Annotated in this window: 49 protein-coding genes (1 of these 49 cut by a window edge); 26 read left to right on the plus strand and 23 right to left on the minus strand. The window is 51.9% G+C overall.

What is annotated here, in order from left to right; genetic code table 11:
- Window positions 1-213, minus strand: a 213-nt coding sequence (locus IE054_RS16195; RefSeq protein ID WP_189408159.1) for an isoamylase early set domain-containing protein, incomplete at its 3' end; no start/stop codon positions are given.
- Window positions 214-461: 248 nt separating this feature from the next.
- Here IE054_RS16195 and IE054_RS16200 point away from each other — a divergent pair.
- From IE054_RS16200 to IE054_RS16210, 3 genes are all read left to right on the plus strand, one after another.
- Window positions 462-1,679: an efflux RND transporter periplasmic adaptor subunit gene (locus IE054_RS16200; protein WP_189408161.1), complete on the plus strand. Its 1,218-nt coding sequence runs from the start codon at window positions 462-464 to the stop codon at window positions 1,677-1,679.
- The gene (locus IE054_RS16205) at window positions 1,676-4,831 is read left to right on the plus strand and encodes an efflux RND transporter permease subunit (protein ID WP_189408163.1); all 3,156 of its coding nucleotides are present in this window, start codon (window positions 1,676-1,678) and stop codon (window positions 4,829-4,831) included. Before IE054_RS16200 ends, IE054_RS16205 begins: the two co-directional genes overlap by 4 nt.
- Before the next feature lie 140 nt (window positions 4,832-4,971).
- Complete coding sequence (locus tag IE054_RS16210; protein WP_189408164.1) at window positions 4,972-5,334, plus strand: hypothetical protein; 363 nt, start codon at window positions 4,972-4,974, stop codon at window positions 5,332-5,334.
- A 94-nt stretch (window positions 5,335-5,428) separates the two neighbouring features.
- On the opposite strand, the gene IE054_RS16215 is transcribed toward IE054_RS16210, so the two are convergent.
- Together IE054_RS16215 and IE054_RS16220 are read right to left on the minus strand one after the other, a co-directional pair.
- The gene (locus IE054_RS16215) at window positions 5,429-7,720 is read right to left on the minus strand and encodes a TonB-dependent receptor (RefSeq protein ID WP_189408165.1); all 2,292 of its coding nucleotides are present in this window, start codon (window positions 7,718-7,720) and stop codon (window positions 5,429-5,431) included.
- A gap of 96 nt (window positions 7,721-7,816) precedes the next feature.
- On the minus strand, window positions 7,817-8,824 hold the full coding sequence (locus IE054_RS16220; RefSeq protein ID WP_189408167.1) for a GlxA family transcriptional regulator: 1,008 nt from the start codon (window positions 8,822-8,824) through the stop codon (window positions 7,817-7,819).
- A gap of 200 nt (window positions 8,825-9,024) precedes the next feature.
- On the opposite strand from IE054_RS16220, the gene IE054_RS16225 reads away from it, so the two are divergent.
- The 4 genes from IE054_RS16225 to IE054_RS16240 are packed head-to-tail and all read left to right on the plus strand — an operon-like array spanning window position 9,025 to window position 13,380.
- A complete protein-coding gene (locus IE054_RS16225) occupies window positions 9,025-10,827 on the plus strand; it encodes an acyl-CoA dehydrogenase (protein ID WP_189408168.1) in 1,803 nt (600 codons plus the stop codon).
- Between the two features lie 12 nt (window positions 10,828-10,839).
- Window positions 10,840-11,847, plus strand: a complete 1,008-nt coding sequence (locus IE054_RS16230; protein WP_189408170.1) for an NADP-dependent oxidoreductase — start codon at window positions 10,840-10,842, stop codon at window positions 11,845-11,847.
- A 5-nt stretch (window positions 11,848-11,852) separates the two neighbouring features.
- A complete protein-coding gene (locus IE054_RS16235; RefSeq protein WP_189408172.1) occupies window positions 11,853-12,608 on the plus strand; it encodes an SDR family NAD(P)-dependent oxidoreductase in 756 nt (251 codons plus the stop codon).
- Window positions 12,609-12,618: 10 nt separating this feature from the next.
- Entirely contained in the window at window positions 12,619-13,380 is a 762-nt protein-coding gene (locus IE054_RS16240; protein WP_189408173.1) for an SDR family oxidoreductase, read from the plus strand.
- A gap of 162 nt (window positions 13,381-13,542) precedes the next feature.
- Here IE054_RS16240 and IE054_RS16245 read toward each other — a convergent pair whose 3' ends face one another.
- A complete protein-coding gene (locus IE054_RS16245) occupies window positions 13,543-14,733 on the minus strand; it encodes an amino acid aminotransferase (protein ID WP_189408175.1) in 1,191 nt (396 codons plus the stop codon).
- Window positions 14,734-14,825: 92 nt separating this feature from the next.
- The gene (locus IE054_RS16250; protein WP_189408176.1) at window positions 14,826-15,596 is read right to left on the minus strand and encodes an NRDE family protein; all 771 of its coding nucleotides are present in this window, start codon (window positions 15,594-15,596) and stop codon (window positions 14,826-14,828) included.
- A gap of 187 nt (window positions 15,597-15,783) precedes the next feature.
- Between IE054_RS16250 and IE054_RS16255 the strand changes: the two genes are divergently transcribed.
- Complete coding sequence (locus IE054_RS16255; RefSeq protein ID WP_189408178.1) at window positions 15,784-16,389, plus strand: 1-acyl-sn-glycerol-3-phosphate acyltransferase; 606 nt, start codon at window positions 15,784-15,786, stop codon at window positions 16,387-16,389.
- A gap of 15 nt (window positions 16,390-16,404) precedes the next feature.
- Window positions 16,405-17,646, plus strand: coding sequence for a cystathionine gamma-synthase family protein (locus tag IE054_RS16260; RefSeq protein WP_189408179.1), 1,242 nt, complete (start codon window positions 16,405-16,407; stop codon window positions 17,644-17,646).
- Between the two features lie 59 nt (window positions 17,647-17,705).
- On the opposite strand, the gene IE054_RS16265 is transcribed toward IE054_RS16260, so the two are convergent.
- Window positions 17,706-20,195, minus strand: a complete 2,490-nt coding sequence (locus IE054_RS16265; protein ID WP_189408180.1) for a CHRD domain-containing protein — start codon at window positions 20,193-20,195, stop codon at window positions 17,706-17,708.
- Window positions 20,196-20,398: 203 nt separating this feature from the next.
- Here IE054_RS16265 and IE054_RS16270 point away from each other — a divergent pair, with 203 nt between their 5' ends.
- Window positions 20,399-20,998: an FMN-dependent NADH-azoreductase gene (locus tag IE054_RS16270; RefSeq protein WP_189408182.1), complete on the plus strand. Its 600-nt coding sequence runs from the start codon at window positions 20,399-20,401 to the stop codon at window positions 20,996-20,998.
- A 138-nt stretch (window positions 20,999-21,136) separates the two neighbouring features.
- Here the strand turns inward: IE054_RS16270 and IE054_RS16275 are convergent, their stop codons facing one another.
- The gene (locus IE054_RS16275; RefSeq protein WP_189408184.1) at window positions 21,137-21,685 is read right to left on the minus strand and encodes a glutathione peroxidase; all 549 of its coding nucleotides are present in this window, start codon (window positions 21,683-21,685) and stop codon (window positions 21,137-21,139) included.
- 304 nt (window positions 21,686-21,989) lie between these two features.
- Here IE054_RS16275 and IE054_RS16280 point away from each other — a divergent pair, with 304 nt between their 5' ends.
- Window positions 21,990-24,488, plus strand: coding sequence for a S9 family peptidase (locus IE054_RS16280; protein ID WP_189408185.1), 2,499 nt, complete (start codon window positions 21,990-21,992; stop codon window positions 24,486-24,488).
- Window positions 24,489-24,519: 31 nt separating this feature from the next.
- On the opposite strand, the gene rrtA is transcribed toward IE054_RS16280, so the two are convergent.
- Window positions 24,520-25,107: a rhombosortase gene (rrtA, locus tag IE054_RS16285; protein WP_189408259.1), complete on the minus strand. Its 588-nt coding sequence runs from the start codon at window positions 25,105-25,107 to the stop codon at window positions 24,520-24,522.
- A gap of 121 nt (window positions 25,108-25,228) precedes the next feature.
- Here rrtA and IE054_RS16290 point away from each other — a divergent pair, with 121 nt between their 5' ends.
- Both IE054_RS16290 and ggt read left to right on the plus strand, forming a co-directional pair.
- On the plus strand, window positions 25,229-25,993 hold the full coding sequence (locus IE054_RS16290) for an enoyl-CoA hydratase (RefSeq protein ID WP_189408187.1): 765 nt from the start codon (window positions 25,229-25,231) through the stop codon (window positions 25,991-25,993).
- Window positions 25,994-26,001: 8 nt separating this feature from the next.
- Window positions 26,002-27,771 carry a gamma-glutamyltransferase gene (ggt, locus tag IE054_RS16295; RefSeq protein WP_189408188.1) on the plus strand — a complete coding sequence of 590 codons (1,770 nt, stop codon included), beginning with the start codon at window positions 26,002-26,004 and terminating at the stop codon, window positions 27,769-27,771.
- A gap of 24 nt (window positions 27,772-27,795) precedes the next feature.
- Here the strand turns inward: ggt and IE054_RS16300 are convergent, their stop codons facing one another.
- Together IE054_RS16300 and cysK are read right to left on the minus strand one after the other, a co-directional pair.
- Window positions 27,796-28,260: a hypothetical protein gene (locus IE054_RS16300; RefSeq protein ID WP_189408190.1), complete on the minus strand. Its 465-nt coding sequence runs from the start codon at window positions 28,258-28,260 to the stop codon at window positions 27,796-27,798.
- Window positions 28,261-28,386: 126 nt separating this feature from the next.
- Complete coding sequence (gene cysK / locus IE054_RS16305; protein ID WP_189408192.1) at window positions 28,387-29,352, minus strand: cysteine synthase A; 966 nt, start codon at window positions 29,350-29,352, stop codon at window positions 28,387-28,389.
- 210 nt (window positions 29,353-29,562) lie between these two features.
- Between cysK and IE054_RS16310 the strand changes: the two genes are divergently transcribed.
- From IE054_RS16310 to IE054_RS16340, 7 genes are all read left to right on the plus strand, one after another.
- Window positions 29,563-30,399, plus strand: a complete 837-nt coding sequence (locus IE054_RS16310; RefSeq protein ID WP_189408194.1) for an AAA family ATPase — start codon at window positions 29,563-29,565, stop codon at window positions 30,397-30,399.
- Window positions 30,399-31,580, plus strand: a complete 1,182-nt coding sequence (locus IE054_RS16315) for a vWA domain-containing protein (protein ID WP_189408196.1) — start codon at window positions 30,399-30,401, stop codon at window positions 31,578-31,580. The genes IE054_RS16310 and IE054_RS16315 overlap by 1 nt, the downstream gene beginning before the upstream one ends.
- Entirely contained in the window at window positions 31,577-32,185 is a 609-nt protein-coding gene (locus IE054_RS16320; protein ID WP_189408197.1) for a nucleotidyltransferase family protein, read from the plus strand. Before IE054_RS16315 ends, IE054_RS16320 begins: the two co-directional genes overlap by 4 nt.
- Window positions 32,186-32,336: 151 nt before the next feature.
- A complete protein-coding gene (locus IE054_RS16325; RefSeq protein ID WP_189408199.1) occupies window positions 32,337-32,999 on the plus strand; it encodes a rhomboid family intramembrane serine protease in 663 nt (220 codons plus the stop codon).
- Between the two features lie 31 nt (window positions 33,000-33,030).
- The gene (locus IE054_RS16330; protein WP_189408201.1) at window positions 33,031-33,969 is read left to right on the plus strand and encodes a S41 family peptidase; all 939 of its coding nucleotides are present in this window, start codon (window positions 33,031-33,033) and stop codon (window positions 33,967-33,969) included.
- A gap of 208 nt (window positions 33,970-34,177) precedes the next feature.
- Window positions 34,178-34,714 carry a helix-turn-helix domain-containing protein gene (locus IE054_RS16335; protein ID WP_189408202.1) on the plus strand — a complete coding sequence of 179 codons (537 nt, stop codon included), beginning with the start codon at window positions 34,178-34,180 and terminating at the stop codon, window positions 34,712-34,714.
- A 52-nt stretch (window positions 34,715-34,766) separates the two neighbouring features.
- Window positions 34,767-35,231: a hypothetical protein gene (locus IE054_RS16340; RefSeq protein WP_189408204.1), complete on the plus strand. Its 465-nt coding sequence runs from the start codon at window positions 34,767-34,769 to the stop codon at window positions 35,229-35,231.
- Here IE054_RS16340 and IE054_RS16345 read toward each other — a convergent pair.
- The 8 genes from IE054_RS16345 to cmoA form a co-directional block, all read right to left on the minus strand.
- Complete coding sequence (locus IE054_RS16345; RefSeq protein WP_189408260.1) at window positions 35,190-36,545, minus strand: MATE family efflux transporter; 1,356 nt, start codon at window positions 36,543-36,545, stop codon at window positions 35,190-35,192. The two genes, IE054_RS16340 and IE054_RS16345, sit on opposite strands and share 42 nt — an antisense overlap.
- Complete coding sequence (gene moeA / locus IE054_RS16350; RefSeq protein WP_189408206.1) at window positions 36,545-37,771, minus strand: molybdopterin molybdotransferase MoeA; 1,227 nt, start codon at window positions 37,769-37,771, stop codon at window positions 36,545-36,547. Before moeA ends, IE054_RS16345 begins: the two co-directional genes overlap by 1 nt.
- Before the next feature lie 69 nt (window positions 37,772-37,840).
- Window positions 37,841-39,595 (minus strand): sugar phosphorylase, encoded by a 1,755-nt coding sequence (locus IE054_RS16355; RefSeq protein WP_189408208.1) that lies wholly within the window; start codon window positions 39,593-39,595, stop codon window positions 37,841-37,843.
- Between the two features lie 3 nt (window positions 39,596-39,598).
- Window positions 39,599-40,822, minus strand: a complete 1,224-nt coding sequence (locus IE054_RS16360) for a glycosyltransferase family protein (RefSeq protein ID WP_189408209.1) — start codon at window positions 40,820-40,822, stop codon at window positions 39,599-39,601.
- A gap of 8 nt (window positions 40,823-40,830) precedes the next feature.
- A complete protein-coding gene (locus IE054_RS16365) occupies window positions 40,831-41,646 on the minus strand; it encodes an HAD-IIB family hydrolase (protein WP_189408211.1) in 816 nt (271 codons plus the stop codon).
- Between the two features lie 3 nt (window positions 41,647-41,649).
- Window positions 41,650-42,528 (minus strand): kinase, encoded by an 879-nt coding sequence (locus IE054_RS16370; protein WP_189408213.1) that lies wholly within the window; start codon window positions 42,526-42,528, stop codon window positions 41,650-41,652.
- A 96-nt stretch (window positions 42,529-42,624) separates the two neighbouring features.
- Window positions 42,625-43,608 carry a tRNA 5-methoxyuridine(34)/uridine 5-oxyacetic acid(34) synthase CmoB gene (cmoB, locus tag IE054_RS16375; protein ID WP_189408215.1) on the minus strand — a complete coding sequence of 328 codons (984 nt, stop codon included), beginning with the start codon at window positions 43,606-43,608 and terminating at the stop codon, window positions 42,625-42,627.
- Window position 43,609: 1 nt separating this feature from the next.
- On the minus strand, window positions 43,610-44,356 hold the full coding sequence (cmoA, locus tag IE054_RS16380) for a carboxy-S-adenosyl-L-methionine synthase CmoA (protein WP_189408216.1): 747 nt from the start codon (window positions 44,354-44,356) through the stop codon (window positions 43,610-43,612).
- Window positions 44,357-44,544: 188 nt separating this feature from the next.
- On the opposite strand from cmoA, the gene IE054_RS16385 reads away from it, so the two are divergent.
- From IE054_RS16385 to IE054_RS16400, 4 genes are all read left to right on the plus strand, one after another.
- Complete coding sequence (locus IE054_RS16385; protein WP_189408217.1) at window positions 44,545-45,180, plus strand: response regulator; 636 nt, start codon at window positions 44,545-44,547, stop codon at window positions 45,178-45,180.
- An 87-nt stretch (window positions 45,181-45,267) separates the two neighbouring features.
- The gene (gene add, locus IE054_RS16390) at window positions 45,268-46,272 is read left to right on the plus strand and encodes an adenosine deaminase (RefSeq protein WP_189408219.1); all 1,005 of its coding nucleotides are present in this window, start codon (window positions 45,268-45,270) and stop codon (window positions 46,270-46,272) included.
- Between the two features lie 148 nt (window positions 46,273-46,420).
- Window positions 46,421-47,869: a glutamate-cysteine ligase family protein gene (locus IE054_RS16395; protein ID WP_189408221.1), complete on the plus strand. Its 1,449-nt coding sequence runs from the start codon at window positions 46,421-46,423 to the stop codon at window positions 47,867-47,869.
- Between the two features lie 2 nt (window positions 47,870-47,871).
- Complete coding sequence (locus tag IE054_RS16400; protein ID WP_189408224.1) at window positions 47,872-48,882, plus strand: M14 family metallopeptidase; 1,011 nt, start codon at window positions 47,872-47,874, stop codon at window positions 48,880-48,882.
- Window positions 48,883-48,986: 104 nt separating this feature from the next.
- On the opposite strand, the gene fadE is transcribed toward IE054_RS16400, so the two are convergent.
- The 4 genes from fadE to purM all read right to left on the minus strand — a co-directional run bounded on the left by fadE (window position 48,987) and on the right by purM (window position 54,097).
- A complete protein-coding gene (fadE, locus tag IE054_RS16405; protein WP_189408226.1) occupies window positions 48,987-51,446 on the minus strand; it encodes an acyl-CoA dehydrogenase FadE in 2,460 nt (819 codons plus the stop codon).
- 272 nt (window positions 51,447-51,718) lie between these two features.
- A complete protein-coding gene (locus tag IE054_RS16410; protein WP_189408228.1) occupies window positions 51,719-52,447 on the minus strand; it encodes a DUF3108 domain-containing protein in 729 nt (242 codons plus the stop codon).
- Window positions 52,410-53,060, minus strand: a complete 651-nt coding sequence (purN, locus tag IE054_RS16415) for a phosphoribosylglycinamide formyltransferase (protein ID WP_189408229.1) — start codon at window positions 53,058-53,060, stop codon at window positions 52,410-52,412. The genes IE054_RS16410 and purN overlap by 38 nt, the downstream gene beginning before the upstream one ends.
- Window positions 53,057-54,097, minus strand: coding sequence for a phosphoribosylformylglycinamidine cyclo-ligase (gene purM, locus IE054_RS16420; RefSeq protein WP_189408231.1), 1,041 nt, complete (start codon window positions 54,095-54,097; stop codon window positions 53,057-53,059). The genes purN and purM overlap by 4 nt, the downstream gene beginning before the upstream one ends.
- Before the next feature lie 323 nt (window positions 54,098-54,420).
- Between purM and IE054_RS16425 the strand changes: the two genes are divergently transcribed.
- Together IE054_RS16425 and hda are read left to right on the plus strand one after the other, a co-directional pair.
- Window positions 54,421-55,680: a DUF2066 domain-containing protein gene (locus IE054_RS16425; RefSeq protein WP_189408233.1), complete on the plus strand. Its 1,260-nt coding sequence runs from the start codon at window positions 54,421-54,423 to the stop codon at window positions 55,678-55,680.
- A gap of 2 nt (window positions 55,681-55,682) precedes the next feature.
- On the plus strand, window positions 55,683-56,420 hold the full coding sequence (gene hda / locus IE054_RS16430; protein WP_189408235.1) for a DnaA regulatory inactivator Hda: 738 nt from the start codon (window positions 55,683-55,685) through the stop codon (window positions 56,418-56,420).
- 57 nt (window positions 56,421-56,477) lie between these two features.
- Here hda and IE054_RS16435 read toward each other — a convergent pair whose 3' ends face one another.
- On the minus strand, window positions 56,478-57,671 hold the 3' portion of the coding sequence (locus IE054_RS16435) for a hypothetical protein (RefSeq protein WP_189408236.1). It continues 762 nt past the right edge of the window; the window shows 1,194 of its 1,956 coding nt (coding positions 763-1,956); its start codon lies off the right edge, out of view; it ends in the stop codon at window positions 56,478-56,480.

The raw sequence follows: 57,671 nt of genomic DNA on the forward strand, positions 1-57,671 counted from the left end.
ATAGCGAAACTGATATTCTTTTCCCACCGGCAGTGAAACAGTCTGTGTAAAATCGCCGTTTTTCAGACGCTTCATCGGCAGTGCGTTGATATCCCAGGCGTTGAAGTCGCCGACCAGACGTGCAGTAGCGGCCTGTTTCGACTCATCGGCGCGCAGGCGAAAGGTGACTTTGCACACAGGTTTTGATTTCAGATACTGTTTTTTAAGGCTCATGGTTTCTCTCGGGGTTGAACGAAGAATGCGAAAAGGCTCCTATATCATTATCGCAAACTGACTAAATTTCAATCGGCTTTCTTAACATCTGCTTATTCATATTTTCTAACAAAGTAGTGAAGACACTTTACGGGAAATAAAGGTACACTTAGCCTTAATAAATTCGCGTTGTAAGTTTTTGGCAAACAACAATAAAAATACAATGCCGGTGTCTCGCAAGGCAGCGTTTGCCGGTCAAGGGATGGTCAATGAAACAATCGTTGTGGATGAAAGGGGGGATACCCCTCGTCGTCATTGTTGTCGCAGTTATCGTAGCGGGTGTAATGATTTCCTCGCGCAAACCGCCTGAGCAAAATCCAGTAGAAGAACCCGCGTTTCTGGTTGATGCTCAGCCCGTATCCAGTGAGCAGGTCCAGTTCAGTGTGACCTCTCAGGGCAATGTGCTGCCAAAGCACGAAACCATGCTCAGTACCCAGGTCAGTGGCAAAGTGGTGTCAGTATCGGACGCGTATGTGGTCGGCGGAATGTTCAGCAAGGGCGACACACTCGTTACGCTTGAACAATCTGATTATGAAACGGAGCTGCGACTGGCTGAAGCTGAGTTAGCGCAGGCCACGGCGGCCCTTGAAGAGGAAATCGCGCGGGGCAAAGTAGCCGAACAGGAATGGCGCTCTGTGAATGATATGGCGGCGCCTGAGCTTGGTTTGCGAAAGCCCCAGCTGGCCAAGGAGCAGGCCAACGTAAAAGCCGCTAAGGCGAAGCTTGATCGCGCCAGGCGCAATCTTGCGCGAACTGAAATTACTGCGCCATACAACGGGATTGTGGTTGAGCGCAATATTGATTTAGGGCAGTTTGTCACCGCAGGCGCAGCCGTCGCCACGTTGTATGCAACCGATGTGGCTGAAGTTCGTCTGCCGATCACCGACAGTGATCTGGCCTTTCTCAACGTATCCGACAAGCCGGGAAATGTTGATAATGTGCGCCTGCACGCCACCGTCGCTGGTAAATCCCGGACCTGGCAGGGCACGCTGGCGCGCACAGAAGGGGTACTGGACAGCAACAGCCGCGTTGTCTATGCGGTGGTTAATGTGAACGACCCTTACCGGCGGGATACAGCCACTGAGTCAGTGCCGCTGCGATTTGGACAGTTTGTAGAAGCCAGTATTCAAAGTGAAAAACGCCAGCAGTTGTTCGTGCTGCCACGCAATGTGGTGAGACTGGATAATACGGTGCTTACTGTCGATGATGAGCGGACACTGAAAATTAAACCCGTCGATATTCAGCGCAGCAGTGCTGAGAACGTCTATATTTCAAGTGGGCTTGAAGAAGGTGACCTGGTTGTCATGAGTGCGGTCCCTAATCCTTACGATGGCATGAAAGTGCGGTTGCCAGACGATATTCCTGAAGCAGCAAAAAATGATAAGGAAGAGGACAGCGCAGGCATCGCCTCTGAGGAGGATGAATGAGTCGTATTGATACCCACCGTGGCGTGATTGCCTGGTTTGCCCGCAATAATGTTGCTGCTAATTTGCTGATGTGGCTGTTGCTGGTAGGCGGGCTGTTCGGCGCCTTCACCATCCATAAGCAAATTTTTCCGACCTTTGATATTAATGTAATCAATGTTCGCGTGCCCTATCTGGGTGCCGCGCCGCAGGAGGTGGAAGAGGGCGTTATTCTCAAGGTTGAGGAAGCGGTGAAAAACCTTGAAGGGATTAAGAAAATCACGTCAACCGCTGTTGAGGGCATGGGCACCGTGTCAATCGAAGCCGAAGAAGACTACGATGTGCAGGCATTGCTCGATGAGGTCAAGGTTCAGGTTGATGCGATTGTTAGTTTTCCTGCAGATACAGAAAAACCGGTCGTCTACCGACAAAAGATACAGCAGGACGTGTTGTGGATGTCGGTCTATGGCGATGCCTCAGAGCGTGAACTTAAAGAGTTTGCCAAAGACTTACGTGATGATATCGCTAATCTGCCTGGTATTTCTCAGGTGCAGGTTGTCGGCGCCAGAGATTATGAAATCTCGGTCGAGTTATCTGAAGTCGATCTGCAAAAATATAACCTGACCTTCTCGGACGTTGTTAATCGCCTCAGTCAGTCGAGTATTGATTTGCCCGGTGGTTCTATCCGTACCGAAAACGGTGATATTTTGCTTCGCACCAAAGGTCAGGCGTATACCGGCTGGGATTTTTCTCAGATTGTATTGCTCACCGACAGTAACGGCACCCGGGTAACACTGGGCGATGTGGCGTATATCAATGACGGTTTTATCGAAAATAACCAGTACGCCATGTTCGACGGTAAACCTGCTGTCAGCTTACGCGTACAGGCGGTGGGTGATCAGAATGCGCTGGAAATTTCTGACACAGTGAATGGCTACATCGCCGAGCGTAAAGCAGACTTTCCTGCTCACATCAGCGCCGATACCTGGGGGGACAGTTCCTTTTACCTTGCTGATCGCCTGAATATGATGCTGGAGAACATGTTTTTCGGTGCCTTACTGGTGTTTATTGTTCTGTCGTTATTCCTGAAAATTAAACTGGCATTCTGGGTCATCGTCGGTTTGCCGGTCTGTTTTTTGGGGACGTTATTGGTACTGCCCATCGACATGCTTGGCGTATCGATCAATCTGCTTAGCCTGTTTGCATTTATTCTGGTACTGGGGATTGTGGTGGATGATGCCATTATCATGGGGGAGTCCGCCTACACAGAGATAGACCGCAAAGGTCACAGTACCGATAATGTGATAAGCGGCGTGAAAAAAGTCGCGATGCCGGCGACCTTCGGCGTGCTGACCACCATCGCTGCGTTTTCACCCATGCTGATGGTCTCCGGGCCGTTTGGAGTTATATGGAAAACTATCGGTCTGGTGGTCATCATCTGCCTGGTATTTTCGCTGATAGAGTCCAAGCTGATACTGCCCGCGCATCTTGTGCATATGAAACTGAAGCCTTACGACCCGGAGAAAGCCAATCGTTTTCAGCGTTTCCGGGACATTTTCAGCGAAGGCATAAAAGGCTTTATTCAGAATCGCTATGCGCCATTTTTAAAGCGTGCGGTACAGAATCGTTACCTGACGCTTTCTGTGTTTTTCGCCATGCTTATTTTGACCGTCGGTCTGTTTGGAGGCGGACTGGTGAGGTTTGTATTCTTCCCAACTATTCCCAGCGACTTTATGATGGCGAATGTTGAGCTCGAGCCTGGTTCATCTTTACAGCAGCGTGATAATGCCATCAAAACGCTGCAGGACGCGCTGAACCGAATGGATGACGAACTTGAGAAGGAGTCCGGCAGTGGGGTGGTAAAACATGCCATCGCGTTTGACGAGGGCAACCTTGCTGGTCAGGTTTTTGTTGAGCTGACCAAAGGTGAAACCCGTGAGCTGACCGATTTTGAAATTCACCAGCAGTGGCGTGAGCAGGTGCCGGAAATTCCGGGCGTGAAACGCTTTGATATTGGCTCACCCGGGGGCCCGGGTGGCGGCGCTGATTTGAGCTTCGAATTTGACTCCTCAGACATTGATGCACTACGCAGTATCAGCCAGGAGCTGAAAACCAGACTGGAAACCTATGACGGGGTCACTGATATCAATGACACTTTTGCCGGAGGCAGTGAGGAAATTCAGCTGTCACTGAAACCGCAGGCGGATGCCCTGGGCATATCTTTGTCGCAGCTCGGTCGTCAGGTTCGGTATGGGTTTTATGGCGCAGAGGTGCAACGGATCCAGCGTGATGAGGAAGAAATCCGTGTGATGGTACGCTACCCCAAAGCAGAGCGGACATCGGTGGAACACCTCAAAAATATGCGCGTGCGCGCCCCTGACGGACGCTCCGTGCCCTTCGAGCAGGTGGCAAGTATTGAAGTCGGGCAGGGCTTTGACACCATTATCCGGGTTGACGGTGAGCGATCGGTCACCGTGACAGCTAAGGTCGATAAGGCACGTCTGGATCCGGGGGAAGTGACCCGGGATGTGATTAATACGGTGATGCCAGATTTGCTGGAACGTTATCCGAAGGTGAGTTTTGAGTTGCAGGGGAACTCCCGTGAACAGCAGGAGGCCATGATGGGCCTGGCAAAAGGCTTATTGTTTGCGCTGTTTGCTATTTTTGCCTTACTGGCGATCCCACTGCGCTCATATTCACAGCCGTTAATTATTATGTCGGTGATCCCGTTCGGTGTAGTAGGGGCTATTGTTGGCCATCTGATACTGGGCAAGGCCGTTAGTGTGTTGTCGATTTGCGGAATCATTGCGCTGTCAGGCGTGGTGGTGAATGATAGTCTGATCATGGTGGATTTCGTAAACCGTGCGCGCAAGGAAGGTATGTCTTTGCTTGATGCGGCTATCAATGCTGGCACACAGCGATTCAGGGCTATCATACTGACTTCTCTGACGACGTTTATGGGACTGATGCCGATTGTGTTTGAGCGCAGTCTGCAGGCACAAATTGTGATTCCCATGGCGATATCACTGGCGTTTGGGATATTGTTCGCGACCATCATTACGCTGTTGCTGGTACCGGCGCTTTATCTCATCCTCAATGACATAAAAAATATATTTCGTCGCCAGCCGGTTCCGCTGGAACATAGCCGTGATCAGACGTTGCGCGACAGCGGATAGCAGCTAACCCTCATCGTTAGTTATAACCTGAAACACCGTGCCTGATGGCACGGTGTTTTTGTTTATGACCGCTGGTACAGGTTGATTTTTCATCAGCTCTGCATATACTGTATATATAAACAGTATTAAGGGGTGATGTGATGACGACCGGAATAAAATCTATCGACAAGCTAATAGCATCCTATGGATTAACGACGCATGCAGGCAAAGACGCATTTCAATCAGTGATCCGGTTGCGTGGCGGCGACGCAAAAGCCAGAACGCTCAAATTGCCCTGGTGTATGTATCAGAAAGTCATGCAAAAACCGGTGTCCAGTGCACTGACTTACTATCAGTACTTTCTTCCCCACCGCCAGCATCGCCTGGCCAGTTTTCTGGTTGATGAAAAAGGAAACATCGTTGAGCAGGTATATTATTTACGAGACGGGCGGGGCGTGAAAGCCTGTAAAAAACTGCAGGTGATGCTACAGACAATGTGCAAAGCACAATTACTGGCAGCGTAGAATAAAAAAGCCTGACACCAGGTCATTCGGTGTCAGGCTCTGGCAGCCGCTTCGTTACGTTAAAGCGGCCTTGTCCGGTAAGTCAGACAGAGGCTTAGTAGAAGGAGAAGCGTGCTTCAATGCCCCAGATCCGCGGCTCATTGATGATGCCGGTCAGGTTATTGAAGTCAATTGCACCTTTCACATTATCTTCGTCGGTGATGTTCCGGCCAAAAAATGCAATGGTGTAATTGTCTACGAAGTTGTCGTAACCAATGCGCAGACCGCCTTCAAAGTTGTCGTCGGTTTTGAACTCCACGGCATCATACAGGAACAGATTGGTTTCTCCCTGGAATGCCCAGTCGGTGAACACGAAAAATTCGCCATCGTTGCCGACCGGAATGGTATAACGTGCAGTAAAGTTGAAAATGGTTTCCGGTGCCTGCGGGAAGGGGTTACCGTCGATAAACGCCTGATTACTATCAGTACGGGGATCCATTACGGTACAGTTACCCGCGAAGTCAGCGCTCGATCCGCACGGCTGTACTGTCAGGTTGTCATCTTTTATCTCGGTATGATTGTAGCTATAACCCGCTGTCAGGCTTAGCTGATCGGTTGCCAGCCATTCGGCATCCACTTCAAAGCCATACGCGTCGCCCTTATCGGCATTTACAAGCGCCGTAAAGTTATTGCCACCCCCGATGGCGGAGAACTGCATGTCATCAACAGTGTAATAGAAAGCAGCAACATTTAAACGCAGCGTATCTTCCAGTAAGTCTGATTTAAAGCCCGCTTCAACGGAGTTTATCGTTTCTGCGTCAGCCACCGACGGCGAACCTTCAAAGGCCACATCACGGCCCTGAATCGTTTGTGCACGGAAGCCATTGGCATAGCGCGCGAACAATGAGATATCGTCGGTAAGGTTATAATTAGCGCTTAGTTCATAACTGACCTGACCATCATCGACATCAATGGGATCATAATCCTGTTGTATGCATTCAGGTATGCCATCCTGGTTAAAGTCAAGAAAATTACAATCGCCATCCACATTCTGCTGACCTACGCGCAATGATTTATCATCGTGGGTATAGCGGATGCCACCGGTGATGTTTAACTTGTCATTGACCTGATAAGACGACTGACCAAATACCGCCCAGGTCGTGTTTTCATGAAAGACCGTGGTAGCCCCATAAAGTCCGTCAATACTGGTCACGTTAAAGGAAGAGTCAAAGAAGAAGGCGCCTAGCTGCCAGTTCAGTGCGGCACGGGTGTTACTGGCCAGGCGAATTTCCTGTGTAAATTGCTCCAGATCATCCATGTTGTCCTGCGTTACTGCTGTAAATGGGATGGGCGCAGGTTTTGCGGTATCGCCTGAGCCAGTACCACCGTCAACGTCACCCAGGCTGAAGCCATCGGCGGTTTCCAGGGCAGTGATGGAGGTCAGCTCCATGCCATCAAACAGGTATGACAGTTTCAGCGATGAGCCAAAACCGCTGTATTCCTGCGGATTATTGTCTGCATTGCCGTCACCATCGAGGTCGCCATCGTACCAGACGGTAGTGCGATCGTAGTTTTCGTTCAGATCGTTGCTGCCTTTGTCGAACACGTTAGCGCGAAAAATGGATGCAGTACCTTTCAGCTCACGACCATGGACATTCAATAACGCTGAAAAATCCGTTGTTGGTTCCCACAGCAGTTGCGCACGCCAGGCTTTCTCGTCAAAGCCGCCGATTACGTCATCCTGACCTGTGAAGCCGTTATCAATGTAATCATCGCGATCCTGACTCAGTACAGAAATTCGGCCTGACAGATTTTCTGCAAGTGCGCCACCAACGGCACCTTCGAAATTAACGGTGTTGTAGCTGCCGTAACCCAGCTCTGCATACCCTTCGAAATCCTGCGTAGGTTTGACGGTATCAAACTTTACAATACCCGCCGTTGTGTTGCGGCCAAACAGCGTGCCCTGTGGGCCACGCAGTACTTCAACCTGCTGCACATCAAACAGCGGGAAACTTTTCAGTACCACGTTTTCCATGACCACTTCGTCCATCACAATAGACACGGGCTGAGAGGCGGCCAAATCAAAATCGGTATTGCCAAGGCCACGAATATAGAAACGTGGTGCTACCCGGCCGTTGGATGATTCGGCATAAAGGCCGGGAACACGTACTGCCAGCTCCAGAATATCTCCACCACCTGAAAACAGGCTTTCAAACTCTTCACCGTTTAACGTCGCTATCGAAATAGGGACTTCCTGTATGGACTGAGTACGTTTTTGCGCCGTTACTGTGATTTTCTCAAGTCCCGCTTCTTTTTTGTTTGTGTTCTGAGCATCCTGAGCAATGGCTGAAGTGCTGAACGCGGCACTAACGGCGAGCGCCAGCGTGGCTAATTTATGTGTTCTCATGTGTGTTCACCAAGTGTGATTTACAAGTTTTGTAAAAAGAGTTGAGTGTGTGCGTTGCGGCTCTGTATTCTACACAATTTTTGGACAAAATGGCGGTTATTTTTGAACATCTCCGGCTGTGAATTTGGCGCGGTATTGCGCGGGTGACATGCCGGTCTGGCGCTTAAACAAACGAGAGAATGAGCTGACGTCCTCGTAGCCCACTTCATGTAGCAGGCTCTCAAGTGGTAGCTTGCGTGTTTCCAGTTGAGCCATGACATACTCAACCCGCAAAGCCTGCAGGTACTTTAGCGGGGTCTGTCCGCAGGCCTTCTGGAATCGCCGTAATAATGTACGCACTGTCATATTGTGGCGGGATGCCAGAGCCGGCAGCGACAGCGGTGCAGCGATAGCTTCTTCCAGTGACGTCTGAACTGCCAGAATATCAGGATCCTGGTGAAACTTACGCTGCCGGGTGCTGGCATAGACGGTTTGATTGGGCCGGGTCAGGTCGAGTACCAATGATTTTGCTGTGTCGGTCGCAACCTGATGACCGCAGTACCGGCGGATCAACAGCAGTGACAGATCAAACCATGCCATGCCGCCGCCTGCACAAAACAGGTTGTCCTGTTGGGTCAGCATCTTCTCCGGTTGCAGCAATACGCCCGGGAACATCCGGCGAAAGGTATCGGCATAGCCCCAGTGTGTTGTGGCGATACGGTTTTCAAGCAATCCGGCTGCGGCCAGCAAAAAGGTCCCGGTACAGTTTCCGGCAATATCCGTCTGCTGACTGGCGTGGCGCTGCAGGTAGGTCAGTAAACGCTGATTTTGTTTAAGTACCTGCGCAATGTCACCGCCAATGGTGGGCACAATCAGCAAATCGGTGTGCTGAACGTCTTCAAGAGCGCAGTGTGGGCTGATTGACAACTGATTGGTGCAGGAGAAGGGACTGCCGTGCAGGCCCGCTATACTTACATCAAATAGTGGCTCGACAGGCTGACCGTGAATGCGTTGCCAGCTTACCCCGGCCAGTGCAAACAGATCCAGTGCACCGGTAATGGCGGAGGACAATGCCTGATCAAACCCAACAATCGTTACCTTAACCTTGCGTTCCGTCAATGGCATAACAACAGTCCTGCTATAACTATTTATTCGATGAATAGATGGCGTTATTCACCACTATTGTGTCATTAATGACAATCATGGCAGCATTTTGATTGTGTCACAATGGTTAAAATCCGGGTGCGGGCCAACTCATCGTCGCGCTGAAAGCAGACAATGGCTACCGCACGTACTGTCGTTCCTAAGCAAAAAGAGAAACCTGTATGGCAGATCAACTCATTCCACGTCGCGAACTGCGCTTTCAGTTGTATGAAATGCTGGATGCCAGCGCACTGTGCGATTTTCCACGTTTTAGTGAACACTCGGTTGAGACATTTGAGGCGGTCCTGGATACGGCTGAAAAAATCGCTGAAGAGACATTTCTCAATCATAATGCGAAAGCCGACCAGAATGAGCCGACCTTCGACGGAAAGAAAGTGAGCATGCTTGATGAGGTAAAGACAGCGTTTAATGCTTACCGTGATGCTGGCTTTATTGCCGGGCATTTCGATTTTGAAGACGGCGGTATGCAACTTCCCAGTTTAATTACTAATGCCTGTGCCGGCTATTTCTTAACGGCGAATCCGTCGACGACAGCGTATCCGTTTTTAACCGCGGCGGCAGCCAATGTAATACGCCACTTTGGCTCTGCCGAGCTTCAGGCTCAGTTTCTCCCCGATATGCTGACAGGACGCTTTACCGGGACAATGGCACTGACAGAGCCCCATGCGGGCTCGTCGCTGGCTGATATCACATCAAGCGCGACGCCTGCGGAGGATGGTAGTTACCGGCTTAAAGGCAGCAAATTATATATCTCTGGCGGTGAGCATGAATTATCCAACAATATTGTGCATCTTGTTCTGGCAAAAATTCCCGGCGGCCCTACTGGCGTTAAAGGTATCTCATTGTTTGTCGTACCCAAATACCGCCTTGACGAAAATGGCGAGCCGGGCACGCGCAATGATGTCAGTCTGGCCGGTCTAATTCACAAGATGGGGTACCGCGGCACAACGTCAACAGCACTGACCTTTGGCGACAATGGTGACTGTCATGCTTACCTTGTTGGTGAGCCGCATCAGGGCTTGCGGTATATGTTTATGATGATGAATGAGGCGCGTATCGGCGTGGGCTACGGGGCCGCCATGATTGGTTACCGCGGCTATCGTTATTCTCTGGATTATGCCAAAGAGCGAACGCAGGGGCGTAAAGCCGGGCCACAAGGTAACACATCAAAGCAGTGTGCCATCATTGAGCATGGCGATGTAAAGCGCATGCTGCTCGCGCAGAAAGCCTATACCGAAGGGGGCATGGCGCTCTGTCTGTACGGCAGCTACCTGGTAGATTGTATGGCCTGTGCAGACGATGACGAGGAAAAAGCGACCCTGGGACAACTGATTGATCTTCTCACCCCGGTCTTTAAGGCCTGGCCATCTGAATTTGGACCGAAGGCCAATGATCTGGCGATCCAGGTGTTGGGTGGAGCCGGCTATACCCGTGAATATCCGGTTGAACAATGCTGGCGGGACAACCGTTTAAACCCCATCCATGAGGGCACCAATGGTATTCAGGCGCTGGATCTGCTGGGGCGCAAGCTATGGCAGCAAAACGGTCAGGGGCTTGATGCACTGATGAAACGCGTTAAAGCAGACTTTGCCCGGGCAACAATGCCACAGTCTCGCGCTTTAAGTTCGCGATTGCTTCCGTACATCGATCAGCTTGATACGCTTATCCGCCAGTCTGCCGAAGACCTGCGCAGCGAAAAACAGTCGATTGCGCTGACTAACGCCAGTTGCTTTCTCAATATTTTTTCAGCCTGTGTGGTGAGCTGGATCTGGTTACGCCAGGCAATCGTTGCAGAGGCCGCTCTGGCCGAAGGCAGCGCAGAGCATGACGCGGACTTTTACAACGGCAAACTGGCGGCAGCAACGTACTATATTCACTGGGAATTACCGCTGGTTAAGCGGGATATTGACATCATTAGCACCTCCGATGCGACCTGTGAGCAGGTCGCACCGGACTATTTTTAAAAGGACACAAACATGCAATACAAACAATGGCAACTGACTTCCCGCCCGGTAGGCGAGCCGTCGCGTGACAACTTTGAGCTGGCAACGGTTTCGCTGCCGGAAGTCGGGGAGAATCAACTTGCAGTAAAAATTCATTATATCTCGCTGGACCCGGCCATGCGTGGCTGGATGAATGAGGGTAAATCGTACATTGAGCCGGTACAGATTGGTGATGTAATGCGCGCGGGTACCGTGGCGGAGGTCATTGAGTCACGCGCTGAAGGCTTTGCTGTTGGCGATATGGTGTACGGTAATTTTGGTGTACAGGAGTACGCGGTTGTTGACACAAAAGGGATCCACAAGGTCGACCCATCACTGGCACCGCTGCCGCGGTACCTGGGTGTACTGGGGATGCCTGGTATGACGGCGTATTTTGGGTTACTGAAAACCGGGCTGCCAAAAGAAGGTGAAACGGTTGTCGTATCCGGTGCCGCAGGTGCCGTCGGCGGTGTTGTCGGTCAGATCGCCAAGATTAAAGGCTGCCACGTCGTGGGGATTGCCGGAGGCAAAGAGAAATGTGATTACCTGACCCACGAGTTAGGGTTTGATGCTGCCGTCGATTACAAAGATGACGACTTTCGGGGCAAGCTGAAGGCGGCATGTCCTAAAGGGGTAGATGTCTACTTTGACAATGTCGGCGGCGATATTCTGGATGAGGTGCTGACCCGTATTAATCTGCATGCCCGCATTGTTATTTGCGGCGCGATCAGTCAGTACAACAATACGAAAGCGGTGAAAGGCCCCTCTAATTATCTGTCACTGCTCGTTAACCGCGCCAGAATGGAAGGTATTGTGGTGTTTGATAACGTTAAACATTATGGCGAAGCAGCACAGGAAATGGCGACCTGGTTAGGTCAGGGTAAACTGCACGCCAAAGAGCATGTGGTGGAAGGGCTGGAGACCTTCCCGGAAACGCTGATGATGCTGTTTAAAGGTGAAAACTTTGGCAAGCTGGTGTTAAAAGTGAATCATCAGGAGTAGCAGTTATGACTGTTGAAAATAAGCACATTCTGATAACCGGTGGTGGCTCAGGGATCGGTGCCGCTGTGGCGCGCCTGACCGCCAGTCGCGGTGCACTGGTTGGTGTGGCTGACGTCCATTCAGACAACGCACGTGACGTGGTGGCTGATATAGAGCGCAATGGCGGGCGTGCCTATGCTGTCAGTGTCGATGTCACTTCTGCAGAAGCTATCGCTGATATGTTTAAGGTTGCCGCTGAAAAATCGGCGGTACTGGATGTCCTTATCAATAACGCCGGTGTGGATCATCTGCCGGCGCCCATGCATGAGGTCAGTGATGAGGCGTTGATGCGCAATATCGATGTGAATCTGATTGGCGTATGGCGCTGTATGCGCCGCGCAATAGGTACAATGCTGGGGCAGGGCCATGGGCAGATCATCAATCTGGCGTCGGTCGCCGGTTTGCGCAGCGCACCAATGATCAGCGCCTACAGCGCTACCAAGCACGCTGTCATTGGTCTGACCCGCTCAACAGCAGTAGAGTATGCCCGCGCCAATATCCGCATCAATGCAGTATGCCCGAGTTTCGTCGACACACCCATGGTACAGGGCGTGCTTTCCCATATGGATGAGCGGGGCCGCAATGGCATCATCAGGGCAAACCCCATGAAGCGACTGGGTAAACCGGATGAAATATCAGGGGCGATTGCCTGGCTTTGTTCAGACGAGTCGTCATTTATGACCGGACAGTCGGTGGTACTGGACGGCGGGATGCTCGCATAAGGAGAACACAATGAGTGATTTATTTGATTTAAATGGAAAAGTTGCACTGGTCACCGGTGCCAGCCGGGGGATTGGTGAGTCGATTGCACGACTGCTGGCCAGCCAGGGCGCGCATGTGATTGTGTCCAGTCGAAAACTGGAAGGCTGTGAAGAAGTGGCCGCGTCCATCCGCAATGCTGGTGGCAGTGCCAGTGCCTGGGCGTGCCATGTGGGTGATATGGCACAAATTACTGAGACATTCAGTCATATTAAAGAAAGCTACGGTAAGCTGGATATTCTGGTTAATAATGCTGCGGCAAACCCGTATTTTGGTCACATTCTGGATACTGATCTGGGCGCTTACAGCAAAACAGTGGATGTCAATATCCGCGGCTATTTCTTTATGTCGGTGGAAGCCGGTAAGCTCATGCGCGAGCAGGGCGGTGGCGTGATTTTAAATACTGCATCAGTCAATGGCGTGGTACCCGGTGATATGCAGGGGATTTATTCGATCACCAAAGCGGCGGTGATCAGCATGACGAAATCGTTTGCCAAAGAGTGCGGGCCACTTAATATTCGGGTAAATGCCTTGCTGCCGGGCCTGACCGATACAAAGTTTGCATCAGCGCTGACCAGCAACGATGCCATTCTCAAAAAGGCCTTGCATCAAATCCCTCTGGGGCGGGTTGCGGATCCGGATGAAATGGCAGGCGCTGTGCTTTATCTGGTGTCAGATGCATCAAGTTATACCACTGGCACCACGATCACGGTTGACGGTGGTATGCTGGCTTAGCCAGTCAGGACATTACTACCAGAGCTAGCTTCAAGGCAGTCTGTGAGTCATTGTTAAGATTTTTCAGCGCGGAAATGCGCTTACAGGCAATGGTGACAGGTAGTGTATTGAAACGTTGTGAGGGACTGACTGGCAGCGCGGCTGCCAGTCATTTTTGGTTTTTTATAAAACTGAGACCAGTGCTTTGGCCAGGGTGTCGACATTCTGTTTGTTAATGCCGGCAATATTGACCCGGCTTGAATCAACAAAATACACGCTGTGCTCGTCGCGCATCGCCTGTACCTGCTGCGGGCTTATACACAGAAATGAGAACATGCCTTTTTGTTGCTCAACAAAGCTGAAGTCGCGATCAAGACCGTTTTCATTGAGCTTTTCGACCAGCATGGACCGCAGACTCTGCATGCGATTGCGCATTGCATCGACTTCGCCTATCCACTCTTTGGTCAGTGCCTCATCAGACAAAATGATGTCAACCAGCGCACCGCCGTAGGAGGGGGGCATAGAGTAGATGCCACGCGCCACATACTGTAACTGGCCCTGCGTAATGTCACGGGTCTGACTGTTATTGGAAATAACCGCCGCCAGGCCGACACGTTCGCGGTAAAGACCGAAGTTTTTACTGCAGGACGCCGCAATAATGACCTCGGGCAGGTTTTCTGCCATCAGGCGCACACCATAGGCGTCAGCATCCAGCCCGTCGCCAAAGCCCAGATAAGCCACATCCAGAAACGGTAAAAAGCCACGTTCCTGTGCCAGTTCCAGGACAGCATCCCATTGATCGCGGGTTAAATCTGCACCGGTGGGGTTATGGCAGCAGCCATGCAGCAGCACCACATCGCCTTTTTCCGTTTTCCTGAGGGTTTCCATCATGGCATCAAAACGAATGCTTGCGGTTTCTTTATCAAAATACGGGTAGGTTTCAAGCTGCAGTCCCGCTGAGCCGATCAATGGAATATGGTTGGCCCAGGTGGGATCACTGACCCACACTCTTACCTTTTCACTACACCGTACCAACAGCTCAGACAGGATCCGTAACGCACCACATCCACCAGGTGCCTGCACCGCTGCGACACGGTTGGCCATGCGCACCTGGCTGGTTTCGCCTAACAGCAGCGACAACATGCCATCAATAAAGCCCTGGTTTCCCTGCGGCGAAATGTAAGCTTTAGAGGTTTCCTGTTCGAGCAGAATTTTTTGTGCTTTGGCAACACTGGTGAGGATTGGGGTATTACCCTGTTCATCTTTATAAACACCGACGCCCAGATCAATTTTATCCGGGTTGGTATCTTCCTTAAACGCAGCAGACAATCCAAGAATGGGGTCTGGAGAAAGCGGGGGTAATACTTCAAACACGATAGTTCCTCTAAAATGGTGTAGAAAAAGCAGACAGGCATTATGCCACTGCCAGTTTAAAATTCGAGTGCCGGGACAAAGAATTTTAGGGTTTATTCACCCGTAAGCTGAAATCGTTCTGAAACCTCTGACAGAATTGCCCCCTCGGGTGAGAACTGCCGTTCGTGCCAGTACAGTTGCAGGTCCTGGTTGACAAGAATAATAGTGGAAGCGCGCGTGCCATAATCCGGGCTTTGAATAAAAATCGAGGACAAACGCTTTTCCCATTCTTTACTGATGCCGGTGTCAGGTAACCGGTCGTCGTCAGCCTGTTCGTCATTGCGTAATAAGGCGAACAGGTCTTGTGGAACAATACACTCAGAATGCTGACAGTATTCACTTAATGACTGCATGCCGCGTGTGACTTTTGGCCAGGGGGCATTTAAGGTTGCGTTCGACAGCCCATGGATCCCCGGCGACACCTCTTGTAGACGATCTTCAATATTGTTGTACACCTGCAACGCGTTGATGTCGCCAAACAGCAGGTTGTAGCCCTGATACTTTTCCCGGGACTGGCGCAGGCGGGCGGACAGTGTCTGGTGACTGGGATCGCACAGGCTTTGTGTTACCAGTTCGCCACGGGATTTCGCGTTATCCCGCTGGGCATTGGCGGCGCGGACATTGGTAATAGCGGCAATGCGTCCCTGACGGGTAACGCCCATCCATGACCCACCTGCTTCCAAATCTTTTCCTGCCAACAGGTCAGGCGCGTCTGACCAGAAGTGTGAAGGCAGGGTAGGACGGCGATAAAATTCATCGCGATTCGCCGCGATAATAAGCGGCATGTCCTTACGTTGCTGATTCGCAACAAATAAAATACACATAAATACTCCGGGCAAGATGTATTCACATCTTCCATAGCAACCAGTACACTCAAAGCTACATAAACGATCTGCTCGTTTTGTACGAGGCGCGCTCACCGACAAAGTCGTCATTCAGACGCTTCTATGTCACTGAAGGTATAGAAACTCACGCCCCCGTAAACGATGCATTAAAGCAGTCACGTTGTCTATGAAACAAATACTCGATAAATCGCTGGCAGGCAGACAGTTGCCTAAACACTGGCCCAACTGGCTTTCCCGGTTTAGCGCCTGGGTTTTGTTTCGCCGCGGCTGGCGGGCAGAGGGAAATCTGGCTAACCGCCGTAAACTGATCATCAGCATCGCACCGCACACCTCCAACTGGGACTTCTTTGTGGGTCTGTTTGTACTTTTCACCTTGCGTCTTAAAATTTCCTTTTTTGGTAAACACAGTTTGTTTATTCCGCCAATCGGTGGCTTGCTGCGCTTTATTGGCGGCATTCCGGTTGAGCGGAGTAAGGCTCACGGCATGGTGGGGGCCATCGCTGAAAAAATTCGTGCGGCAGAGACTATGGTGCTGGTGCTAACGCCGGAAGGCACCCGCAAGCCGGTATTCCCGTGGCGTAGCGGGTTTATTCAGATAGCCCGTGCCGCGCAGGTGCCAGTACAACTGGTCGGCTTTGATTATAAAAAGAAAACGATAGTGTTTGGGCCCGTCATCGAGCAGGTTGAAAATGTCGAACAACAGATGCAAACAGTCTATGCATTTTATGCTAGGGTTTGTGGAAAATTTCCAGGCAATTGCTTAATTAAATAAAGGGAGCGCTCCTCCGTGAAAGACTTAGGGTTCACCACCCGACAGGTGCATGCTGACAGAGTATTAAACCAGCCCGCAGCTGGCGCGGTACATACACCAACTACAAATTCGGTGTTGTTTGAATATAAAGACGCGCAAGGCATCATTGATGTTTTTCAGGGGAAAGCACCTGGCCACGTTTATGGCCGTTCTTCCTGTCCGTCCGTTGCCGCCTTGCAGGATATGATCAATCAGCTTGAAGATGGCATTGGCAGTCTGTGTTTTGCAACCGGCATGGCTGCGATTAGCAGCACCCTGTTTGCGCTGTTCAGGCAGGGCGATCACCTCATTGTCAGCGAATACCTGTTTGGGAATACCCGCAGCTTTTTTGACACACTCAGTGATTTCGGTGTGCAGATCACCTATGTCGATGTGACCTCAGTGCAGGCCATCGAGGACGCTTACCAGCCCAATACCCGCGGTGTCTACACAGAAACCGTTGCTAACCCGGTCACGCAGGTTGCGGATATGCAGGCAATTGGCAAGTACTGCAAGCACCGTAATATTCTGTTTATGGTGGATAACACCATGACGCCGCCACCACTGACGCATGTAAAGCAATTCGACGCGTCGCTGATTTTTTGTTCACTGACAAAGTACATTGGTGGCCATGGCAACGCGCTGGGCGGGGCTGTTACCGACACTGGCTCCTATGACTGGCAGAACTTTCCTAATATTGCCGAGGCTTACCGAAGCGCAGAGCCAGCGCAGTGGGGGCTGACCCAGATCAAAAAGCGTGGATTGCGGGATTTAGGCGCAACCCTTTCCGCAGGTGCCGCACATGCGTTGTCGGTGGGTATGGAAACCTTGTTTTTGCGTCTCGAACGCAGCTGTCGCAATGCGCTGAAGCTTGCCACATTCTTAGAAACGCGGCCCAAGGTGAAACGGGTCTATTACCCTGGCATGTCCGATCATCCCCAGCACTTTATCGCCCGAGAACAACTTAATGGCTATTATGGGGCAATTTTAAGCCTTGAGCTGCATGATGAGTATGATCCGGTTGCCTTTATTAACGCGCTTGAACTGGTCATTTGTGCAACGCACCTTGGCGATAACCGCACCCTGGCGCTGCCGGTAGCTGCCACTATTTTTCATGAGGCTGGCGAACAGGGCCGTGAAAAAATGGGGATCGCTGAGTCGCTCATTCGAATCAGTGTCGGCATTGAAGATACTGATGATCTTATCCGGGACTTTGCCCAGGCGTTGGAATCACTGTAGCGTACTGATAACAAAAAGCCCCGCGTGAAGCGGGGCTGTATTTATGTTAGCGCCTCTGACTACTGGTCAAAGCCCAGCGTGACCTGACCGCGCAGCTCGCCATCCGGGAAGGCGTCGGTGTGGAAGTTGGTGTAGTAACCTGCTGCTTGCATGGTCTCGATTTGGCCGTCAGTGAGCATGGTGTTATCAGGCACAAACCACATCCCCATGCCATTGCTCTCAAGCCCGAATACGACACCACCGTTGCTACCCGCTTCACCTTCATGCAGGTGTGCCATGTTCGGCGTGATATCAAACACGCTGACCTGACCGCGCAGTGCGCCCGTGTCAGTATTTAGCGTAAATGCACCGTAACCATAAGCACTGGTGGTTACCGCCGGTACTTCCTGATCACCTGTTGCCGTGATCCCATAGACTTCAATATTGTCCGGCGTGATCTGGCCACGTATTTCGCCATTGGGAAAGGCGGGTGTATGGAAGTTAGTATAGTGACCGCCTGACAGCAACCGTGTTGCCACTTCGCCGTCCAGTGCGATGGCACCATCAGTCATCCACACGCCATCCATCTCGCTGTGTTGCATCAGACCCACCACGACGCCACCGGTTTCGCCTGCATACCCGGTATGAATATGCGCGGCAGTCGCATCGTCGATGCCTTCTGTGACAGCGGTAAGCATGACACTGTCACTGGTAGTGTCGTACAGTGCGTAGCCATAACCCATGGCCATAGAATCGGTAGCCAGCACTGATTGTGCACCGCTAATAGGGAATGTGACAACGGCGGTAGTGTCGGCAACAATCTGACCGCGTACTTCGCCCGACGGGTAAGCGTCAGTGTGTACGTTCAGGTACCACTCGCCGCTGGTCAGGTCTTCCAGCAGCTCTGGGGTAAGCATGGTTTGCTCTAGCACAAACTCACCGTCGCCGGAAGCGGTCAACGGAAAGGCGACATCGCCATTCATGCCAATGTCACCGTCATGCACGTGCGCTGCGTTGGCATTTTCAACCATTGAGGCGTCCAGGGTTATGCGAAACGCGGGGAGATCTTCATCGATTTCCACCATCGCGGCAGCCATTGTCATGACATCTACGGCCGGTACTTCCTGATGTCCGGACAGGCTGACTGAGTAGGTCATGTCAGCCTCAAAGGCAGGTGCGGGCGGCGCTAAATCGTCCTGCAAAATAAGCTGCGGCAAATCACCTTCCATATCACCGTTTACGGCGACTGCCGTATAAATGCCGCCATTATCAAGCGTCAGCATACCCGTTTCGATCGCTGCAGTTTTGGTACCGGTGGGGGTAACGGTGATCACATACTCGCCTTCGGCGAGGCTCACATAGCCGCTATCCGCCAGATCGCCGGTGCTGTACTGGATGTTACTCAGTGCGGGGTCGACACCATCAATGTCACCATCGCCGGTAACATACACATCTACTGCGCCCGCAGCAGGGGAGGCATGGACGACCCGCACCTGCGCCTCAGTAGCAATACTGCGCGGCATATCGGTCAGCAGGTCGAGTTCAGGACTGGCCAGCGTATTGTTGGCAACCGCTGTATAAAACATGCCTTGTTCAAGAGTTACTTCGGCATCGTCGACTGCGACAATGCTGTTGTCTTCATCGGCTACTATGTCAATCAGATAATCCCCCGGCATGACATTCAGGTAGTCTGTCGCCGATGGAAAGCTCAGTCCGTCAACCAGCGTGATCTCGTTATTAGCAATGACATCTACTGCGGGCCCATCGCTGATCCCGTGGACTACACGAATATCTGCCGTGGCATCCATATCATAAAGCTTCATTGCTTCTGTGCCATCGGCCACAAGTAGCGTGACAGGCGAGTCACCGGTTGCCACATTATTTGTTGCAGCAATCAGTAAATCTGCACCATCAGCCAGGTTTACCGTGCCTGAGTCATAGACAACATCTGTTTCGCCGGCTGGCGTAATGCGGATCCGGTAGTCACCCGCCGTGATCTGTTGCAGGTCCGTGGCATCGGTGAAGGCCGCGGTTACCAGAGGCTGCTGACTGCTTAAGTCGGCGTCCGGTGCAGTGACATAAATGTCAACGGTCGGTGCCATCGAAGCGGCATGGACAATCTGGACCTGCGCGTTACCTGCGTCCACTGCGGTTTCAGTGCTACTGACAGGCAGCAACATTAAACTGTCATCGCCCACATTACCGACGGCGAAAAAGTCATAGTTCATATCGGCCTCAAGCACTACGTCTGCCTGCAGGACTTCTGCATCGTCGCCGGGCAGGTTAGCTGTCACGCCGACATCGTACTCACCGGTTTCCACTTCAAAACGACCGGATGACATCTGGTAATCGACCATTTCAAGGCCGTTGAGGATATCGTCATTCGCAGTAATATCGACGGTGGGGGCATCGGAGGCAGCATGAATCACCCTGACATTGGCGTATTCCGGATCAGCAGGTGGGACCGGATCCGGGCTGGGTGTTGATGTATCGTCGTCGTCATCCAGCCAGCAACCGGTTAACAGGACAGGGGTGACAAAAGCAGAAAGCAGTAGTTTATTGCGTCGCATCGGCGAGTCCTCATCATATCTGATTTTCAGAGTCGATTACGCCGGGGTATTATTTGCAGATCGTAAATTGACTGTTACATTTATGTAATTTTTTATTAACGTTGATTAATCTAAATAATAGAACTAACTAGCCGTATAAATGCAATATTAATTCTTAAATATAGAAAATAGTATAGCCAGTACTGAATTGTGAGGAGCATGATATGAAAAAGGTACTGGTTGTTTATTCAAGTCTGAATCAGGCAGACGGTAATTCTACAAAAATTGCGCAGACTTATTTGTCAGCGCTCAAGGCGTCGCAGTCTGTCACCGTGACCGAACGTGATTTAGTTGAGATGTCGCTGCCACATCTGAGTGCAAAAGAAATGCAGGCCTGGTCGGTCGCGGCTTCGCAACGCAATGCGGATCAGCAAGCGCTCGCTGCGATGTCAGACACGCTGGTAGCAGAGGTGCAGGCCGCCGATGAAATTATACTGGCCGTACCCATGTACAATTTCGGTATTCCTTCACTTTTGAAAGCCTGGCTGGACCGAATTGCACGTGCAGGTGTCACGTTTAGGTACACAGAAAACGGCCCTGTTGGTTTGCTGGAAGAAAAAACTGTGACGGTGCTTGCTGCCCGGGGCGGCATGTATGCAGGTACAGACAAAGATAGGCAAAGCGCGTATTTACAACATTTTTTCAGTTTTATCGGCATTGATGATGTACGGATGGTCTATGCTGAGGGGCTCGCGATGGGCGACACAGCGGCCAGACAAGGTTTTGATCACGCTAATGCAAAAATTATTGAACTAACTGCTTAAGTGGTGGACTAAATCTATGCAGTTAGCAAAAAGTGTTATGAATGTGCACGCTGTACATTCGCTTTTCCGCTAAAGTGTGTTCCAAGTTGAGTGTGCTTGATTGCCCCGCGAGTTTCGCGGGGCTTTTTTATGGGAGGATTATTTCGCGATCACGCGCTCGACATCAGCTACCAGTACATCGTCAGTCGGCGTTACTTTGCTGCCGTAATGCTTCACAATATTGCCCTGTTTATCCACCAGGTATTTGTTAAAGTTCCAGGACGGTGCCTTTCCTGTGGCTTCTGCCAGCATACGATACAAGGGGTCGGCGTCATCCCCTTTGACATCAGTCGGTTCAAACATCGGGAACTCTACGCCGTAAGTAAGCTCGCATAACTCCGCGGTTTTCTTTTCACTTTTCGCTTCCTGGTTAAATTCGTGAGAGGGGAACCCAAGTACCACAAAATCTTTATCCCGGTACTTGTCATACATGGCTTCAAGGCCTTCAAACTGCGGTGTGAAGCCACAATAACTGGCGGTATTCACAATCAGCAGGGCTTTTCCTTTATAAGCCTGACACAGGTTTACCGTCTCCTGAGAGTTGAGCTTGCGCTTCATGAACTTGAGCACATCAGGACAGGTGCTGGCACTGGCTGAGCCTACTGTCAGACCGGCAAGCAGTGCTATAATGGTAAAGGTACGTTTCATAGTTTTTCCTTTGCAATTACACAATCACGCGTTAAGGAAGATGCGGATAAGTCTATCATCACTCAGCAAGTCCTGAAGTGCGTACTCGCAAGGCAGGTTTCGCGGGCAATGGCCGAAGCTCCTGGTGAGAAAGCCTTCCTTAATCATACACCAGCTTTAAATCATAAGGTCATTATTAAATGGCTTTAATTTCCACTTGCGGGCTGTCTCGATAAGTCGCCAGGTTTAAAAGGTAAGCATTGACCATGTGATGTTGCTAGTGCGTATAATGGCCGGGTAGGTTAATAAATCAGTACGGGAAATAATGAATAAGATCACCTCGTTTTTACTGGCTGCGGGCCTTACTACAACACTCTGTGCCTGCGCCGCCACTTCGTCCCCAACCGCCTCCTCCAACACGTCAGCAGTCACGCCTGTCAGTGCAGAGGACGCACAGACGATTACGCCTGATGTAAGCGCATCGGCTAATACGGGAAACACGATAACGCTTAAACAGATCATGGCTGATCCGCAATGGCTTGGCCGTCAGCCCGAATCAATGGGCTGGTCAGTGAATGGTGACTTTCTGGTCTATGAACGTGAGCGTCAGGACAGCCACCTGAACACCGTTTATGCTGCACGCGTATCGGCGCCACAGGACGCCGACGACGTTGCACTGAATGAACTGCATCGCTTTCGGTTTGATGAAAAAGCGGTCAGTAATGATGGCCGCTATACGGCATTTCGGTTCGAAGACAGCATTTATGTGATGATGGCCAATGATGAGCTGGTGCAGCTTACCCGTGGCGGGAGCAGCCTCAGACATCTGTCATTTATGACGGATAATCGTCTCATGGCGCAGTCAGGCAATGCGATCATTGCAATTAATCTGGTTACCGGTCAGCGTGAAGAGCTTGTTAGCTGGGCGTTTTCAGAAGAACCAAAAGCCGTTGATGAGCCTAAAGACTATATTGCACGTGAGCAGCAGTCGCTGATTGACTATATTGCCAAAACCCGCCAGCAACGCCAGGCGAGTGCCGATCAGGAAGAGGCACTGGCAAAAGCCAACCGGTCCGTTGCGCCCACACCGTTTTATTTTGATGCCGGTGACCGACTCGTTGCGGCTACCGTTTCACCAAAAGGCAATCAGGCGCTGGTGGTTACTACTAAAGATGAGCCATGGCGCGATGATACCGATATCATGCCACACTATATTCAGGAAGATGCCAGAATAAAGGGTGTGCCAGCGCGCCGCCGTGTGGCAGATGCCGAACCGGTAAATCACACACTGTGGTTACTTGATCTTGAAAGCCAGACAAAGCACGAGTTGTCATATACGACGCTGCCAGGCTATAACGAAGATGTACTGGCCGGGGTAAAAGCTGAAAACGCAAAAGCGAATGGCGAAACCTATGAGGTCAACCGTCTGCCGCGCGAGATAACGTTGCTGCAAAGCTGGTACTGGTCAGAACCCTCAATTCGCTGGCATCAGAACGGTAACCAGGTCGCGGTAATGTTAGAAGCCTGGGACAATAAAGATCGCTGGATCGCTACTGTTGATTTTGATAATCATACGCTGGTGAATCAGCATCGTCTGCATGACGATGCCTGGGTAAATTATCGTTTTAATCAGTTTGGCTGGCTGCATAACGAGGAAACCTTATTTTACCAGTCAGAGCATACCGGTTACGCGCACCTGTACCTGCAGACGCCGGGTGAGGCACCGCGAGCGCTGACAAGTGGTGCCTACATTACCGATTCGCTGACCCTGACCCGCGATGATAAGTGGCTGTATTTTACCGCCAATAAGACGCATCCGGGCGTGTACGAAGTCTACCGGGTAAATACCAATAGCGGTGATATACAGGCCATGACCGCGCTTAACGGCATCACCGATTACGTCTTAAGTCCCGATGAGTCTCAGCTACTACTTACCCACAGTAAGGTGACGCAGCCGCCGGAGCTATATCTGAAAGCTGCCAACGCATCGGCGACAGCAACCAGGATTACCGATACTGTCAGTGACAAGTTCGACGCGTTACCATGGTCGGTGCCGCAGGTTGTGCCAATTAAATCATCGCACACCGATCAGCCAATTTATGCCCGTGTGTATCTGCCGGACGACTACCAACAGGGCGAGCCGCGCCGGGCCGTGGTGTTTAATCATGGCGCCGGGTATCTGCAAAATGCGCATCTTGGCTGGTCCGGATATTTCCGCGAATTTATGTTCCACAGCATGCTGGTGCAACAAGGGTATGTGGTACTGGACATGGATTACCGGGCGTCTGCAGGTTACGGACGCGACTGGCGTACTGCCATTTATCGCCAGATGGGCACGCCCGAGGTGCAGGACTTGCAGGACGGTGTTGACTGGCTGGTTGATAACGCTAACGTGGCCCGCGATCGTATAGGTACGTACGGTGGCTCTTATGGCGGTTTCTTAACCTTTATGTCGCTGTTTACCGAGCCAGACCTGTTCCAGGCCGGTGCGGCACTACGTCCGGTAACCGACTGGGCACACTACAATACGGGGTATACTTCGAATATTCTCAATACACCTGATGTGGATCCCATTGCTTATGAAAAAAGCTCACCCATTTATTTTGCAGAAGGGCTAAACAAACCGCTGTTAATCAATGCGCCAATGGTGGACGACAATGTGTTCTTTCAGGACACTGTTCGCCTGGTACAGCGGCTGATTGAGCTGGAAAAAGAAGACTTTGAAACGGCCATTTATCCGGTCGAGCCGCATGGTTTTGTGCAGCCCAGCTCCTGGCTGGACGAGTACCGTCGGATATATAAGTTGTTCGAAGAGAATTTATAAACGCATGAGGCAGGCCACGGGCCTGCCTTTTTTATGATCTGGTCTTTGTCAGGCGCCACATCAGGATAAACAACGCCACACCACACACCGCCCCATAAAGGTGTGCATCCACCGCAACGGTGGCATCAATCAGACTGGCCACATCATTACTGCTGCCGTTTACCTGCTCATAGCCAATTTTTATCGCGACGCCAATCAGTAACAACCAGCCAGATTTTAAGCCCTGACGAATATCCATGCAGGCGCCCCAGGTGAATAATCCATGCAACGCGCCGGATAGGCCCGCGTACCAAATCAGATCCTGGGAGAGAATGTAGAGGCCGCCGCTGGTTCCCAGACAACACCAGATTAAGACTTTAAAAAAGCGGCCAATACGGTAATAGTCGCCGTGCAGTGCCCACAACAGGGTCAGCCCGGCCAGGTTAAGCAAAAGGTGATAGCCGTTGGTATGCACCAGATTACCGGTGAGCAGCCGCCATGTTTCCCAGCCTTCAATGGCGTAGCGATCATACGCTAACCAGTCGCCCGAAAGCGGTTCGAAAAAGAAGGCCAGGCTGCTTAGCAGCGCGACGAGAAGTGGCCCGCCACTATGGACAGGTGAAAGGGGGAGCGCACGTATCATTGATAGTTATTTTCAGTTACGTCATTTGCCCGTTATCATACACAAATCAGATAATTTGACATCCCAGCTGGACGGTTGCACGTAAGGTGGGTGACATATCTCTATGTAGGGAGTAGCTATGAGCCTCATTCAGGTAAACCAAAAAGACCAGGTTGTGTACATTCAGTTGTCACGGCCAGAAAAGAAAAACGCGCTGACCCGCGAAATGTACCAGTTAATGGCCGATGCACTGGATAAGGTGCAGCAGGACGCGTCGGTAAAAGTGGTCTGCATCCGCGGTGAGGGCCAGTGTTTCACTGCCGGCAATGATATTGGTGATTTTGCCAGTAAGAAAGACACTGAACATGTGTCTGAGACAGCCGCATTCATGCGTGCACTGGCAAGTTGTAAGAAGCCCGTTGTGGCGCAGGTCGAAGGCATGGCAGTGGGGATCGGTACTACGTTGCTGCTGCATTGCGATCTGGTTTACAGCGCGCCAGATACCAAATTTGTTCTGCCTTTCATTAATCTTGGCCTGGTGCCGGAGTATGCGTCCAGTTATCTGTTGCCACGCCTGGCCGGACACCGTAAAGCCAGTGAATGGCTGATGCTCGGTGAACCCTTTAGTGCCGAAGAAGCGAAAACCTTTGGCATCATTACCGACATTGTTGACGGGGAACACCTCGACGCACACGTAGAGCGTATCTGCAGTAAGCTGGCCGCGAAACCGGCATTTTCGCTGAATCATACCAAGTCACTGATGCGTAACGATGACGATGCGGTGATGCAGCAAATGAATGAAGAGCTGGATGTCTTCATTGAAGCAATGAATACCGAGGCTGCTCAGGAGGCGTTCGACGCGTTTCTGAACAAGCGCCCGATCAATCCGGAAAAATTCAAGTAAGGATCATTATGCGTTCAACCTTAGCCACGCAGACGCGTGCTTTTGCAGGCGCCGTACTCTGCCTGTTGCTCATCACGTCACCGGTTACTCAGGCACAAACCAGTGAGAGGGAAGACAGAGAGCCGGAGGCCGCCACTGGCTTTGACCGGAAATCGGCGTTCACAGCCGATGAGTTTATGGTGGTCGCAGCGAACCCTTATGCAAGCTGGACTGGCAAGCGGGTGATAGAGCAGGGCGGCAGTGCCATTGACGCTGCCGTAGCGATTCAGGCCATGCTGTCACTGGTTGAACCACAGTCCTCCGGGATCGGCGGCGGCGCGTTTATTCTGTACTGGGACAATGAGAATAAAGTTCTGCATACCTATGATGGGCGGGAGATGGCTCCTGAAGCCGTGAATGCGCATTGGTTTATGCAGGGTAACCAGCCCATGGACTGGCTGGATGCTGTGGTCGGAGGTAAGTCTGTGGGCGTTCCTGGCGCCATAAAAGCGCTGGAGGTAGCCCATCAGGACTTTGGCAGCCTGCCATGGCGCGACCTTTTCAACGATACGATTAAGCTGGCCAAAAAGGGGTTTCCGGTGTCGCCACGCCTGGCAAAGCTGGTGGCCATGGATTACCACCCCGGGCTGAAGGAGTTTGCTGCCAGTTCTACGTATTTTTTCCCCGGCGGTATGCCGCTGAAAGAAGGCTATGTGCGCACCAACAGTAAGCTGGCTAAATCACTGACCGGTATTGCAGAGAATGGTAGTGACTATCTGTATACCGGGCCGCTGGCAAAAAAAATTGTCGAGGCGGTCAATGGTGCAGCGATAAATCCGGGACAGTTAAGCCTTGATGATCTGGCAAACTACAAAGTGATTAAACGTCAGCCTGTGTGTGGTGATTACCACACACGGCGGATCTGTGGCATGGCGCCGCCGAGCTCCGGCGGCATTAATGTCTTTCAAATCCTGAAGTTATTAGAAGATAAGTCGCTTAGTCAGTATGGCCCCGGCTCGGTAGAGTTTGCCCATCTGTTCACCCAGGCCAGTGCACTGACCTATGCGGATCGCGAGCGCTATGTGGCGGACACTGACTTTACAAATCTGCCGTATGCGGCACTGATTAATCCTGCATACCTGAAACGACGCAGCGAGCTTGTCCGCACAGATCGTAAGTGGCAGCCAGCGCGCGCGGGCGCCCCGTATGCTCAGGCCCAGATAGCCACGGGTATGTCAGGTGAACAGCCCAATACGTCGCACATATCTATTGTCGATAAGCAGGGTAATGCCGTTTCCATGACCACCAGTATCGAGTTTATGTTCGGCTCAGGGCTGATGGTCGGTGGCTTTATGCTGAATAATCAGTTAACCGACTTTTCTTTCCTGCCGACCGAACACCGCTTCCCGGTCCTTAACCGGGTTGAGCCGCATAAACGGCCGCGCAGTGCCATGAGCCCGACCATGGTGTTTGACAGTAACGGAGAGCTGGAGCTGGTGGTCGGCTCGCCCGGCGGCAGCCGGATCATCAGTTACGTGGCACAGACGCTGATTGGGGTGCTGGATTTTAATCTGGATATACAGCAAGCCATTAATATGCCCAGGATCACTAACCGTAACGACTACACCGCGCTGGAAGCGGGCACGCCGGTCACGCAGTTAGAAGGGCCATTACGCAAACTGGGGCACAAGGTCAGGGTGCAGGATCTTAACAGCGGGTTACATGGCATTCAGTTGAAGGATGATTCGCTGATCGGTGGTGCGGATCCGCGTCGGGAAGGTATCGCTGTGGGGCAGTAAGCCCCACGTTTACTGCATCGCTTCTTACAGAAAATGGTCAGGGTGGATTTTGGCAACTTTCCAGTCGCCTTTTTCCCTGACCAGATCCAGACTGCGGATATCTTCTATCTTATCCTCACCGTACGTGCCACTAAGAAACAGGGTGATTGTGGCCTTTTCGGCATATTCGCTGCGTGCGACCCGGTTACTTTCCTGCGGTTTAATGTCCACGGTATCATATTTAAGATCAAGTAAGTGGCGCTGAACATTGCGGTTGGTGTGGTAGTTAGTAAGAATACGACCAAGACGTTCGGTGCTAAGGGCAATGGCCGAATCCAGCGTGGGTTCAGCATAAATTCCTCGCATAAACCGCACCGCCGTATACTCCGGTGAGCCCTCATCCAGCATGCCGTAACGGCCAAGACGTTCTTCCTTTTCCTGCTTCTCACAGCCGCTGATGACAAGCAACAGCATTAGCAGCAATGACGCGATGGGTTGGTTTTTTTGCATAGTGTGAATAAGGGCAATGCCCGGTCAGAATTAATTGCGCTAAGACTACCACTCAAGCTATCTGATTTTCAAAATAAAAAAGCGAGGCATGGCCTCGCTTTGTCTGCTATTTGAAGCGCTATAACTTTACTGCACTTCTTCCTGGTCCGAAAATTCACCGGCAAACAACGGGCTGCTGAGATACCGCTCGGTACCACTGGCCAGCAGGACCACGACAGTTTTGTCTTTGTTTTCCGGACGCTCTATGAAGCGCTTAGCGGCTACTACTGCAGCACCAGATGAAATACCGGCCAGAATACCTTCTTCTTTCATCAGACGGTGACACATTTCCATGCATTCTTCATTGGTGACCTGTTCAACCTCATCCACCATATCAAGATCCAGGTTGCCGGGAATAAAGCCCGCACCAATCCCCTGAATTTTATGTGGACCTGGGGTAAGTTCTTCACCATTTTTAGCTTGCGTAATAACCGGTGAATCAGTCGGTTCAACGGCAACCGAGGTGATGGCCTTACCTTTGGTATTCTTGATATAGCGACTTACACCAGTGATGGTGCCGCCTGTACCAACACCTGCAACAAAGGCATCAATGCTTCCGTCGGTATCCTCCCAGATTTCCGGGCCGGTGGTTTTTTCATGGATGGCAGGGTTAGCCGGGTTGTCGAACTGTTGAAGCAGCACGTACTTATCCGGGTTACTATCGACAATTTCCTGTGCCGCCGCGACAGCGCCTTTCATGCCCTTGGGGGCTTCAGTCAGCACCAGGTTGGCGCCAAGGGCTTTAAGCAATTTACGACGTTCAAGACTCATGCTGCTGGGCATGGTCAGGGTCAGCTTGTAGCCGCGAGAGGCCGCGACAAAGGCAAGGGCAATACCGGTATTACCGCTGGTTGGCTCAACAATTTCCTTGCCTTCGGTGAGCACGCCACGTTGCTCTGCGTCCCAGATCATGCTTGCGCCAATCCGGCACTTTACACTGAAACTGGGGTTACGGGATTCCATTTTCGCATAAACATTGCCGCCTGTTACGCGGTTTAACTTAACCAGTGGCGTATGGCCAATTGACAGCGAATTGTCGTCGTATACTTGCATGATTCATCCTTACTCGTTTATCTACCCCTAAATCTGGGTGCGAACGGTGATTCTTCAACCCGTGCCAGTATAATAGCTAACTATTCACAACCTGAATTGGGGTACTTGTATTAACCCTTATATGATTGGTCTGAAATGCGAAAATGAAAAGTCTTTTTTCGCTATATGTTATGGTTATTTTAAACAGAAAATCTTCCCTAAGGAGAACTGATGGCTTTTGATGGTACGTCGAATTACATTGCGACCAAGGAACTGCGACTGGCGGTAAACGCGGCAATGACACTGGAACGCCCTTTATTAATCAAGGGCGAGCCGGGCACCGGCAAAACCATGCTGGCTGAAGAGCTGGCAACAAGCCTGAATACCGAGCTTATCCCCTGGCATATCAAGTCGACGACCAAAGCGCAGCAGGGCCTGTACGAATACGACGCTGTATCTCGGCTGCGTGATTCGCAGCTGGGTGATGATCGGGTACACGATATTTCAAACTACATTGTTAAAGGTAAGCTGTGGCAAGCCTTTGAGGCAACCGAGCGCCCAGTGCTGCTGATTGATGAAATCGACAAAGCCGATATAGAGTTTCCAAACGATTTATTGCTGGAGCTCGATAAGATGGAGTTTTTTGTATACGAAACACAGCAGCAGATCGTCGCCAGGCAACGGCCCATCGTCATTATCACCTCCAACAATGAGAAAGAACTGCCGGATGCCTTTTTACGCCGCTGTTTTTTCCACTACATCCAGTTCCCAACGCCGGATGAAATGCGTGACATTGTCGATGTTCACTTTCCAAACCTTAAAAAGCAGTTGCTTGACAGTGCGCTGAACGCGTTCTTTGAAGTCCGTGAGGTACCGGGGCTCAAGAAAAAGCCGTCTACGTCAGAACTGATTGACTGGCTGAAGCTGCTGGTGGCAGAAGATATTCCCCCCGAGGCCCTGCACGATAAAGAGGGTAAAACGGCGATCCCGCCACTCTATGGCGCATTGCTGAAAAACGAACAGGACATTCACCTGTTTGAAAAACTGGTGTTCATGGCCCGTCGCTAATGCTGATTGATTTCTTTTTTACGCTACGCAAATACCGGCTGAAAACCAGCCTGCGCGAACTGCTGGATCTGCTGAACGCGTTGAAACATCAGGTAGTGTACGCCGACATTGATGCGTTTTATGCCTTGTCACGCACCATTCTGGTTAAAGATGAAAGTCAGTATGACAAGTTCGACCGTGCATTTGCCGATTACTTTGAAGGTGTGTCGTCGATTGATCTGTTCGGTGAGGAGATCCCGGAAGACTGGTTACGTAAGGAACTGGAGAAGACGCTCACTGATGAGGAAAAGGCTAAACTTAAAGCAATGGGCGGTCTCGATGAGCTGATGGATACGTTAAGAAAACGCCTGGAAGAGCAGCAAAAACGCCATCAGGGCGGCAACAAGTGGATTGGCACAGGCGGCACTTCACCCTTTGGAGCCTACGGTGATAATCCCATGGGCGTACGCATCGGGCAAAAAGGCAACCGCCGTTTCTCTGCTGCCAAGGTGTGGGACAAGCGTGAGTTTCGTAACCTGTCAAGTGATGTGGAACTGGGTACCCGAAACATCAAGATGGCACTGCGTAAGTTACGCAAATTTGCCCGCACCGGTGCCAGTGAAGAACTCGACATGCCAACTACCATTGGTGAAACTGCCCGCAAAGGCGGAATGCTGGACATCCACATGACGCCAGAGCGCCATAACGCGGTTAAAGTGCTGATGTTTTTTGATGTCGGCGGCTCAATGGATCCTTACATCAAAACCACACAGGAGCTGTTTTCAGCGGTGCACGCGGAGTTTAAATATCTTGAGTATTTTTATTTTCACAACTGCGTGTATGAAGAGGTGTGGCAGGACAATGCGCGACGCAACACGCAGCGTATTCCGGTGTGGGATATTATTCATCGCTATGGCCCAGACTATAAGGTTATTTTTGTGGGTGACGCGACCATGGGGCCGTATGAGATCACGTACCCGGGCGGCAGTGTCGAGCACTGGAATGAAGAGCCGGGCAGTGCCTGGATGCAGCGACTGCTTAACCATTTTGGCAAAGCCATCTGGCTGAATCCGCAGGCTGAGCAATACTGGCCGTATTATCACTCCGTCAGTATCCTAAAGGAGATAATGGGCGATCGCATGTTTCCGCTGACGCTGGAGGGATTAACTGACGGCATAGCCACACTGAGCAGGTCCAGGTGACCCCACGGGCGCTGGTGCTGGCGGGTGGGGCTGGTAGCCGCTACACGACAGGCAATAAGCTGCTGAGCAAACGTGCAGACGGTACCCTGCTGCTCGCTCATGTGATCAAAGCGCTGACACCGCTGGTAAACGACACGCTGGTCGTCACCGGGAAATGGCATGAGGAGCTGCAGGGCATACTGAATTCGCTGCCGGTTCGTGTCAGCTACAACGGTCACTGGCAGGGCGGTATGGGTTTTTCTCTGGCTCATGGCATAAAGGAGATTACGCAGGCATGGCCAGACACCTCACACGTACTGGTGTGTGTCGGTGATTTGCCGGCCATCAGTACTGCGTCAGTACAACCGTTGCTTGACGCAGCGAGACGTTCGCCGGGTATGATCATTGCCAGTCGCTGGCACAACGCCGAAGGGGTGCCGGCGGTGTTTCCTGAATCCTGCTTTGCCGAACTGCGCAGTCTGCGTGGGGACAGTGGCGCAGGGCGCATAATCAAACGTACGCTGGCGTTGTCACCACCGCAATGTCGGGCTGTGCCACATGCCGAGGCCGGCTGGGATATAGACACAGAAGATGACTGGCAGCGTACTCCCTCTTCACTCCCTTGATATTTGCGTGTTTGCTCCCACTTATTCTGTTACCTGAACTTAAGCGTCGAATAAGTCACTGTCTGCTAAGTAGTATTCGACGCTTGTTTAACAGCTAAGCGCCGCCAGACGGCACCTGGTCATCCCCGCTACTTATGTGCCGGAGTCACGCATGCAGTCAATCAGTCTTAAACACGCAATCGTTATCAGTGTCTGCGCAGTTTCCGCGTTGTGGGTGATTCAGTCGGCTGGCGTGTTATTCAGTCTGCCGCTTAATATGCTGGGAGTTGTGCCCTGGGCGTGGGAGCGCAGTTACGGCATTTTAACCTCGCCGTTGGTGCATGGCTCGTATGAACACTTATTTCACAATACTCTGCCCCTGATTGTACTGGGCTCCATGTTACTTTATGGCTACCCAAGCAGCCGCAACAAAGTATTGCTTAGTGCCTGGCTATGCTCCGGGGTTGGCGTGTTTCTGTTTGGCCGGGACTCTGTGCATATTGGTGCGAGCGGCATCAGCCATGGCCTGTTTTTCTTTTTATTCGTCGTCAGTATTCTGCGTCGCGATAAACGCTCGGTCGCGCTTATGATGATTGCCTTTTTTATGTACGGGGGCATGATCATGACAATATTCCCGCGCGATCCATCCATTTCCTTTGAAGCGCATTTCTTTGGTGCAGTAGGCGGTGTCGTGGCAGCATTTTTATGGTGGCGGCGCGATCCAAAGCCTGACGTTAAACGCTACAGTTGGGAAAATGAAGAAGAACTGGACGATCCTGTCATTGGCGATGCATGGAAGCAGGACGCGGATGATGAGCGCCGTGAACAACAATAATAGGGCCGTCCGACAGGTCGAGGGAACAACAGTGCGTGCGATACTTTTTATATGGCTGGTGCTGACGGCCCCACTGACTTTGGCGGCGATGACCAAAGCGCCCGATAAGGAAACGCTGATAGAAAGGCACGAAGTCAGTTCGGTGATACAGCAGAGTATCGACAGGATCCGGCAGTATTATCTGCTTGATGAAAAGGTGCCTGACATTACCCGCGCACTTGAAGCGCGTCTGCAGGCCGGTGATTTTGATCGCCAGTTTCAGTTTGGTCATTTGCGCCAGCAACTGGAGCACCTGCTGCATCAGGCCAGCGGTGACAATGGTTTCACTGTCCTGCAGCGGCCAGGAATAGAGAACGACCCAGCTATTCAGCCGCTGAACTACCCCGGTACAATTGAAACGCGAACTTTGTCCGATAGGGTTGGCGTAATTTCCCTTACCGGAGATATTGATTATGACCATGCCAGCGAGGACATCAGTGACGCAATGCGTGCGGTTGCTGGCTGCAGAGCACTCGTGATCGATCTTTCCAGAGTGGCGCGCGGCAGTATTACGGCAGTCCATCACATGCTAAGCCACTTTCACTCGCCGGGGGCTGTGCTGGGCGAGCTTTGTTTCGCAGGTGGCCGTACCGAGCACCTCACGGCGTCACCTGTAACTAACGCCGTCGCACCTGCAACACCGGTGTATATCGTGAATTCTGCGTTTGTGAATGGTAGTTGGGAATGGTTTTCCTATCTGTTAGGAGCGTCGGGCAACGTAACAATTGTAGGGGAACGTACGATGGGCGTCGCAGTCCTGCCCGATACCTTTGCGCTGTCCGAGCATGTAAGTCTGCGGGTTCCCCGGGCTGTCTTTGCACACCCGGTGTCGGGCGATAACTGGCATGACTGGGGCGTTGATTCTGACTATCAGACAGACAACGCCAGCGCATTGGCGCAGGCCATCGCGCTGGCTGAAAAGAACATATAAATTCATTGTCCTGCCATAGCCAAGGCGATAAACCCCTTCAAAATAAGGCTTTAAGCGTGACTGTCGTATTGGTAACGTAAGGGTTACGTAGTGATGTCGTAAAGGAAAAACGGGTTTCCGGTTAGATTGTAATACACAGGATACGGACGGGGCAGTGACTGCGTGTTCGTCATCCTGATTACGGTTGAGCCGACGAGGAAACTCTGCCGTGCTTGTGAAAATAAATGCAGAAAAGCTAAAGCAATTACGTGATCAGCGTTGCTGGTCACAGCAACAACTTGCCGATGTTTCAGGGTTGAGCCTGCGAACAGTTCAGCGTATTGAGGCCAGGGCGGTGGCATCCCAGGAAAGTGTTAAATGCCTGGCCGCCGTCTTTGAAACAGATACGCAGGCGTTGCTAGCTGTATCGCCCGAGCCGCATGTAGAGGTCGATAATCACGACACTGTATGCAGGTTAAGCTCTGGCAATTGCGAGGAGGACGACAGCGTTACTCAGCGAGCAGACAAGGTAGCCAGGCGCAAAGCATTCAAAAAATTATACGTGAGCTTTGCACTGGTGTTTGTCTCTCATCTGGCCGCGTTTTTCTGTATTTTTGCCGCGTTTAATCAAAATGAGATCACTGAACACACCTTTCAGCTTCTCAAAAACACGGTTTCAGTAGCACTGGTGGTGTCTGCAATAGTGCTGTTATGGCGCGACAGGCAGTTAAAAAAGAAATATTACGGCGGCTCATCTTTGTTTTAACCTGAATGAACGGGGGCAGTACGCACGATGCGGAGACTGCGCCGGGAGACAAATGATGAAAATACAAACTGCTACGTTAAAAACACTGGGCCTGACATTTTTGCTGTACATTGCACTGACCGTCACCGGGTCAATCATTCTGACCGGTGTCTGGCAGTCAGGGATTGATGCAAGCAGTATGACGCATCAGGAACTGACACACTATGCAGCACAGGCAGATATGATCCGCGTTGGATCGGCACTTATTGGTGCGTTCTCTGCTGTTATTTGCGCTGCATTTGCCACTTCCCGCAGTGCTCAGGCATCGTTCAGACCGGCAATGTACTTTGCAGTCATGCTAATCATCTATGGCGTCGTCAGTGTCGTTTTACATCCCGAACACAGCCTGCTGCAACAACTAAGTAAACTCATTGCACCTATACCTCTGTGTCTGGTGGGAGCCTGGCTGGCGCGCATTGTTTCCAGTAAACGCACATCAGGCCAGTCTTCGCTGAATAACCCACACACGGGCGCCTAACATCACAGCAGCACTGCTAAGGCCAACAATAAACCCGATCCAGAAGCCGGCGGCCGACATCGGTGCGTCGGTCAGCCAGTCGGTGCGTCCCAGAATGATGCCTGTGGGGAGCCCAATTAGCCAGTATGCACAAAACGTAATGAGAAACATGGCGGTGGTGTCTTTATAGCCGCGCAGTACATTGGCAGAAATGACCTGAATGGCATCGGAAAACTGAAACAGGGCGGCATAAATAAGCAGTGCATTTGCCATTGAGAAGACGGCCATATCGTCAGTATACAGGCTGACAATTGCAGCCTTTGCCAGTACGGTAAATGACGCGGTAAACACCGCGATAATCAGACCGACAGACAATGCACTTTTTACTGCAATAATGGCCTGCTGAGGACGCAACTGACCAATCCGGTATCCAACGCGAATCGAAACGGCCATCCCCAGGCTTAACGGAAACATAAACATCAGGGCAGAGAAGTTCAGTGCGACCTGATGCGCTGCCACTGTTGTAGCACCGAAAGGCGCGACCAGTAAAGCAACGACGGCAAACAGAGTAACTTCGAACAACAGCGTCATGGCAATTGGCATACCGAGTTTTAGCGTACGCCATACCAGCGATAGTACCGGTCTGTGCCACTGCGCAAACAGTGCGTAGCGCGCAAGCGTGGGGGAAAGCAGTGTGTAAATAAAGGTCGCGATCAGCATGGCATAGATCACCAGCCCCGTCGCAATACCGCAGCCCGCACCACCAAAAGCCGGAATGGGCCCTGCGCCATAAATAAAGACATAGTTGCCAATAATATTGACGCCCAGACCGATGACCGTAATGATCATAGTCGGCTTGGTTTTACCCAGACCTTCACAATAGTTGCGTAACCACTGATACAGCGCAAAGCCCGGCATGGCCAGCAGCACAAACTCAACATAGTCGAGCGTAATCGCATAAAGCGCAGGTTCCATCGGAAACAACGCCACCAGCTTGTCGGCGACAGGATAAAGAAGTAACACCGCCAGGCCCATGGCTAACAGCAAATACCCAGCCTGCTGGCTGACATTGGCCACCCGCTGTGATTGTCCTTTACCATGCAAACGGGATATCAGCGGCGGCAACGCCAGCGCGATACCCTGAATGAAACACATCAATGGGATGGTAAGACTAAAGCCCAGTGCCACTGCAGCCATATCAACGGCATCATAACGCCCGGCCATGATGGTATCGCTGACGCCCATCAGCATTTGCGTAATCTGCGCAATTAACAGTGGCCAGGCAAGATGTATCAGTCGCCGGGTTTCAAGTGCGAAGCGCCGGGATATGACCATCACACGCTACCCATAGGGTTAAACGCAAGAATCGATACCTGTTCTCCCTGCTCGATGCCGTCGCAGTCTGCCTCAATGAGAAGATAGCAGTTAGCCTGCGTGACAGACGTCATAACAGCGGAACTCTGGCGAGGAAGCGGGGTTACGCGTAACCCTGTTTCAGCATTATTTTCGTACCGCGCCCGCATAAATTCCTGGCGTTCGGGCCGGCGGTTTATCGTCGCGGTCAGTGTCGCGCGACTCAATGGCGGCTCATGGCCGGGCATACCACAAAGCGAAGCAAGCAGTGGCAGTACCAGCATCTGTGTCGTCACATAGGCCGAGACGGGATTGCCGGGTACCCCACAAAAAAGGGTGTGGCCAAGTTTACCAAAGGCGAACGGTTTCCCGGGCTTGATGGCGACCTTCCAGAAATCAATACTGCCCGCCTGCGCCACAACTGATTTAACAAAGTCTGCATCGCCGACCGATACACCGCCACTCGAGATCAGCACATCCTGGCTATTCGTGGCGCGCTCAAAAACGTCTCTGAGCTGTGCCGGCTCGTCTTTCACAATACCGTAATCCGTCACTGTGACTGGCAGAGAATGAAGCAGGGCGCTGATACCGGTACGGTTCGCATCAAATATCTGACCGCCATGCAGCGTGCCACCCGGCTCAATGAGTTCATCGCCGGTAGTCAGTACGCCTACTTTCAGTTTGCGGGTGACCGTAACGTCATTGCGCCCCTGTGCGGCAATAACCATAAGATGCGCAGGACCCAGCAATGTGCCCTGGTTAAGCAATACCTCATGTCGCGAAATATCGCAGCCTCTGCGACGAATATTATCGCCAGGAGAGGGGGGGACATGACAGCGGATGGCATCGTTGTGGCGGCTGGTATTTTCCTGCATAACGACAGCGTCAGCGCCTGCAGGGAGGGGCGCCCCGGTCATTATTCGCAGACAGGCACCGCGGTTCAGTGCCGGAATGTCAGACTGGCCGGCGGTAATGACACCCTGAACCGGTAACAGGTCTGCGTCGGTGTCGTCACAGGCAACAGCGTAGCCATCCATGCCCGCATTATCCCAGGGTGGCACATCCTGCGTGGCGTTGAGATCGGCGGCCAGAACCCTGCCTAACGCGTCGGACAACGCAACTGTTTCGGTGTCAGTGACAGTCGTTGCCGCCTGAGCAATTTTCGCACTTGCCTGCGACAACGATAACCAGTTCGCGGATGTAGCCATTCTCTGCCTGCCTTGGTAAGGATTCAGGAGGCAGATTATCCATGAATGTCAGCACTTTGCCAATGCCGTTTACTCCCAGTCCTGATTACTTATCCACACCGTTTGGTAAGGTTTGAGCTGCAGAAAATTGCTTAGATTATCGATAGGCGCCCGCGAAATGAGGTCGATCCAGTGATCAGTGCCAATAAGGTTGATATCCGACAATAATACGGCCTGCTCGGTGTCGCTGATATTGCTGACACAGAACACACTTTGTTTGCGATCGAGGCTTTGACGCCAGTAGCCAAACACCGCTTCACCCAACTGTAGCGTATATTGCGTTGCATTCGGATGAAATGCCCGCTGTGCTTTTCGGATACGAATCAGCTGCGATAAGCGGGTCAGCACTTTATGATGCTGCGAGTAGGGGGAGTCGAGCAGGGCTGCCAGTTCATCAAAATCCCAGCGTTTGCGGTTTATCGAGCGATTCTGCCCGGTATTGGCAACTTTCTCATAATCGTTGCCGGTACCGACCAGGCTATGAATATATAAACCCGGGATCCCTTCCATGCCCAGCATAATGGCGTGCGCACAGATAAAACGATCGACCTGAAACTTGTCAGGCCCTTTGTTAGTGCCCTGACACGCTTCAAACAGCGTGATGTTGATTTCGTAGGGCTTTTGCTGACCATGGTCTGATGAACGCCAGGACACTTTGCCACCAAAGCGCTGCATGCTGTGCACCAGCGTAGAGATTTCTTCATCGCTCAGTAATCCTTCGGCCGGCCGTAGTCCAATGCCGTCGTGCGAAGCAATGAAATTGAAATAGGTGGTCCCGTTCTGGGCCGGCGGCATGCTCATCATCCAGTTCTTTAAGTAGGTACAGTCACCTGTGACCAGCGTGTTAACCAGTAGTGGGGGCAGTGAAAAGTTGTAAATGGCATGCGCCTCATTGGCATTGCCGAAATAGGTCAGGTTTTCGCGGTTGGGAATATTGGTTTCGGTAATGATGATGATGCCAGGATCGACGTGCTCAATGAGTGTACGCAGTAAGCGGATCATTTCATGGGTTTGTGGCAGATTAATACAGTTTGTGCCTATTACCTTCCAAAGAAATGCTACCGCATCCAGGCGGAACAGCTTCGCGCCCTTATCAATGTAGAGACGGATTATTTCAACAAAGGCAATGAGTACCTTGGGGTTACGAAAATCAAAATCCACCTGGTCATGACTAAAGGTACACCACACATATTTCACCCCGTCTTCACACTGCGTTTCTCTGAGCAGGGGAGACACACGGGGGCGTGTGACCATCGACAAATCATCACTGGGACTGGCCGTATAAAAGAAATCACTGCCTGGCCCGTCGTTTTTAATGAAGTTATCAAACCAGCCGCTTCGGGCTGAACAGTGGTTGATCACCAGATCGAACATCAGGCCATAGTCTTTAGACAGCGATTCAATGTCGTCCCAGTCGCCCAGGGACTCATTCACACTGGAGTAGTCAATGACAGAGAAGCCATCGTCTGAACTGTAGGGAAAAAACGGCAGGATATGCACTTTGTTGATGGTATTACGGCAGTAGGTATGAAGAAAATGGTCCAGCGTTTTAAGCGGGTGTTCTGCCTCTCTCACCACGCTGTCACCATAGGTGATCATGACCACGTCTTCCTCGTTCCACTGATTGCTGTGGGGAGCCGGTGGCGTTATATCATCATCGCGGTGCAGCCCAATCGTATCCATCAGCGTTTCAGCCAGCTGGCCCACTGGCATGGACAGGCTAACGTCCGCATAAATCGTTTGCAGGTGGTGGCAGACTTTTTCGTGCAGTTGCTCGCGATGCATAGCTTATCCCTTCAGTTCAGCAGTATCAGCTTCTACGGCTTCAAGCAGGCGGTCCAGAATATCGGGTACGGCGCTGGTCACGCGGTTCCAACTGGGAATAAAGGGCGTTTCCATAGGGTTTTCAAGAAAGCTCTGGCCTGCTTTCATCACATTACTGGCAAACATTTCAACGGCTTTTTCTTCGCTGTGGATGTCCAGGTTGAGGCCGTTCATTTCGGCATCATTGTGATAGGTTTCAATGAAGTCCAGAGCGATGCGGAAATACGTCGCCTTGATCGAACGGAACATTTCATTGCTGAAGGTATAGCCCTGGGTAGCTAACTTACGAAACACCGCTTTGGTAATATCGATAGACATTTTAGACAGGCCGCCCTGATCGTTATTCAGCGACAGATCCTGATGCTTGTGATCGTACACATCACAGATGTCAGCCTGACACAGCCGGTTGTGGGAGTAGTTACGGTGCATTTCTGACAGCACCCCAATTTCCAGACCCCAGTCACTGGGGATGCGAATGTCGTTGAGTACATCACGGCGAAATGAGAACTCGCCCGCCAGCGGATAACGGAAACTGTCCATGAATTCGAGGTATTCATTGTTGCCCATAATACGTTTCAGAGCGCGCAGCAGCGGTGTCACCAGCAACCGGGATACCCGGCCATTGATTTTACCGTTTGCCACGCGGGCATAGTAGCCCTTACAAAACTCGTAGTTAAAGTTGGGATTGGCAACCGGGTAAATCAGCTTGGCCAGCAGGTCACGGTTATAAGTCACAATATCGCAGTCGTGTAGTGCCACTGACTCAGCTCTGTTGGATGCCAGGATGTAGCCCATGCAGTACCAGACATTTCGCCCTTTACCCATCTCCTTCGGTGCCAGCCCGTGCCGCTGCAACTCTTCATCAATGGCTTTCAGACGCGGACCGTCATTCCAGAGTACCCGGTGATGCTGAGGCAGTTTGTCAAAAAATTTAAGTGCGTGCTGATACTGCGCCTTATCTGCCCGGTCCAGGCCAATCACGACCTCCGACAAGTAGGGTACATGGGTAAGCTCGTCAAGAATCAAAGGCAGGGCTTCTCCTTCAAGCTCTGAAAACAGAGAAGGAAGAATGAGCGCCATCGGGCGTTTCTGTGAAAAGCGAAGCAATTCGGCTTCCAGATCTTCTGTTGGCCGGCGTGATAAATTGTGCAGTGTCGTGATCACGCCATTTTGATAAAAATCAGCCATGATTTCTCCTAGGGTTCTAAGTCGAGCAATTGGGTTAACATTTCAGTCCAGCCCTCGGGGCCGAATAGGGTACTGGTGTAAACCTGCTGTTGTTTTTCTAATTCTGGTGGTGCATGGACCGGCGATGCAATTCGCACCGCAATGCTGGCTGCCTCCATCATGGCGATGTCGTTTTTTCCATCGCCCAGTGCGATTGAACGGGCAGGTGCTGCATCCTGACGCTCGTATTCCTGCATAAACCAGGTCAGTGCCTGACCTTTATTGCAGTCACCGGAAACATGAATAAAACGACCACCTTCCAGGACGTTGGCGCCCCGTTCGGTCAATGCCGCAATGAACGCACGTTTCTGATCATCACTGCCTTGCCATAATACCGGCTCGCCAAACTGACGTTGCGCAGCCCGACTTGCGGACGCTTCATCCAGCCCGGTTGCCGCCTGGATGTCGCTGATACTCATGTCTGCGAAGTGGGTAAATGCATCCGGGTATTCGTCTTTAACCAGTTCCAGCATTTTCAGCCAGTAGGCTTTCGATGAAATAAACGGCTTACACCAGAATCCGTCCTGCCACACCGTGCCGGTCGGTTTTTTTCCAAAAAAACCATGAGGAAGGTAAACAGCCGCGCCATTCTCCACAATAAATGGGCCATTCAGGCCAAGGATGTCCCGCAGAACCAGCATTTCCGCAAAGGTTTTACTGGTAGTTGGAATGACCGGAATAGACCGCGCCTGCAGCTTATCCAGTGTGGGCTTAGCTGCATCGAACGAATAGGTGTCGTGATCGAGCAGCGTGCCGTCCATATCAGTGAAAATGACAGTGTTCATAAATCAGGCCTGGTCAAGCGCCGTGACAGTGCGCTGGTTATCCAAATGAAGCACCTGGTCTGACAGTGCCGGCAGACAAGCCAGGCAATGCTCTGTCAGACGCTGATAAAGCTGAATAAAGTTCCATATATCGTCGTCACTCATGATCGCTGTTGCTGCACCTCCCTGGGCACGGATCCGTTCAGCCAGCTTGTGCTCCTGCTCGCAGCGCCAGGTGAAAACCTGTTCAAAGGAAGGGGCCTTTAGCATAAGCATATGGTCGATTCGTTCAAACAGTGTCTGGTACTTACCTGCTAACTGAGTATTGACGAATTTGCGCCAAATCCCAAGCGGATCCTGTTCCTGCTCAAGGTCATTCACCGGTGTCTGAAGCGCTGTATCGGGTTGCGGAGGCGCACCAACACACCAGCCTTCAAGAATAATGATATCGCAAGGCGAATTAACGACCGGCCAGTCGCCGACACTCATTGGGTTATCGTTGGCTTTATCAAAGCGGGGCAGTGAAACCGTGCCATAATTACTGAGCCTGTCGAGTGTACTTAGCGCCAATTGCATATTATGTGTGCCGGGTACGCCCCGTGTGGCCAGCAACGGATGCACTTTGACGGCCAGTGACTGACGATCAGTACTGGCAAGGTAAAAGTCATCCAGCGATAAGCTGACAACATTTAGCTGGTGGTTCTCAGTGAGGTAGGCTTCGATGAAGGCGCCAAGGGTGGATTTACCAGAGCCCTGACACCCGTTAATACCGACAATCATAGGCCGTTTTGCACCCTTATAGTGCGAGTGCAGATTTTTTGCCGCCGGAATGAACCACTTTTGTGCAGCGTCGGCGTAAGCCTCTGGCAGTCTGTGTTGTTGTAAAAACGCCGCAATATCCATTGTTACTTCCTTTCGGTACGCCGTATTGATGCGGGAGATAACCAGGCAGGCTTCAACATCTGTGCCAGTTTCACGGCATGTCGGTTGTCCGGTGCATTATTTGCGTGTTGCCAGAATGACGGCACGTTGTGGTGCAGGATACCCCTCAATAGTGCGTGAAAGATCTTCCGGCTTAAGAAAATCTTTCAGTGACTGTGACGGCATCCATTCTGTGGTGCGTTGCTCATCAAGCGTTGTAGGCGAGTTGTCTACCACGCGGATATCGTCAAACCCCAGTCGTTCAAGCCACACGGTAAGTGCCGCTGTACTGGGAATAAACCAGACGTTACGCATTTGAGCATAGCGCTCACCGGGCATAAAGACCGTCGTATCATCACCCTCTACAACCAGCGTCTCCAGGACCAGTTCTCCCCCTTTACGTAACTGATGCTTAAGCTGATTGAGAAACTCGATAGGGTCGCGACGGTGATACAGAACGCCCATTGAAAATACGGTATCGAAGGCCTGCAATGGCTGCATTTGCTCTATTCCCAGCGGCAGCAAGTGAATACGCGTATCCGGATTAAAGTGTTTGATTGCCTGAAACTGGATAAGAAATAACTGTGTGGGATCAATGCCAATGACCAGATCAGGATCCTGCCCCAGCATGCGCCACATGTGATAACCGCTGCCACAACCGACATCCAGTATTGTGCGGCCCTGTAATGGCTGAATATGTGGGGCCAGCCGTTGCCATTTCCAGTCTGAACGCCATTCCGTATCTATGTGGATCCCATGGATCTCATAGGGGCCTTTGCGCCAGGGCATGAACTGTTTGAAAAGGCCTGTGATCTGGTTTTGCGTATATTCATCAACGTCTTCAGGTGAACCGAATGTCACACTTTGACGCAGGTCTACCGTCGTGACGCGGGTATCGGGCAGTTTACTCAATAACTTTACCCATTTGTCCAGATTGCCGTGACGCGCATGGCGTTGCCAGTCAGTCATCTGTGCCGGTAACGTCTCCAGCCAGTGCGAGAGTGGGCTTTGAAGCAGTGACTGATAGCAGTCATGGAACCAGTTAATTTGCGCTTTGGCCATCTTATGTCTCCTGTTGCGCGCTTTTTATGGCAATCATCGAGGCAAAGTTATAACACTTAAACCACAGTACCACATCGTCAAAACCAGCCTCTTTCAGCCGGCTTTCATGGGTGTCGAAACTGTCAGTCAGCATCACGTTTTCCAAAGCGGCCCGCTTCTGACTGATCTCAAGTTCACTGTAGCCGTTGCTGCGCTTAAACTGGTGGTGCAGGTCAACCAGCAACTCATTGCCCGCCTGTGACGGGTGACTTATTTTTTCCGAGAGCACCAGGGCCCCTCCGGGGCACAGGCCATCATAAATTTTCTGAAGCATGGCATCACGATCCGGCGGCGGGATAAACTGAAGTGTAAAGTTCATTATCACCAGCGATGCGTTGCTGATGTCGACATCCTGCGCTTTCTGGCAGGACACGGATATCGGATTGGGCAGACTAAAACCCTGCACCATACGCTGGCAACGCCCGACCATTGCCTGCGAACTGTCTATGCCAATAATGTCGCAGGGCGTCCCGCTGGTGGCACGGGAAACAGCAAAACTGGCAGCGCCAAGCGAACAGCCAAGATCGTAGACACGGGTATGGGGTTTAACCTGACGCGCAGCGATCTCTCCGATGGTATTAACGATGGTCTGATAACCTGGTACAGATCGGGTGATCATATCAGGGAAGACATCAGCAACCGCTTCATCAAAGGAAAAGTCTTCGACACGATTGAGTGGACTGGCAAAAATCTTATCGGAATTGTTCACGCGTTATTCCTACAGGTTGATAGTAAACGGCGGCAATTTTACCTGCCTGAATGCAAATGCCAACGTTCGTGGCAACAATTGCCGGTGTTCGCACGTTTGTTAATCCACGACAACACCTTTTACGCTTTCAGATCTTAGTCTAAAGTATTAACCTATCAGGACCATACGTAAAAGGATGTAGTATTTCGATGAAACGAATTCTGGTCGCAGATGATCACCCGTTATACCGGGAAGCGCTGATTGGTGCATTGACACCCTACTATGAGACCGCTGAATTATCAGAAGCCGATTGTATGGAAGGGGTGTTAAAGCAACTGCAGCAGGGCCAGCCTGTCGATCTTATCCTGCTCGACTTAAACATGCCGGGCGGTGAGTATTACAACGGCCTGCTCACCCTGCGTGAGGTGTTTCCCGACATTCCGGTCGCCGTAGTGTCAGCCAGCGAAGGCGTGGAAGTCGTTGCGCAGGTGATGAGTATGGGCGCACAGGGCTTCATTCCTAAATCCACACCTACCCGGGAACTGGCTGAAGCCATCAGTCAGATTGCAGCGGGTTCAGAATGGCTGCCAGCGGGTATGCGGGAGAAGCTGGATAAAGTAGACGACGACATTAAAAATGTGATTACCCGCTTCCGGGAACTAACGCCTAAACAAATTCAGGTGCTTGCCTACTTGCGTTCAGGGCTGATGAACAAACAAATTGCCCATGAAATGAATGTGACCGAAGCAACCATTAAAGCCCACATTAGCGCCATCCTGCGCAAACTGGAAATTAACACACGCACACAGGCGGTTTTACTGATGGATAAACTGCAGCTAAGTTAGGAAACAGGCGATAACGTCTGCGACCGCTTCGGCTTTGTAGTGCCTGAGCATGATGGTTTATTGCTGGCCCGACGGGAACCTGTAAGTATGCTTAATTATGATTTACCGGTGGTGGATTTGCACCGGCACCTTGACGGTAATGTCCGTCCTGCCACGATATTTGATCTCGCGCAGCAATACAGTCTGCCACTCCCTGTAAAGACACCACAGGCCCTGGCCGAATATGTGCAGATCCAGGACAGAACCAGTGATCTGATGGCGTTTATCGGCTGTCTTCAGCATGGCATGGATGTCCTGCGCGAGCCGGATGCCTGCCGGCGCATCGCCTATGAGAACGTAGAGGATGCAGCCGCAGAACAGCTGGATTATGTCGAGTTGCGTTTCTCGCCTGCTTTTATGGCGCAGGCATTTAATCTGTCCCTGCATGCGGTCACAGAAGCGGTCATTGATGGTGTCACAGCCGGGGTCAGGGCGTTTGGTGTCAGGGTAGGGCTGCTGGGTATTTTAAGTCGTACTTTTGGTGTTGACCGTTGTTATGAAGAACTCAGCGCCTTGCTACATTACCGGGATGCGCTGGTAGGTCTGGATCTGGCGGGGGATGAAAAAGGCTTCCCTGGGGCGCTGTTTACCGGGCATTTCAAAAAAGCACGCGATGCGGGGCTTGCCATAACGGTGCATGCTGGTGAAGCGGATGGCCCTGCTAGCATACGCCAGGCTATCGATGAACTTGGGGCATCACGCATCGGTCACGGTGTTGCCGCGGTTACGTCGGTGGAACTGATGAGCGAACTGGCCAAGCGCAATATCGGTATTGAAAGCTGCCTTACCTCAAACTACCAGACCGGGGCATTTACCGATACCGCCAATCATCCGTTCCGACGCTTCTTAGACGCCGGTATGGCTGTCACACTCAATACCGATGATCCCGGCGTGTCAGCGATCACCCTGTCCTCCGAATATGCGCTCGCGGCATCAGCCCTGGGACTGTCTGAAAGCACGCTTGCCAATGTGCAACAGACGGCACTGGAGCAGGCTTTTTTATCAGACAGCGAAAAACGGCTTATTCGGCAGAAAAAACGGGGCGGGCACTAAAGCAACAAAGCAAAACCACCATCGCACCGGGCAAAATCCCAGAACGCCCCATTAAGCCGACACTGCCTGACACGCAGATATATTTACCCCGGAAATCATAGCAAGCTTGTCTATACTGACGTTAAGCCGACCAGACAGGACGAGACTGATGGGCAGGGAAATACATAAAGATACCTTCACCCGCGACGATCAACAGCGATTTTGTCAGCGGTTAAATGAACAGTTACAGGCACTGGAAGCACGGCTGGCGCAGCCCGGTTTTTCTTCTGGCCCCGCGACACTGGGCGCGGAAGTAGAGCTCTACATTGTGGACGATACTTATTGTCCGGCAGCGCTGAATGAATCATTACTTACAGATATGTCCCATCCGCTGCTGACCGAAGAGTTAAACCGTTTCAACCTTGAAGTAAATCTGTCGCCAGTGGCGGCTGCCGGTGCGCCGTTCCAGGCAATGGGCAACGAACTGAATCAGATCGTCGGTAAGCTTCGGGAACATGCCAGTTCGCATGGCGCTGACATTGCAACGACAGGAATTCTTCCCACGCTTGACCGGACCCACCTTGAGCCGACATTTATGACTGACAGGCCGCGTTACCGGGCTCTTGCAAATGGCCTTACCGGCGCCAAAGGTGGTGCATTTTCTGTCGATATAAACGGAATTGATTCGTTAAAAATGCTGTCTGACGAGCTTACCCTCGAAGGCGCGAACACCTCGTTTCAGGTTCATCTTAAAGTACCTGCCGAGCGCTTTGCGGATTTTTATAATGCGGCGCAACTAATTACACCGCTGGCAATGGCCGTTGCCGGGAACTCGCCGACGTTTTTAGGCAAGCGACTGTGGCAGGAAACCCGTATTGCGTTGTTTAAACAATCGATTGATGATCGACACCCGGCCACTAAAAACTGGCGGCAGCCAGCGCGTGTTTGTTTTGGACATGGCTGGGTACGCAAAAGCGCCCTGGAATTATTTGCTGAAAATGTGGCGCTGTATGCGCCGCTCATTCCATATGTATTTGACGAAGGCCCACCGTTTGCAGAACTGAGTCTGCACCATGGAACGGTATGGTCATGGAATCGTGCAGTGTTTGATGCAGGCAAAGACGCGCACTTACGTATCGAGTTTCGCGCGCTGCCGTCAGGTCCAACAGTAACAGATATGATGGCGAATGCGGCGCTGTTGATTGGGCTGACCACGACGTATGCGGATAAGATTCAGGGGCTGTTGCCGGCTATTCCCTTTAACTATGCAGAGTACAACTTTTACCGCGCTGCGAAAGATGGTCTGACGGCGCATATTCTGTGGCCGCAATCCGGACAGCATGGGGTACGCGAAACGCCCGTAAAAGAAGTGCTAAGCAATGCATTAAGCGACGCGGCAGCAGGACTACGCATGCTTGATGTCGCCAGTGATGAGATCGCATCATTAATGAGCATTATTGAGGACCGTCTGGCGACAGGACAGACAGGTGCAGCCTGGCAGTTACATCAGTTACAGAAATTCGGAGGCTATGGTGGCGAGTCGGCAACGTTGCGACGTATGCTGATTAGGTATATGGAAAATTCCCAGCAGGGCCTGCCGGTATCGCAGTGGCGCTAACGATGACAGAGCCTTTGACTTTACATCACATCACCGATGTTTACAGCGCCGCGCGTAAGCGAAGCCTGGAGGGGTTTCTACTCAGTCTTGGTGGCCCGTCACTTTTGACATTTCTTGGCCTGGACAGCAGCCGTTGCCGGGTTGTGGTGACCCTGCTGCACGGTAACGAACCCTCCGGGCTACGGGCTGTTCTGGCGCTGGCGCAGGAACGCCTGATCCCGGCGGTGACCTGCCATGTTATCATCGCGTCGACTGCTGCCGCTGCCACCAGACCCCGCTTCAGTCACCGAATGTTACCGGGGCAGGAAGATTTAAACCGGTGTTTCGGACCGGGTGGCGAGAGTGCGCAATTTCAGCTGGCCGGAGCCATTAAAGCCTGCATTGCGAAACTTAACCCTGAGTGTGTGGTTGATTTGCACAACACCTCCGGTAGCGGGCCCGATTTTAGTGTCAGCATCAGTGGCGATAACGCGCATCAGGCGCTGGCTTCCTGCTTTACTTCACGAATGATCGTGACAGATTTGCGCCTTGGTTCACTGATGGAGCAGTCGTTTAGTGGCCCGGTGGTAACCATAGAAGCCGGGGGAGCGAAAGATGCATTGGCTGACGAGACCGCTGTTTGCGGCTTACGCACGCTATTTACTGAGCCCGATATATATGCGCTTAAACACCGTGTCGAGTTACTGCACTACCCCAGAAGACTCGAGTTGCAACCAGGGAGTACTATTGCGTATCTGGATGGACCGGACAGTGCGACCAGTGTTTGCCTGCGAACTGATATTGAATCACTTAATTTTGGGTATACACCAGCGGGTACACATCTTGGCTGGGTACGGGAGAATGGCCTGTCAGACTTTCGTCTTGATGACCGCAGGGCAGAACTGTCTTCTTATTTCTGCGTAGAGGATCATTGTCTGTTTACGGCAGTGCCTTTGCAGTTGTTTATGGTGACAACCATCGCTGACATCGCACGCTCCGACTGCTTGTTCTATTTTATTCACGAAAAGCGCTGATGTTATCTTTCCACACAGACGGGAGATAAGCCCAATATACGGACCAGACAGGCATGAAAAAGGGCAGCACGTGCTGCCCTTCAAAGATTAAAAGCCGTTTCTGCTCAGGCGGCTTTTTCTTTCCTGGTTTTACTTTTTTTGACCGACTGATTGGCAATCAGCTCTTCATGCTCAAAGTCATCGACGTTGATGGTTTGTAAGCGGCCTGCTTCTGTGCGGCGAAGCAGCGCAGCCTCGTCATCATTAATAATGCCAGCTTCAAGCGCCTCATCAGCCAGCACGTCGAGACGGGTGAAGGGAAGTTTCTCGCCCTTGTGCTTACATATTCTGTCAAACACAGGCTCACTGGCAATGACATCATCCAGCGTCTGCTCAAGATCGCCCATCAGGTTTCCTTCTTCGCGCGTCGTGTACTGGCCTTCGCCCAGACGACTGCGTGCAGTACACGGCGTTTGCAGCATGGTTGCCACCTCGTTTTCGAGGCGATCATCGGGCTTACCGATACGACGACCAAAGGGCATAACAATTACACGCATGTAATTGGCAACGGCCCGGTTTGGGAAGTTCTGCAGAAAATCGTCAATGGCAGACTCTATGGCATACAGCGTGTCCTGCATCGCCCAGTGCAGCAGTGGCAGATCCTCTTTAAGCCGGCCATCCTCATCAAAGCGCTTCAGGGTTGTGCTTCCCATGTACAAACCACTCAGCACATCACCCAAGCGCGCAGACAAGCGCTCACGACGCTTCAGATCGCCGCCTAAGACGCCCATAGAGATATCAGCCATCATGGCCAGGTTGGCACTATAGCCCTGTAACAGTTTGTAGTAGCGGGAGGTCTCATCCGTAAACGGGGCGCTGTGGAAACGGCCACCGGTTAATGAGAACCACAGGCTGCGTACGGTGTTCGCAATGGCGAAGCCAATATGCCCAAAGACAGCCTTATCAAAGCTTTTAAGCTGTTCGCGCTTGTCATCCAGCGCGGCTGCTTCAATTTCCTTAAGCACAAAAGGGTGGCAGCGCATGGCGCCCTGACCGAAGATCATCATATTACGGGTCAGGATATTCGCACCTTCAACAGTAATTGAAATGGGGGCGCCCTGGTAGCCACGGCCCAGGTAATTATTTGGCCCCAGCATGATGCCTTTACCGCCATGGACGTCCATGGCGTCATTGATAACCTGACGCATTTTTTCAGTCAGGTGGTATTTCGCAATCGCAGAAATAACCGACGGTTTTTCACCTAAGTCGACCCCGGCCGTAGAAAAACGCGTGACCCCGTCCATCAGGTAGGCATTACCGGCAATGCGTGCCAGCATTTCTTCCACGCCTTCCATATGGCCAACCGGGATCCGGAACTGACGGCGAATACGCGAATAGGCGCCAGTCGCCAGCGCCACTGATTTGGCACCACCTGCGGCAGTGGAGGGCAGCGTAATACAGCGGCCTACAGACAGACATTCCATCAGCATACGCCAGCCTTTACCAGCCATCGCTTTGCCGCCAATAATGAAATCCAGAGGAACAAACACGTCATTACCGCGAATCGGACCATTCTGAAACGGTGTATTCAGCGGGAAGTGACGGCGGCCAATTTCCAGCCCCTTGGTGTCACGCGGGATCAGGGCACAGGTGATCCCCAGATCTTTCTTGTCGCCCAGCAGACCATCCGGGTCCTGCATTTTAAACGCCAGACCGACAACGGTTGCGACGGGCGCGAGAGTAATATAACGCTTATCAAAGTTAAGGCGCATGCCCAATACTTCTTCGCCTTCCCACTGGCCTTTGCAAACCACGCCCGTATCCGGAATAGCACCGGCATCGGAACCGGCTTCAGGACCGGTTAGCGCGAAACAGGGGAGTTCGTCGCCGTTGGCCAGGCGCGGAAGATAGTAGTCCTGCTGCTCTGGTGTGCCATAGTGCTGAAGCAATTCACCCGGGCCCAGTGAATTAGGAACACCCACCGTTGAAGAAAGCACGGCACTGCAGCCTGCCAGTTTCTGAAGCACCCGGGACTGCGCATAGGCTGAAAATTCCAGTCCGCCATACTGCTTCTTGATGATCATGGCAAAAAATTTATGCTTTTTAAGAAACGCCCAGATTTCAGGCGACAGATCGGCATCTTTATGATTGATCTGCCATTCATCCACCATATTGCACACTTCATTACATGGCCCGTCTAAAAAAGCCTGTTCTTCAGCGCTCAAACGGCTGCGTGAAATACGGTGCAGTTTGTCCCAGTCTGGTTTGCCGCTGAAAATATCTCCGTCCCACCAGACCGTACCGGCATCAATGGCTTCCTGCTCAGTGGCCGACATTTCCGGCATCACCTTTTTATAAAACGCCAGTAATTTGCGTGTAATGTAATTCTGGCGAATGTCAGTCACGGATAACGGCACGGCAATGATCAGATAAACCAGCCAGCCAATGATGCCAACATCCCCAAACAAGGTCCCAAGGACCATCACTGCAGCACCTGCGAAGACTGCAGTTGTCAGGCTGGTGCGCTTGTAGCTGGCAACCGCCAGTGTCAGCACAACCAGTAAAAACCAAATGAACGCTGCCATACCTCTCTCCTGATTAGGGCGTAATAGATGATTCGTTGCCGGTCTTAAACAGTCAACCTGTGGGGTTGAACTTAAGTGACTAAATCTGATTCAGATTCGAGGTCAGACCAGCATGGTGTAAACCTATATACGAACCAGGTAAAGATCAAGATTTTTACACGGATAATTAGTGGGGGGGGTGGTTAATCAGGTTGGGGTCGGTGAACTATCACTGTGGGACTATGAGGGGACACTAACGTGCCGCGCACACGCGGCACATCGCCACATACAGCTTAGTGCCGTGTGTAAGACTTCAGTTTGATGTCACCCTGTTCGTCACCGTCTTTAAACTGCTGCAGGCGCACCAGATTGTAGTCAAGCTCAGGGGCAAACCAGATAAAGGTTTCACGCTTATTTGAGTCACGCACTAACTTCACTTTTATGGTGTCCAGTTTACCGTAGGGGAGTGTCAGTGTTTCCTCGCCAAGTACTTTGACCCCATAATGGCGTTGCTGACCGCGGTAATTAATAAAATCAAAGGCTGACGCCTCGGCACCAGCGGCCAGTTGACGGGGCAGTTCAATGCGGTAGATTTGATTGTCTAACTCGCCCTGCCAGGCCATGGTTTTTTCATTGTCCACGGTGATCGTCGGGTTTTCTCCGCCCTCAAAACGCACTGACAGCTTTTTATCCGGCCCGGTTCCGCTGCGGCTGTAATGGTACTCATCGGGCACCAGTTCACCGTCTGCAACGTCGAAAATTGAGTGTTCGTAGCGCTTGTCAGAGAGAAAAAATTTAGACACATGAGACGAGTAGGTAAGTGAGTATTGTGCAGGGCTGAGTTTTTTCAGCGTCATTTCCGCCGTACCCACATCATCACCCCATTTATATGCCGTGTAGACCGCGTGAAAGGGCGTGAGGGGTGCCTCGTCAGCTGCTATCACAGCAGCGGGGAAAAGTAGCGCCAGACTTACCGTTAGCGGTTTAATCGCTTGCGTAACCAGTTTGGGGAAGTTCTTCATTGTCCAATACAGCCTTATTGTCCTTCATATAGAGTCGGTCATTGCATATCCAGTCCAGCACCAGCGGATAAAGCTGACGCTCCTGCTCCTGCACCCGCGATGCCAGCTCGTCGGCAGTGTCTTCACTGAATACCGGCACCCGGCTTTGCACGATGACCGGCCCGCCATCCAGTTCCGGGGTAACGTAATGTACACTGACACCATGCACATCATCACCATTGTCGATAGCGCGCTGGTGCGTATTCAGCCCTTTGTACTTCGGCAATAAAGACGGGTGAATGTTCACCAGCTGACCGGAAAAACGGTTTACAAACGATTCTGTCAGTATGCGCATAAACCCCGCCAGAACCACACAATCTGGCTGATAACGTGCAAGCAACGCTGCCAGTGCTTCGTCATAGGCCTCGCGACTCTCATAATCGCGATGGCTCAGGCAGTAATTGTCGATACCTGCCTGCTGTGCTCGCTGCAATCCATATGCCTGCGGCTGATTGCTGATAACACAGCCAATGGTGGCATTCAGCTTGCCAGCTTCAATGCGATCAATGATCGCCTGCAGGTTACTGCCATTACCCGAAATGAGCACACACAGGGTTTTACGGTCATTACTCACGATGCGATCTCTACCTGACTGTCACCGTCTTTCGCTTCGATGCGACCGATCACCCAGGCCTTCTCACCCATGTCAGTCAGTGCGGCAACCGCTTCGTCAGCATCGTCGCTATCGACTACCAGTACCAGGCCAACCCCACAGTTGAAGGTACGGTACATTTCATGTTGCGTGACATTGCCTGCCTGTTGCAGCCAGTTGAATACCGCTGGCCATTGCCAGCTGTTTTCGTCAATCACAACCTTGGCATGCTCGGGCAGCACGCGCGGAATATTTTCCCAGAAACCACCGCCAGTGATATGCGAGATTGCACTGACGTTGAAAGACTCAAGCAACTTGAGCACGTTTTTAACATAAATACGGGTCGGCGCAAGCAGATGCTCAATCAGAGGCTGTCCCTCGAGATCCTGCTGCAGGTCGGCGTTGCTGACCTCAAGAATCTTTCTGATCAACGAGTAACCGTTAGAATGCGGACCAGACGAACCCAGCGCGATGAGCGACTGCCCAGGTTTTACCTGCGAGCCATCAATAACATCGTCCGCTTCAACCACACCCACACAGAAGCCGGCAATATCATAATCACCGTCCTGGTACATACCGGGCATTTCAGCTGTTTCACCACCAATCAGTGCGCAGCCAGCCTGCTCACAGCCTTCACCAATGCCGGTGACAACGTCTGCCGCTACATCGACATCCAGTTTGCCGGTTGCATAGTAGTCGAGAAAGAACAGTGGTTCGGCACCCTGGACAATCAAATCGTTCACGCACATTGCGACCAAATCAATGCCGACACCATGATGACGGTTGGCATCCATGGCAACGCGCAACTTAGTGCCAACACCATCAGTGCCGGAAACCAGCAGGGGCCGCTTATATTTAGTCGGCAGTTCACACAGGGCACCAAAACCACCCAGGTTGCCTTTCACCTCGGGGCGATGGGTACGTTTGGTTACCGATTTAATGCGTTCAACAAGTTCGTTTCCGGCGTCGATATCAACACCAGCGTCTTTGTAACTCAGGGAAGGATTTTTATCGCTCACGTTTTGCCTTGCTGCTGTGGGGTAGAAGAACGCGGATTCTACCAGTAAGCAGCGCCATCGCCAACTTCCTTGCCCCGCTTTCCTAAAGAAGGGTCGAACACGCCTGATGTTACCCGCAGCACTGTGACCTATACCGCTGGTTAGCGGGGAACGGTCGTTAGTCATCGCCCTGAGCAGGGGGCCTGATGAGAATGAGGCTGAACAATTCACAGAGATCAGGATTAACAGATGAAAAATATTCGCAAATAGCACACAATGGCGATCGCTTAGTGGCGTGAGTATCCGCATACGGATCGCAAACCAGAAGGGAGTAACAGGTCGTTTTGAAGTGGTCAACAGGTAAACGTGCAGGTATCAGAACGGGGGCACTGTGGCTTGTGCTGATGGCACTGGCTAGTCTCAGCGAGGTCGCAGGCGCAGCGAAAATGGTTGATACCACGGTAGGCAGAGTGACGGTGGAAAATCAAAGCCAGTCAGTACAACAATCAGCCAGGCGTGAGGCGCTGGCGCAGGTGCTGGTTAAAATGTCGGGCAATCCGTCGGTGCTTGAAAGCAGCGATGTTACAGCAGCGCTTCGTCGCTCCCAGGCGTATCTTCGTTCCTACCGATTTGAAGACAAGGATCAGGGACTAATCTATGTTGCAACGTTTGACGAGCAGGCGCTGTCTTCCTTACTGCGCAACGCTGCGCTGCCGGTCTGGGGAAACCGTCGGCCGCAAACACTGTTGTGGCTGGCGGTAAAGGAAGATAGCGGTAAGCGGTACATCCTGGATGATGCACAGCCTCGGGAATGGGTTGATACCCTGTTTGATACTGCGCAGCGCCGCGGTGTACCCGTTAGTCTTCCATTGATGGACTTGCAGGATAATCAGACCATCAGTATTTACGATGTCTGGGGTCGATTTGCCGATGCTCTGCGTAATGCATCCGAGCGCTACGGCACTGACAATATTATTGGTGCGCGGCTGTACCGCAACACGGTGTCGAAGATGCCGGCACTGCCGTCTTTGCAGGATGTCGAGCAGACTGAAGATCAGGACGGGCAAGCCGGTGACGGGAACTCACCAGACCCGTCGGACAAAGACAGTCAGCAGACGCCTGCGTCTTCGTTGCCGTTTACCAGCGAAGAATTTACGAGCCTGAAAGAACGGGCAGCGGCCGGTGAATATGCACTTGACTGGATCTTTGTCAGTAACCAAGGACCAGTAGCCGGCTCACTGTTTGGCGACAACCCGGAAATGCTGATGGAAAAACTGATGAACACCTATGCGACCTATCTGGCCTCTCAGTTTGCGATTGTGCCGTCGATGTCTTCGGAGCAAAGTCAGCGGATTGAAATATCGGTTGCCAATCTCGACTCGCTGGAAAAATATGCCCATGCAACCGGCTACCTGTCCAGCCTGAGTGTGGTTGAGTACGTCAGCCTGTCACAGCAGAATGGCTCGGTCGCAACGTTTACGCTTCAACTAATTGGTACCGGACAAGACCTGCGCAATACTATTTCCCTTGAATCCCGGCTGCAGCCGGTCGCCGACGCATTCGGGCAGCCTCTGCAGGGGTATAACTTTTACTGGAACGAATAGCGATGCAACTGCCGCTTCCCGTGTCGTTGCCCACGGATGAAACTTTTGACAGTTTTGTCAGCGGAAACAATGCTGAGCTTGTAACACTGTTACAGGAGATCGCGCAGGCGATGCCAGCATGGAAGAGCGCTACTGCACTAACGTCGCTGAGGCGTTTGCAACTGCCGGTGATCACGCTGGTGGGCAATGAGGGACGGGGTAAAAGTCATTTGCTGTATGCGCTCTGCCACGAATTATCGGCACGATCTGTGGGGCACGTGTATCTGAATATGCATTCGGCGTCCGAATGGGTAGACAGTGTCTTCGAAGGGCTTGAATCGCTGCCGGTCATCTGTCTGGACAACCTGCAGGCGATTGCGGGCATGCCGCAATGGGAACTGGCACTGTTTGATCTGCTGAATCGCATTAGTGAGCACCGCGCATCTATGGTGGTGTGTACCAGCACCATCGGTCATGGGCATCCTTCTTTTCAGCTGCCAGATTTAACCTCGCGACTGGCTTGGGGGGTTACCTACCAGGTGCTGGGCCTTGATGACGAGCAGCGAAAAGCGGTGATTCGACTGCGTGCGGCGCAGCGAGGCCTTAAATTTTCCGAACAGGCCGTGCAGTTTTTGCTTAATCACAGTGACCGTGACCTGCCAAGTCTTATGGCGTTGCTGGACCGACTCGATACACGTTCCCTGCAGGAGCAGAAAAAACTCTCGGTAGGCATGGTAAAACGCGAGCTTGATATTGCCTGAGTACGTTGCAGTACGCCGAGGTACCCGACACCGAAACCGGTGCCGGAGAGATGTATGTTACTGACGCGCTGCACCGCGATGCAGGTGCGTCGATTTTTCACGGTTTACCGTATCGAGCATATCCTGCTTTTGCTGCTCTGACAGTCTGATGCGGGGAGTGTCAGGATTTTCATCGCTTGGCAAAGTCACCGTATCGAACCAGGGCGCACCAACCGGCAATAGCTGAGCTTCCGGAAATTGTGCCAGCGCAGCATCAACATTCAGCGCCGGTAACACACTGCCAACGACAAAGTCTGCCCGCGACGCCACATCAGGGCGCGCAATACGGTTCCTGTGCCCATAGCTGATTAGAAATTCACCAGACTCAATGGTATCAACAGTAAAGGTGCCTTCGTCTGCTGAGGCGCCAAGCCTGTGCAGCATCATAAAGCGCTCGAACAGCATGGCGAAATCCTCGCGTTCAGTGGAGTAGGAATAATAATCCACGGCAGAGTCCTGTTCGAACCAGTTGCCAACCATCTCCGCCGTATAGGTACGTTCATCGCTGTTGGCTGATTCACCCCGGTAACGCACATCCGCCAGCTGATGAAGCTGGACCGATGTTAACGGGTCGCGATCGGTGAGTACCCCTGAGTTGATTTCGCCGTTTCTGGCGTTGAAGGTGGATAAAGGCGATGCGCTGTCAGAGAGCCCCGCCCAGGTGGTGTGGTCAAAGTAGTCATTGGCATGCGCCAGTTCGTGATAGAGCACACGGGTCAGGCCAGCGCCCACATCATCCAGACTTCTGGACTGACGGTCATATACCGATGGTGTAGGGCGGGGGAAGTAATATGCGCCATCTCTGACATACCGGTAGGTGCTCTCGAATTGCAGCGCATTGCCAAAGTCAGCGCGGTAGTCAGGCGCATTATCCAGCGTATCGCGCTGTTGGGGAGTGCGCCAGAAGTAGGCGGCATCCAGATAGATGGTTGCAGTCATGGCAGTGTAATAAGAGGGTCTCACGTCATGCGCTATGACCACAGCGGTATTGGCGCGCAACAACCTGATAATATCGTCACCTGCCGGGCTGGTTTCCAGGTACTCACGAAACGTGTCTGCTATCCACGGGTGGGATACCAGTGTACGATCAAGCACATCGTCAATATCGGGTGTTTCGGTCTGGGTGCCAAGCAGCGGCAGGTTACCAAACTGGCAACTCTCAATCCGGGTATTGGAATACACACAATCCTGAAGCACATCGGCATACGGACT

The sequence above is a fragment of the Alteromonas halophila genome (genome assembly GCF_014651815.1).
GTDB classification, from domain to species: Bacteria; Pseudomonadota; Gammaproteobacteria; order Enterobacterales; family Alteromonadaceae; genus Alteromonas; species Alteromonas halophila.

Coding starts and splice junctions, on each gene's coding strand:
- IE054_RS16345 (WP_189408260.1), bottom strand. CDS start 36,545: ATGGTCATATCCCGGCGCTTCGCACTTGAAACCCGGCGACTGATACAT.
- ggt (WP_189408188.1), top strand. CDS start 26,002: ATGCGTTCAACCTTAGCCACGCAGACGCGTGCTTTTGCAGGCGCCGTA.
- IE054_RS16410 (WP_189408228.1), bottom strand. CDS start 52,447: ATGAAGAACTTCCCCAAACTGGTTACGCAAGCGATTAAACCGCTAACG.
- IE054_RS16250 (WP_189408176.1), bottom strand. CDS start 15,596: ATGTGTATTTTATTTGTTGCGAATCAGCAACGTAAGGACATGCCGCTT.
- IE054_RS16370 (WP_189408213.1), bottom strand. CDS start 42,528: ATGGATATTGCGGCGTTTTTACAACAACACAGACTGCCAGAGGCTTAC.
- IE054_RS16240 (WP_189408173.1), top strand. CDS start 12,619: ATGAGTGATTTATTTGATTTAAATGGAAAAGTTGCACTGGTCACCGGT.
- IE054_RS16310 (WP_189408194.1), top strand. CDS start 29,563: ATGGCTTTTGATGGTACGTCGAATTACATTGCGACCAAGGAACTGCGA.
- IE054_RS16215 (WP_189408165.1), bottom strand. CDS start 7,720: ATGAGAACACATAAATTAGCCACGCTGGCGCTCGCCGTTAGTGCCGCG.
- IE054_RS16400 (WP_189408224.1), top strand. CDS start 47,872: ATGACAGAGCCTTTGACTTTACATCACATCACCGATGTTTACAGCGCC.
- IE054_RS16315 (WP_189408196.1), top strand. CDS start 30,399: ATGCTGATTGATTTCTTTTTTACGCTACGCAAATACCGGCTGAAAACC.
- IE054_RS16300 (WP_189408190.1), bottom strand. CDS start 28,260: ATGCAAAAAAACCAACCCATCGCGTCATTGCTGCTAATGCTGTTGCTT.
- IE054_RS16255 (WP_189408178.1), top strand. CDS start 15,784: ATGAAACAAATACTCGATAAATCGCTGGCAGGCAGACAGTTGCCTAAA.
- IE054_RS16355 (WP_189408208.1), bottom strand. CDS start 39,595: ATGCATCGCGAGCAACTGCACGAAAAAGTCTGCCACCACCTGCAAACG.
- IE054_RS16290 (WP_189408187.1), top strand. CDS start 25,229: ATGAGCCTCATTCAGGTAAACCAAAAAGACCAGGTTGTGTACATTCAG.
- IE054_RS16225 (WP_189408168.1), top strand. CDS start 9,025: ATGGCAGATCAACTCATTCCACGTCGCGAACTGCGCTTTCAGTTGTAT.
- IE054_RS16200 (WP_189408161.1), top strand. CDS start 462: ATGAAACAATCGTTGTGGATGAAAGGGGGGATACCCCTCGTCGTCATT.
- IE054_RS16275 (WP_189408184.1), bottom strand. CDS start 21,685: ATGAAACGTACCTTTACCATTATAGCACTGCTTGCCGGTCTGACAGTA.
- IE054_RS16220 (WP_189408167.1), bottom strand. CDS start 8,824: ATGCCATTGACGGAACGCAAGGTTAAGGTAACGATTGTTGGGTTTGAT.
- IE054_RS16280 (WP_189408185.1), top strand. CDS start 21,990: ATGAATAAGATCACCTCGTTTTTACTGGCTGCGGGCCTTACTACAACA.
- IE054_RS16340 (WP_189408204.1), top strand. CDS start 34,767: ATGATGAAAATACAAACTGCTACGTTAAAAACACTGGGCCTGACATTT.
- IE054_RS16360 (WP_189408209.1), bottom strand. CDS start 40,822: ATGGCTGATTTTTATCAAAATGGCGTGATCACGACACTGCACAATTTA.
- IE054_RS16385 (WP_189408217.1), top strand. CDS start 44,545: ATGAAACGAATTCTGGTCGCAGATGATCACCCGTTATACCGGGAAGCG.
- IE054_RS16395 (WP_189408221.1), top strand. CDS start 46,421: ATGGGCAGGGAAATACATAAAGATACCTTCACCCGCGACGATCAACAG.
- fadE (WP_189408226.1), bottom strand. CDS start 51,446: ATGGCAGCGTTCATTTGGTTTTTACTGGTTGTGCTGACACTGGCGGTT.
- IE054_RS16325 (WP_189408199.1), top strand. CDS start 32,337: ATGCAGTCAATCAGTCTTAAACACGCAATCGTTATCAGTGTCTGCGCA.
- moeA (WP_189408206.1), bottom strand. CDS start 37,771: ATGGCTACATCCGCGAACTGGTTATCGTTGTCGCAGGCAAGTGCGAAA.
- IE054_RS16205 (WP_189408163.1), top strand. CDS start 1,676: ATGAGTCGTATTGATACCCACCGTGGCGTGATTGCCTGGTTTGCCCGC.
- add (WP_189408219.1), top strand. CDS start 45,268: ATGCTTAATTATGATTTACCGGTGGTGGATTTGCACCGGCACCTTGAC.
- IE054_RS16210 (WP_189408164.1), top strand. CDS start 4,972: ATGACGACCGGAATAAAATCTATCGACAAGCTAATAGCATCCTATGGA.
- hda (WP_189408235.1), top strand. CDS start 55,683: ATGCAACTGCCGCTTCCCGTGTCGTTGCCCACGGATGAAACTTTTGAC.
- IE054_RS16235 (WP_189408172.1), top strand. CDS start 11,853: ATGACTGTTGAAAATAAGCACATTCTGATAACCGGTGGTGGCTCAGGG.
- IE054_RS16230 (WP_189408170.1), top strand. CDS start 10,840: ATGCAATACAAACAATGGCAACTGACTTCCCGCCCGGTAGGCGAGCCG.
- cysK (WP_189408192.1), bottom strand. CDS start 29,352: ATGCAAGTATACGACGACAATTCGCTGTCAATTGGCCATACGCCACTG.
- IE054_RS16270 (WP_189408182.1), top strand. CDS start 20,399: ATGAAAAAGGTACTGGTTGTTTATTCAAGTCTGAATCAGGCAGACGGT.
- cmoB (WP_189408215.1), bottom strand. CDS start 43,608: ATGGCCAAAGCGCAAATTAACTGGTTCCATGACTGCTATCAGTCACTG.
- IE054_RS16365 (WP_189408211.1), bottom strand. CDS start 41,646: ATGAACACTGTCATTTTCACTGATATGGACGGCACGCTGCTCGATCAC.
- IE054_RS16265 (WP_189408180.1), bottom strand. CDS start 20,195: ATGCGACGCAATAAACTACTGCTTTCTGCTTTTGTCACCCCTGTCCTG.